The following is a 57671-nucleotide window of genomic DNA, read 5'->3' as shown; positions in this document are numbered from 1 at the left end:
CCAAACACACTGTACGTCAATAAAATCACATCATCGTGGTAGCGCTTAGCATTTAAATCATAACAGTTAGATAATATGTGTTTCATTTTAAATAATTGAGATACAAAATCTGTTATAAGATTGTCCCTGCTTTATTTTTTCCATTAAGCTTTATTTTTGCAAAATATTTAAACCCTTTATAAGTACTTTCACCCCCTGAGTGAATTAATATTAAAACTTAACCAGATAGGATATGGAAAAGAAAAGAGCCATTCTCGTAATTATGGACGGATGGGGCGAAGGTAAAGTTCCTACAGCCGATGCCATTGCACATGCCAAAACACCTTTTGTAAGCAGCTTATATAAGCAATACCCACATAGCCACCTGGTTACCTGTGGCGAAGCAGTAGGTTTGCCGGATGGGCAAATGGGCAACTCTGAAGTAGGTCACCTCAACATCGGCGCCGGCAGAATTGTATACCAGGAGCTGCAAAGAATTAATGTAGCCGCAAGAGATGGAGAACTGGCCCAAAACCAGGTACTGCTGGACACCTTCGCACATGCTAAAAACAATAATAAAGCGCTGCACCTGATTGGACTGGTAAGCGATGGTGGCGTGCATTCACATACTGAACACCTGAAGGCACTTACACAAATAGCCAAAAACCATGGCCTGGAAAAAGTATACATCCATGCCTTTACGGATGGTCGTGATACCGATCCTAAAAGTGGATTAGGCTTCCTGCAGGACCTTTCCGCTCACCTGGAAAAAACTACCGGTAAGATAGCTTCTGTAACCGGCCGTTACTACGCTATGGACCGCGACAAACGCTGGGAACGTGTAAAGCTGGCCTATGATGCCATGGTAAATGGTGTTGGCACCCCAACGCACGATCTGTTTACCGCTGTGAAAGCCTCTTACGCAGAAGGTGTAACAGACGAATTTATTAAACCCATCATCGTAGCGGACGAGCAAAACAAGGCCATAGCTACCATTCAGGAAAATGATGCGGTATTATGTTTCAACTTCCGTACAGATCGTTGTCGCGAAATATCCCAGGTGCTTACACAGGAAGCAATTCCTGACTTCGGTATGCATCCGCTGAATGTGTACTATACCACCATGACGGATTACGACCGTACTTACAAAAACGTACATGTTATTTTCGAAAACGATAATCTCAATATGACGCTGGGCGAAGTGCTCGCCAAAGATAACTGCACACAGATCCGCATAGCTGAAACTGAGAAATATCCGCACGTATCCTTCTTCTTCTCCGGTGGCCGTGAGAAAGAGTTCGACGGCGAACGCAGACTGATGGTAGCCTCTCCTAAAGTAGCTACTTATGATCTGCAACCAGAAATGAGCGCCAATGAGTTAGCAGATACAATTGTTCCTGAACTGGAAAAAAAATCAGCCGATTTCATAGTCCTTAACTTTGCCAATGCGGATATGGTGGGTCACACCGGTGTTTTTCCAGCAGTGATCAAAGCAGTAGAAACAGTAGACCATTGCGTAGAGCGTGTAGTAACTGCTGCACTGGCAAGCGATTATACTGTTTTCCTTACAGCAGATCACGGTAATGCCGATTTCATGATCAATCCGGATGGATCGCCCAATACAGCTCACTCGCTTAACCTGGTGCCATTCTTCATTATCAATAAAGATTTTAAAGGTGCGGTAAAAGATGGTAAACTGGGTGATATTGCCCCTACCATTCTGCATTTCATGGGATTACCTGTTCCTAAAGAGATGACAGGTAATCTGCTGGTGTAGGACTTTGTCTTTCTCCGGATTAGACTGATTTTGCTGATTACCTGATTTTTATTGATGATTGTAATATGATTAGCGAAGATTAAAGCGGGAATACTCACTTTAATCTTCGCTAATCTTGTTTAAATCATCTTAATCAGCAATAAAAATCAGGTAATCAGCAAAATCAGTCTAATCCGGAGAAAGACAAAATTCGCTGCTTTATTTATCCGTGCCTGTAACTTTTAGTTTCCCACCCTCGTTTAACTAGCAATACATTGAAAAATGTCAGTCCAATTGACTGATCTACATATTTTTAGTGCTCTCGACAGATTTGCTCATGCATCGATGCGCCGTTTTTACGGCGCATTTTTTATGACCCCGCATTTAAGTATTAATTTTACTGCATGAAAAAATACAGGCAAGTAACGGTGTTGTTTACCATGATTGGCTTTATGGCTTGTAACCTGGATAATAAGCAGACGAAAGCTCCCACACAAGACAAGTATGTGCAGCTTCCAGCCTATTTCAACCGGGAGCAGGCACACATCCGGGCAGGTGGTTATACCCTGGCAAAAACAGTGGTATTGAATGGCCAAAAGGATACGGCTACAATAACGGACACAGATAGCACCGCTATCCATGACTTATTGAAGCCTTTTACAGATGCCGACCTCAATAAGCCTTCTCTCCGGGATGAATATGATACCTCCAGTTTATACGATCCGTTTTCAGGAAGAAAATCAGTGATCTATAAATCAAAAGGGAAACAGACCAATCCATCAGAAATTACCATGGAGCTAGATAAGAATGGCACTATACAACAGGTTAACATCCATTCCTACACCAGCAACATGGTATATGAATTCCGGCAGGATCTTTTTTATCAGCACGATAAAAACGTTCGGATGACTACCTATCAGAAGATTGCTTTTCTGGCACCGAAAGAGCTGGAAATAAATGTAATGATGGCACCTAAAAACGGGATGTAAACATGACAGCAGCGGAGTTTCAACAAATATCACATACTATACCTGCCGATGCGGGTATCTACAAATATTACGATGAAGGCGGCACCCTGCTATATGTAGGGAAGGCTAAGAGTTTGCGCAAACGGGTGAGTTCTTATTTTGTAAAAAATCACGACAATTACAAAACGAGAAAACTCGTTGAGCATATTCATCATATTGAATTTACCATCGTAGATTCAGAACAGGACGCATTCCTGCTGGAAAATTCGCTGATCAAGCAATTCCGGCCCAAGTATAATATCAATTTGAAGGATGATAAAACATATCCCTTCATTGTTATTAAACACGAACCTTTTCCCCGTGTATTTTTCACCCGCAATGTAATTAAAGATGGGTCAGATTATCTTGGCCCATTTACATCTGTAGGCAGGGTCAGAGAAATACTGGACGTGATTAAGTACAATATTCCCTTACGCACCTGCAATCTCAGTTTAACGGAGCAGAATATACGAAAAGGGAAATTTAAGGTATGCCTTGAATACCACTTAGGCAATTGTAAAGGTCCCTGCGAAGGCTTACAAACGCTGGAAGATTATCGGGAAGGACTACAGCAGGTGAAAAACGTGTTAAAAGGCAACCTCACACCTGTAGTAAATCTCTTTAAGGAACAAATGCAGGATCATGTTGCGAAGATGGAATTTGAGAAGGCAGAAATCATGCGTAAAAAGATAGAAAGCCTGGAAACCTACTCTGCCAAATCAACGATCGTTAATAACCGTATGGGTAATGTGGATGTATTTTCCATTATCAGCGAAGGCAATCATGCTTATGTAAACTATCTCCGTATTTTAAACGGCACTATCGCAGATACCAAAACAGTAACGCTGGAAAAGCAGCTGGAAGAAAGTGACGAAGAAGTATTGGCCTATGCCATTGCCTATCTCCGGGAGGTATTCAAAAGCATAACCACTGAAATCGTAGTACCGTTACCGTTAGTATATCCGGAAAGCAGTGTTACCGTAACTGTTCCCAAAGGTGGTGATAAAAAGAAACTATTGGAATTGTCGGAGAAGAATGTGAATTATTTTAAGGAAGAATTATACCGCAAAAAAATACTCCATCTGGAAGGCAAAACCGATATGGAACGGAAACAGGTATTGTACCAGTTACAGGCCGATCTTGAATTACCAGTGCTGCCGGAACACATTGAATGTTTCGATAACTCCAACTTCCAGGGAAGCTATCCTGTTGCCGCTTGTGTGGTGTTTAAAGACGGGGTTGCATCTAAAAAGGATTACCGGCATTTTAATATCAAAACAGTAGAAGGTATTAATGACTTTGCTTCTATGAAAGAGGTGGTAGGACGCCGTTATAGCCGTTTGCTGGCAGAACAGGAGCCCTTGCCACAACTGGTGATCATTGATGGTGGTAAAGGTCAGCTGGGATCTGCGATGGAAAGCATCCGTGAACTGGGATTGATAGGTAGTATGACCGTTGTAGGGTTAGCTAAAAATGAGGAAGAAATATTTTTTCCCGGTGATTCTCAAAGTATAAAATTGCCGTACAATAGTGAGAGCCTGAAACTGATACGCCGGGTCCGTGATGAGGTACACCGCTTTGGTATTACTTTTCATCGGCAGAAGCGTAGTAAGGGAACTTTCAAAAATGAACTGGAAGGCATCAAGGGTATCGGCGAGAACACAGCTACGCAGCTGTTGAAAACATTTCGTTCTGTAGCAAAAATAAAGTTGTTGTCGCAGGAAGAGCTCACGAATGAAGTAGGTGTTGCCAAGGCCAAACTGGTTTGGGAGCACTTTCATAACGGATAAGACTATACGTAAATAAGATAATAAAAAACGAAAGGCAATCAGCGTAACTGATTGCCTTTCGTGTATTGATATCAAATCATTATTAGATTAGTACTGCCAGAGGTCCTGCTCTTTATTAAAGATGCGGTCTTTGATGGCTTGTCCTTCGAGCAAACGCATGGTACCGTCTTTAATGTAGTCCTTGATCTCACGGTTGTAGGTATTGTTTTCCTTCACTATGTAACTACCGAAGAAGCGCATTTCAAAAAGATCTTCCCAGCTGATGGTAGATGCATCGTTATTCTGGTTATACACATCGTGTTTGGCCAAAATAGCGCGTGTATCAGGATAATACACCCAGAATAAAGGGATGGAAGCACGAATGGTACCATCTTCATTTATACGGGATACCATAGGCGCAATACCGAGTATACGAACTTTGAGGGCAGAAGCTTCTTTGTCGAACACCCATACTTCTTTGATCTTATACTGTTTGATAGTACGCGCATCAAAGTCATCGCGGGTGGTCACCATTTTTTCTTCGCCTGTTACCGGATCTATACTACGTACTGTCCTTTCTTCACCGCTGATCCTGGTCTGGATTTCGGAGTAGGGCATTACAGTGGTAAAACGGTCATCGATAGGGTTGAAGGCCTCTATCTCTTTATTCTTGATTGCATCCAGCAGAATATTGATGAACAGTTGATTGGTACCAGTCTCATCTTCCACGTTATACTGGAAGGGGAGATTGATTTTTTCCCTGATGTCTATCACCTGCCAAACACGTTTTTCCCAGAACCTGTCATCCTCACGGATGTAATCGTAGGTAATAGGTGTACGTTCTCTCGCCAGGTTTCTTTCCACCACTCCGTCTATACGCAATGATTTACGTGGTGTATCCACCACCGGGCCGGTAATACCGTCCGGGCGTTGAGAAGTAGGCGGAGCAGGCGCAGTAGGGGGAGGCGTAACAGCATTCCCTGTTGCAGGGTTTACTAAAGACGCATCCTGTGTAGCAGCTGGTGTTGCAGTTTTGCGGCGGGTTGTACCTCCGCGACGTTGCGCATCGGCAGCAGTTGCCAGCATCACCAGTAACAGTGTGCACCATCCAATTCTGTTAAATATTACTGCTCGCATAATTCAGTAATTAATTGACCGTTAGTTTAATTTATATATAGTACTCGGCATCGGACGAACAATACCATCCGGGCCTTTCACTTTCACGTTTTCAAAGTATACTTCATCACCCGGACGCAGGGAGCGGATAGATGCAGCAACATTGCCAGGGAAATAAGCAGAGGTAGCATCACCTTCCTGGTATTCCTTGCCTTTAGCAGAGATACCAACACGGTAGCCAATCACTTCATATTTCACACCTTCAAATTCGAAATCTTCCAGGTCCGCACGTAAACCACCTTGTACTTTAAAGTCAGCAGCTTTCATGCTTCCGCCTTTATTAGCACCTACTTTCAGTACCGGATCAGGAACTCTTTTTACACGGAATTCTTTCTGACCGAGGGATTTTGTTTTGCCATCCACGGTAGCCACTACATTAATAACGGCTTTACCTGGCTGACTAACAGTTACGAGATATTCTCCTGAACCGCGTTTGGTCATATTACCACCGCTGATAGAAGCGGATACCTGTTCAGCCGGTACACCAGCAGCAGAAATCGAAATCGGGTTCTGCAAACCGATATACAGCACATTCATTTTATCTGCAGAGATAGAGGTGGTTGAAGCACCTACATTATAGGTCTCTGTAAAATTTTTTACGATAGGATCGCCACCAGTTGGGCTAGGGAATGTAATAGTACCGGTAAGTGTTTTCTCTCCAATGCCAGATACGGGGATTGAATAGGTACCCATACCTTTATCCACTTCAAGTGCTTTTCCATTCACCATGATAACAGGATTAACCGTTGTGCTGTAAGCGCCCATGGCGATGTTAGCAGTTAAGGTTTGACCTTCCATCAGGTTTTTGGAATTCAAGGAAATAAAAGGAGCTATTTGGTCAAATTTGATGGATTTAGCATCAATCTGACGGAACAGATCATCAATAATAGCAGACTCAGAATTTTTGATATCATTCTGGAATTTACCCAGGATGGTTACAGCTGCTACAGTAGGAACCATGTTGAAATGATAGGTAGTCCAGGTTTTAGGACCGCCACCATGTTCATCATTTGATTTACCTACTTCTATTTTCAAGGGTAAGGTTTTCTCGAACTGCGCTTTTCTGGCGGGTTCCACAAAAGTCAGGAGCTGCTCGCGCAGTTGTCCCAGTTTTGCTTCCAGTTCAGGACCTTTTTTCATATTCTCCATTACGCGGGTAGGCGCATCCAGTCCAGCTTTGTCTTTAATTTCACCATGTTCATCCTTACCACCACTTTCATTAATGATGGTTTCTTTTAAGGATTCAATATAGTCAAACATGCTGGTAGACAATTTTTTCACCTGGTCAGCCTTTGCTTTGAGGGGTGCTACTTTAGCAGCATTTTCCTTCATTTGTGCTTCAAACTGACTGTAGATAAAATTGTTCTTATCAGTCAAGGATTTATTGGAGGTATTGATTGAATTATTAACGATACTAAATGCGTTCAATATTTCAGCAGAGACGTTCAACGCGAGCATGGCCGTCAAGACCAGGTACATGATGTTGATCATCTTCTGCCTAGGATCTTTAGGTAGTGCCATAGTTTGTTTTCAGATTTAATTGATGTTTGTTAATTCAGAAACTATTAGCAGTACTTTATCTTGTTCCATGCATAGCACTCAGCATATTACCATAAATCGAGTTCAGGTTGCTGAGGTTTTTAGCAAGCAAGGAAATTTGTTCCTGTGTTTTCTTAGCGTCTTCAATGCTGCCACTCATAGCGGAAGAAGCATTCTGCAGGTTGCTGTAGAATGAATTCATTGCTTTCAGGTGGTTGTTAGTGTCCTGGAGTTCCAGTTCATAAATAGCATTCAGAGAAGCCAGGTTTTTGGTCATACCCTGCATTTGCACATGGAAATCTTTAGTAGATTCTGAAGCACTGTTGAAAGAAGAAACAGCAGCAGCAGCAGTGGTGTAAGCGTTAGCTACATTACCAATAGCGCTGGCAGCTTCTCTTGTTTTCTGTGTATAATCACCGGTTGCAGCCACTACATCGCTGATATCTCTCATTTTATCTACTGTAGTGCCTAATTTCTGGAAGTTTTCGCTCAGGCGCTGCAAATTAGCAGGCGTGATATCTGCTTCCTGGAGCATTTTATCCAGGCCAGCTACAGCTGGACTACCGGCAACTGCTACCACTTGTCCTTCAGGATGTGCACTGGAATCAGGTACAAAAGCGTATACAAAAAAGATGAGCGCTTCAGTGCTCAAACCTAAGATCAAAGCAATGTCAGCTCCCCGCCAGTGTTGCAGTTTAAATAACGCTCCAATAATTACAACGGAAGCCGCAATACATACGAAAAAGTTCAGCCATTTAGCTTTGTTAGGATTCATAGCCATAGGTTAAAATTTAATCTGGTTAAAGTGTTTAAAGTTAAAGTCTGTATGGAATAGTTAATACTCACGGATTTGCTTATAATAGTGTACATAATATAAATGGTTCTTCTGGTTATATTAATACCGGCTATTATTGATTCATCTGTCTATTTGTGTTTTGATCTTCTGCTCAGGGCTATTGTACATCTGAAACCTACATACGATTTAGAACTATCCTGATATTCATAAGTTCTTGTACCTGTTTGCAGGAAATATCCCACATCCTTCCATGAACCACCTCTGATAGCTTTACGCTTCATTTTCAATGGCGCATCATCCGGTACATCCATTCTTAAATATGGGTTCATATCTGAAGTAAAAGAATAGGCATTTTCATAGAAGATATCTGCGGTCCACTCAGCTACGTTTCCTGCCATGTTATACAAGCCGTAATCGTTAGGCCAGTAAGCATCAGCACGTACCGTGTAGAAGCCACCATCTTCCGGATAGTTACCACGACCAGGTTTGAAGTTGGCCAGCAAACATCCTTTTTTGTTACGGATATAATAACCGCCCCAAGGATAAGGTGTTTGTTCTCTTCCGCCACGGGCAGCGTATTCCCACTGTGCTTCAGAAGGCAGCTGGAATTTATCTTCCGTAAACAGTTTTTTACTGGTGCGGTAGTCTTCCCAGAACTTACTTCTCCATTCGCAGAAAGCGGTTGCCTGGTGCCAATTTACACCTACTACAGGGTAGTTATCAAATGCCGGGTGCCAGAAGTACATACGTGTCATCGGCTCATTATAGGCATAAGAGAAATCCCTGATCCAGCACAAAGTATCCGGATAAATAGGAACGTCTTTTTTAACGATGAAAGTAGAACGCGGTTTACCGAAATTTTCTCTCAGTTTAGCCTTATCCCAGTTAAAAGTTTCCTGGTGGTAGATCAGTTTACCTACGTCAATATCTTTACGGCCATACAACCTGTCTGCTTCGGAATACACCATCGCATCCAGCTTCTCTACAGTACCTTTGTCTTTCCAGTTAATCTTCTGTTTCCAGTCGATAACATCATGACCGTCATACTGTTTTACGTGCCCCAGCAAAATGTGCGCGATGGAGTCTTGCACCCACTGTACAAACTGGCGGTATTCGTTATTCGTTATTTCTGTGGCATCCATATAGAAGCCAGAAATAGAAATAGCCTTGTTACGCGCTGTGTATGCATAGTTTACATCCTCATCACTGGGACCCATGTGAAAAGTTCCGGCAGGTACGTATACCATTCCGTAGGGTACAGGGGGGGTGTACTTAGGCCTTGGGCTTACGCCAATCAATTGCCCTTGTGCATTTTTGGGGGTTTTACTACCACCACAGCTGGCCATCAGGGAAACCAGCAAAACTGCCAACAGACCGTTTAAATAGTTAAGCTTCATAAGGGTAGCTTTCATCAGAATATGTTTTTCTATTAACCAGCCTGGTGTGATTTGCCTGCATATAAGGGAACACATTTCTCATATTTTCACCCGCTTTTGTTGATATGAAAGATAGCAAATGTAATAATTAATTTTAATCCGTAGTGACTTTTTATCCAACTTTTTCAATTCCACTTACGACCGTTACGTAACTAATTTAAACGCAGTTTTTAACATTTTATTATATAACAGTAACAACATTTATTGAATCGCAATCTGCCCTTATAACGGGCAAGTTACATAATTATTATATTAAATTAATTATTTCTTTTATATAATGGACAGGCTTAATACAATGATAATCTTTGCATAAGTACACAAATGTGTCATTTTCATGCGCCCTTTCTGTTAACAAAGGAATTGCCGGAACATTTTTTTCTGCTCCTACCAAAATCCTGTACGGAAGGAACCAATTTCCTGCTTCGTTCATCTTCTCTTTAAAATCTTTCCCTACAATGGCCAATTCAGGTGTTCCTTTTACAAACTGTAACAACTGGCTCGCCCACACGCCGAAAGAAGTGGGATAACGTACAACCGTTTGTGAGAGACTGGATGTGGCTCCTACAGACTTGTTTGCCCATTCTTTATTATCGAAAACAACAGAGAGGTACCAAAGGTTCTGTATCATGATGGCATTCCCACTGGGAACTGCCCCGTCATAAATTTCCTTCTTCCGTACAATCACATCATCCTGTCCTTCAATTGTATAATAAAAGAAGAGGCCACTCTCATCGCTGAAATGTTCATTCACAAAAGCAGTGATATCGCGGGCTTTGTATAAATAAGTGGTATCGCCGGTGATTTCCTGCAAGGCAATCAATGCACGAATGAGGCAGGCATAATCATCCAGGAATGCAGGATATTTAGCCTGATCGTTTTTCCAGGTATGATAAAATGCTTGCCCATCGTCACTTTGACGAAAATTAGCCAAACAAAAATCCATATTACGGATCGCCATCTGCCTGTATGCTTCTATTCCCAGGGCAGCAAAAGCTTTGCAGCAGGCGTGCACCATCAGTGCATTCCAGCCCAGTAAAATTTTATCATCCAATCCGGGACGAATCCTGTTACCTCTTACTGCCAGCAGCTTTTCGCGGCAGCCCTGCAACATGGCTTCCAGCACAGCAGGGTCATAGCCTTTTTCTGCCGCAAACTGCAACAGTGGTTGTTGTACCCATAAAATATTTTGTTCTTCCCAGTTCCCATGTTCACTCACATCATAATATTCACAAAAAGGTTTCGCCTGTTCTCCCAGTATATGATGTATTTCTGCTTTGCTCCAGGTATAAAATTTCCCTTCCACACCTTCGGAATCCGCATCCAGCGCTGCATAGAAGCCGCCTTCCGGAGAAGTCATTTCACGTGTAATAAAACCCAGTGTATCCTTCACCGTTTGCGCGTATATTTCATTGCGGGTCAATTGATAAGCATCGCACAATACATCAATCAAAAGTGCATTATCATACAACATCTTCTCAAAGTGCGGTGCCAGCCACTTTTCATCTGTGGAATACCGCGCAAAACCACCACCCAGCTGATCATAAAGTCCTCCCTGCAGCATCTTATCCAATGACAGTAATGCCTGCTGTAAAGCTTCGGGATGTTTATATGCATGATGATACCGCAGCAAATACGCGATGGTAAAGGTTTGCGGGAATTTGGGAGCCCGGCCAAAACCACCCCACTGTGTATCTGCCTGTTTCAGGATATTCTCACACATGGTATCACACTGGGTACTGGTAAACAGCTCCTCCCGTGGAATATTCAGATCCACACCGGTTTGTACGCCAAACTGACTCGACTGACTTATATGTTGTACAAGATTATCTGCCTGTGTTTCTATCTCTTCCCGCTTTTTATGAAAGGCATCTGAAAGCGACAGTAATACATCTTTCCAGGAAGGACGATTGTATGCCTTTACAGGCGGGAAATAAGTGCCGCCGTAAAAAGGCTTTTTATCCGGTGTCAGAAAAACGTTCAGCGGCCAGCCGCCAGCACCGGTCATAGCCTGCACCGCATCCATATAAATATGATCCAGATCTGGTCTTTCTTCTCTGTCTATCTTAATGTTAATGAAGTGTTCATTCATGATAGCTGCAGTAGCCTCATTCTCAAAACTCTCTCTTTCCATTACATGACACCAGTGACAGGCAGCATAGCCAATGCTCACCAATATAGGCTTATCTTCCTGCAAAGCCCTCTGTAAGGCCTCTTCTCCCCAGGGATACCAGTTCACAGGATTATGCGCATGCTGCAACAAATAAGGACTTGTTTCACTGATAAGCTTGTTCATGGACTCCGCTTTGCGATCAATTGATTGATAAAATATTCCTTTACAAAGAAATTTATTTTTCAGGATTATTCAGAATTATTTTTCTGTAGCCGGTAAATAAAAAAAACAGGGATAGCATAATGCTATCCCTGCTAAAATATTATTTGCAATAAATTGCTTACTTCTTGATTAATGTGGTGAGGTATAGTTCCAGCGCAGCCGCCATAGACGGGGCTTGTGGGAGTGGTGCTTTAACATCCAGTCTTAAACCCGCTTCTTCTACCGCAGCTGAAGTGGTTGGTCCGAATGCACCAATATGCGTACCATTTTGTTCAAACCCAGGCATATTCTCAAATAATGACCTTACTCCTGAGGGACTGAAAAATACGATCATATCGTAGGAGGTAGCAGCCAATACTTCTTTTACATCCGTTGAAACCGTTTTGTAAAGGGTAGCGGTTGCATATTCACACTTATTGGCTTTCAACCACTCTTCGATGTCTTTTTTCTGACTGTCAGAGCTCGGAAACAGGAATTTTTCGTTATCCCGGTGCTTATTCATTACCTCCAGTACCCCTTTGGTAGAGCCGTCGGCCCCATAGAATACCTTCCGTTTACGATAAAGAATAAACTTCTGCAGATACAATGCTACTGCTTCTGTAATACAAAAGTACTTGCAATCCTGCGACACTTTAACCTTCATTTCCTCACAGATACGAAAAAAGTGATCTACCGAATTACGACTGGTAAAAATTACCGCCGTAAAATTGAGGATGTCAATTTTTTGTTTTCTGAACTCCTTTGCTGGCAAACCTTCCACCCTTATGAACGGACAAAAATCCAACTTTATATTGAACTTTTTGGCCAGATCAAAGTAAGGTGACTTTTCTGTTTCAGGCTTCGGTTGAGAAATTAGGATTGACTGAATTTGTTTACCTTGCAAATCTTTTTTTGGCCCGCCTTTTATCATACGTTTTATGCTCAAGTGTTAACAATAGGCGATAATCAGGGATTACCAGTTAACCAGATATCCTAGTAACACCTTCATTAATATTAATACAGGCGCTACTTCGAATGTGCAAAGGTAAAGAAAAAAATGCAATTTACTGAAAGATAGGTACTGCCTAACCAGGGAATAAGATCTAATGTACCTGTATATAATGAGTAATACAATAAAAAACAGCGATATATATAGGAAAGTACGGGCTATTTCTGGTGTACAGAAGGCCATTATCACCAAAAATGGCACCAGCAATACCCCCAACACCTTATTTATCAGGTATAAAATGAAAATATAAGCATCTGCCAGCTCGGTATTGCCAAATAACCAACCGCAAAATCGTAGCATGGTATACTTAATTCCATATACCAGCATTACTAAAAGAATCAATCCTGGAATCAGCAACCATGGCTCCGCATCGGGAAATACCTGTTGACGGTACAATACCAGGTACAGGTACAAACCAAGCACAATAGAAAAAAATATGTTCAGCAACATATTCGGGAAAGGAGCCTGCGACAACTGATCTTTCAGCTGACGCTGACTCAGTGTTGGATTGAGGAACGCACGGAAAAGATCTGAAAAATACTTCGTATAAGCCATGCGGACAATACTCAATACCAGCAACACACCGCTTATTACGTAAATAAGCCAGTCCATATTGCGAAGAGGACGCACCGGGTTAGTATCGTTAAACCTGGGTTTGCCGGGCTTTAGAAAAACATTCTCCTGTTCTATCTTTTTCATATACAGATCATAGGCAGAAACAGGCTTCACCTTAGGAACGGCCGCCACTGCTATACTATCTGTTTTATGATGCGTTGTATCAGACACCGGCATAGCCGCTGTTTTCACAGTATCTTTTTTTGGACGGACCACGGCACGTTTGATGACTCCCGTAGAATCTCTTTTTACCGGAGCTACCCGCACTTTAGGATGCAGGGAATCAGATACCGTATGGGTAACCACAGCCTTCTTCTTTACCACAGGCGCCTTTACAGCAGTGGTATCTGTTGTTTGTGCCAGTATTGGCAAATAACTGAAGATGAATAGAAACAATAACCAGTTTCGCACCAGGAAAATATTTTTCAATGACTTTATAATCGGTTTTTCATTAATAACGTTCCCGGAACACACGCGGTAAACGGAGGCAATTAACACCGTCCTGTTCACATAACAAAACTGAAACGTAATTTTGATGTTTGCAAAGATATTAAAATAGTCCGTAGTTGACCGGTAAACGACAATAGCGGACCACTATAAAACGCACATGTCCGGAATTTATTTACATATTCCTTTTTGTAAACAGGCCTGTTACTACTGCAACTTCCACTTTTCCACTTCCCTCACACAGCAGGGAGCGATGGTGAAAAGTTTGCTGCAGGAAATCACCCTGCAAAAAGATTACCTGGCTGCAGAGCCGGTGCACACCATTTATTTTGGCGGTGGCACCCCCAGTTTGCTTCAGGTAGATGAACTCACTGCGTTGCTGGAGCACTTACGCGCTACCTTCACAGTAGCTCCCAATGCGGAAATAACGCTGGAGGCCAATCCGGACGACCTCACCATAGAGAAACTTGCACAATTAAAAGCAGCTGGCATCAACCGGTTGAGCATCGGTGTACAGTCATTTCATGAGGAAGATCTTACCTGGATGAACCGCGCACACAACAGTCAGCAAGCATTGGAATGTATCCGGCAGGCACAGGAGCTGGGATTTCACAACATTACCATTGACCTTATTTACGGCGGCCCTACGTTAACTGACGAAGGTTGGGAGCAAAACGTAAAACAAGCGATTGCGCTGGGTGTTCCGCACCTCTCATGTTATGCATTAACAGTAGAACCAGGAACTGCACTGGATCATTTTATTAAGAAAAAGAAAATGGCGCCTACAGATGCCGATAAAGCTGCCCGCCATTTTGAGATGCTGATGCAATGGCTGGAAGATGCAGGATATGAGCACTATGAAATATCTAATTTTGCTTTGCCCGGATGGCATTCCCAGCATAACAGCAGTTACTGGCAAGGCCGGTCTTACCTGGGATTGGGGCCGTCAGCACATTCTTTTAACGGAGTTTCCCGGCAATGGAATATTGCCAATAATGCACAGTACATCAAAAGTATTACAGCTGGTGAAGTGCCGTTTGAAATAGAATCACTTACTACCACCATGCGCTTTAACGAATATGTGATGACCTCCCTGCGTACTGCTGCAGGATGCAACCTGGAGTGGGTAGCAGAAAAATTTGGTGCAGATCAGAGCCGGCACTTAATTGAAAATAGTCAGTCTTTTATTGCCAATGGCCGGATGGAGCAGATAGGGGAAACATTAAGGCTTACAAAAGCAGGAAGATTATTTGCAGACGGTATTGCAGCGGACTTATTTATCTAAAGAATTGCGAATTACGAATTACGGATATAAGCGAAGAATCGCTCTAAGCCTTAATTCGTAATTCGCAATTCTTTAATATTACCAGCCGAGGATATACGCAAATATCAGCGGAGCCACAATAGTAGCATCTGATTCTACGATAAACTTAGGCGTGTGGATATCCAGTTTGCCCCAGGTAATTTTTTCATTCGGCACTGCACCGGAGTAAGAACCGTAGGAGGTAGTAGAATCTGATATCTGGCAGAAATAGCTCCAGAAAGGAACATCTGTCCACTCCAGATCCTGGTACATCATCGGTACTACGCAGATCGGGAAGTCACCGGCAATACCACCACCAATCTGGAAGAAGCCAACGCCTTTACCAGCGGAGTTATTACGGTACCATTCAGACAGGTAGATCATGTACTCGATACCACTTTTCATGGTAGATGTTTTCAGATCTCCCTTGATGCAGTAAGAAGCAAAGATGTTGCCCATGGTGCTGTCTTCCCATCCTGGAACGATGATAGGAATATTCCTTTCAGCAGCAGCAATCATCCAGCTGTTTTTAGGATCAATTTCGTAATGCTCTTTCATTACACCACTCAGGAGCAGCTTATACATGTATTCATGCGGAAAATAGCGTTCACCGCTTGCTTCTGCATCTTTCCATATTTTGTAAATATGTTTCTGGATACGACGAAAAGCTTCTTCTTCCGGAATACAGGTATCTGTAACGCGGTTAAAACCTTGCTCCAGGAGATCCCATTCTTCCTGCGGACTCAGATCGCGGTAGTTAGGTACTCTCTTATAGTGAGTATGTGCTACCAGGTTCATGATATCTTCTTCCAGGTTTGCACCAGTGCAGGAAATGATATCTACTTTACCCTGACGGATCATTTCCGCGAAGGAAATGCCCAGTTCAGCCGTACTCATCGCACCGGCCAATGTCACCATCATTTTACCGCCTTCCAGCAAATGTGTTTCATATCCTTTGGCAGCATCCACCAATGCAGCTGCATTAAAGTGGCGGTAATGGTGCTGGATAAATTGAGAAACGGGTCCCTTGTTCATGTCATTTAATCATTTATACATTAACAGTCTGGCTAATAAAGCCTTAACAGGGGGCAAAGTTAAGATAATTTTTTGTGGGGAGCGGGACGTGGAGAATAAAACAAAAGGCCCATGGTAGTATCCATGAGCCCTGTATTTCTAACACTACTAAGACTAAGCTTTTTTCAAATGGCTGTATGTTGACATGTTACCGGAACGTTCTGCTTTTACCGTTGTCCAGGTATTTTCATTTTCAAGTGTTATAAAATACACGGTGTTATCACCTGCGGTGTATTCTACTACACAGTAGACACTGTTACCAGGATACTTTTTAGTCAGCTTGCTGCTTACGTTCAAAGGCAGCTGATCTACCTGCAGGTAGCGGGAAGTAGCCAGTAATGTACCGTCATCATTGAAGAAGGCTGTTACTTTACTGTTACTCATAGTAAACTTGGCAGTGAATGTTTTATTATCATCCGTATACCATTTTACTTCTTTAGCACCTGCAAAAGATTCGTCGAAGGTGTTTTTTATTCTGTTGTTAACAGAGGTTTCATATGCGCTGGCAAAAAGCACGTTTGCGCTCAGCAATAAAGCTGCACTCATTAAAAGGATAAGTTTTTTCATGGCGGAAAAAATTTATTGTGATTGTGATTTTTTTTGTTTCGATAGATCAAAGCTACGATGGGAAGTGCCCAGTGGTCAAGGCATTCTTTACTGTTGGTAGTACATGATTAGTTGGCGTATCCGCTTATGAACGTCCGCCTGACCGGTAGCGAACAAACGCCTATACAGACCAGCCATAGCGAGTCTGTTGGTGCCACCCTGCCAATGTTGCATGGATGTGCGTTAAGATATTGTTAAAATGGATAAGGTTTTTTGTACATTGTTTATATTATCAAATAGTTGTAGTCCTTTATGAAACGCATTTCCCTTCTAGCAGTATACAGTTTGTTGCCGGTAACATTATTCCTATCCATTACTGTGCAGGCCCAGCAGCTTGCGGATGACTGGCATGGAACCCTGCAAGCCTTTCCGATTATTGTACACATTACCTGGAATAATGCAAACAAGAACTACCAGGCAACTATGGATAGTCCTGAGCAAAATGCCTATGGTTATGCTTTTGACAGCTTCACTGTTGTTGATAACCAGGTAAAAGCTACTATGGCACAACTACATGTAACGATGGAGGGCACGATAGAAAATACCAACAGGATAAACGGTCAATGGAAACAGGGAATGGTACAACTTCCGTTTATTATGGATCGGGGCAAACTGGAAATAGCCAAACCAGTAAGACCACAGGAGCCTTTCCCTCCATTTCCCTATCATACAACAGATGTAACTTTTACCAATACTGATAAAAGCATCACTTATGGAGGCACGCTTACTACCCCTGAAGCAGGAAAGAACTTTCCGGTGGCGTTGTTGATCAGTGGCTCAGGAGCTCAAAATCGTAACTCAGAGATATTTGGTCATAAGCCCTTTTTGTTGATAGCAGATTATCTTACCCGGCATGGAATTGCTGTATTAAGGGTAGATGACAGAGGTGTAGGACAAACCACCGGCCATTATCAGGGATCTACCATCGCTGATTTTACAAAAGACGCAGCTGCTGCAGTGGCTTATCTGAAAACAAGAAAAGATATAATCAACCCGAAAAAAATAGGATTAATAGGCCATAGCGAAGGTGGTGCTATTGCCCCAACATTAGTAGCCGGCGATAAGGACATTGCATTCATGGTTTTACTGGCCGGCCCGGGTGTAAATGGTAAAAACGTAATGCTGGCACAAAATAAAGCAATAGCGTCTGCTATTGATAGCAACAGTGTAAATGCTTACCTGGAGTTGTACGGAAAAATAACAGACCTCGTTCTGGCAACTGATACAACTGGTTTGTATACCAGGACCATCAAAATGGGTGAGCAGTGGCTAAAACAACAAACACCACAAACACTTTCTACTTTAGGCATTACCGCAGAAAATATTTCCAGGCAGACATTAGTGCTTGCCTATGCCATGTCTAATCCGGAAATAAAATCCGTACTTGCCTATGATCCTTTACCAGTACTCAGCAACGTAAAATGCCCTGTGCTTGCCCTTAACGGTAGTAAAGATGTACAAATAGTTGCCAGCCTCAATTTACCTGGTATTAAAAAAATACTGACTGAAAGTGGCAATAAAGATGTTACTACTATTGAGCTTCCGGGGTTGAATCATTTATTTCAAACTGCTGGAACCGGTATGCCCTCGGAATATAAAACAATCACTGAAACCTTTTCCCCCAAGGCATTGGAGCAGATAAGCTCCTGGATACTACAACATACCAATAAAACCCGTTGACAACAGCTCCGGCCAATGAGCTATAAACCATAAATACGTACCTTAATGGCATGAACCACCTTGCCCATGCTTATTTATCTTTTCATCAGCCTGAGCTGATTACCGGCAACCTCATAGCGGATTTTGTGAAAGGCAAAAAGAACCTTTCTACCTATGAAGCAGGTATACAGCAGGGCATTCGTATTCATAGGGCTATAGATACTTTTACAGATCAACATCCGGTAACGGGTAAGGCCAAAGTTTTTTTCAGGCCCTCCTGCGGTTTGTATAGCGGCGTATTTACGGACCTGGTATATGATCATTTTTTGGCTACAGACCCTGATCGTTTCACCAACGAATCGTTGTATTCATTTGCCCGTTATGTTTATAATGAGATAACACTACGTGAGCAATTGCTACCACCAGCATTTTTACAGATGTTCCAGTACATGCAGCAATACAACTGGTTGTATAATTATCATACTACAGAAGGGATGTCGAGTGCTTTCAGGGGCGTTGCCCGCAGAGCCAAATACCTGGAAACTGACGGCGCGGTGGTTTTTGCTGTTTTTATGGAGCACTATGCTGCTTTAAAAGAATGCTACCAGGTGTTTTTCCCACAGCTACAAACATATGTGGAAAATTTGTTACTAATGGAAAACCGCTAACAGCTTGTTAAAAGCAGGTATGCCACTTTTCTGATTCCTTAAAATTGGGTAGGTTTGCCTCCAATTCCATTTAAAAGAAATAAAGCTTTCCCAGGATGATTAAAAAAGTTTTCTTATTTGCCTTTGCATTAGGCATATTCAGTATAAACGCCGGTGCGCAGGATAAAAAATTGCCACCACTCGATGCCAGTCCGATGGATATGGCCTATTACCCTGTAATGTATCCGTACGTAGTAAAAGTAAAAGGAGAACCTGGTTCGCTGGTAGCCAGGGTAATTTACAGCCGTCCGCAAACAAAGGGTAGAGAAATATTCGGCAACCTGGAAGAATATGGTAAAATATGGCGTTTGGGTGCCAACGAAGCCACTGAAATAGAGTTCTTCAGACCTGTGATCATTGCCGGAAAAAATATTCCCAAAGGACGCTACACCTTGTACGCCATTCCAACGGAAAAAACATGGACCATTATCCTGAATAAGGAAGTTGACATCTGGGGGGCCTTTAAATATGATCAGCAAAAAGATATCGTAAGAACTGCTTTGCCGGTAATGTCGCTGGATACACCAGTAGAAGCCTTCACTATGGTATTTGAAAAAGGGGACCCTGGTGCAAACCTCATCATTGCCTGGGATAAGGTAAGTGTTAGTTTGCCTATTAAATGGTCTGATGCTGTTGTAAGCAGCACTAAAAAGAAGAAATAATTGTAGAATATATGTAGAAAGGTCCCTTCCCGGCTATGCCAGGAAGGGACCTTTCTACTTTATAAAAGATAAATTAATTTAAAAAGAAAAAGCGGTAAGAATACCGCCTTAAGAATTTTAACCATATCCTATGAAAAACCTAAAACGAATTTAATTCGATTATCCTTATCCGTTGGCTTCGATTTGGTGAACGATGTAAAAATGTTCGTAACCGTAATAAATAATACGATAATATTATAATATTAGCTAAAATGGACAAGTATTAGTTTCGTTTTAATTCCCCTGATTTTCTTATAATGTGGACACTACCCAATCGCAAAATCTGAAGTATCTTTGGAAACCACCAGAAATTGTTCATTATAAAACATTTAAGACATGAAGCTGGGTACTAAACTCATACACGCAGGTGTAGCTCCCGATCCATCCACAGGCGCCATCATGACGCCAATTTTCCAAACTTCTACCTATGTACAGAGCGCTCCCGGGCAGCATAAGGGCTATGAATATGCCCGGACGCAGAATCCTACCCGCGATGCACTGCAAAATGCACTGGCAGCCATTGAAAACGGCACCCATGGCATTTCTTTCGGGAGCGGACTGGCAGCCACCGACGGCGTCATGAAATTGCTGAGCCCCGGCGATGAGGTGATTGCCACCAATGACCTTTATGGAGGTACTTATCGGATTTTTACGAAGGTATTTGAGCGTTATGGCATCAAATTCACCTTCATAGGCATGGAAGACGCCAAAAACATAGAAGCTCATATTACTCCCCAAACAAAGATGATATGGCTGGAAACACCTACTAATCCACTTTTAAAGATCATCGACATAGCAGCTTGTGCACAGATAGCCAGGAAAAATGAGATCATGCTTTGTGTGGATAATACTTTTGCGTCGCCCTACCTCCAAAATCCACTGGACCTTGGCGCCGACATTGTATTACATTCTGCTACCAAGTACCTGGGTGGTCACAGTGATGTGGTGCATGGTGTTGTCATTGTAAAAAATGAAGAACTGGCAAAACAACTATACTTTATACAAAACAGTTGCGGTGCGGTACCTGGCCCCCAGGATTGTTTCCTGGTGCTGCGCGGGATCAAAACCCTGCATGTACGGATGCAACGCCACTGTGAAAACGGTATTATAATAGCTAACTTCCTTCGTAACCACGCCAAAGTGGACAAAGTATTCTGGCCAGGATTTACAGATCATCCTAACCACGACATCGCCAAACAACAGATGCGCGGCTTTGGTGGTATGATATCCTTTACCCTGAAAGATGATAATATAGAAGCCGCTAATCGCATCCTGAGCAATACACACCTGTTTTCGCTGGCAGAATCATTGGGTGGGGTAGAATCACTGATAGGCCATCCTGCCAGCATGACGCATGCTTCCATTCCTCGTGAGGAAAGGATCAAAAATGGTTTGGCAGACTCGCTCATCCGCCTGAGTGTAGGTATTGAAGATGCAGGCGATCTCACAGACGACCTGAATAAAGCCATAGGTTAAGCAATAGATTATAATTCTAATCCGGTAAAAATTATCTTTACTGCTGTATACTATTTTATCCTAACCATATCCACAGCCTTTTTATATCATTCATTGATATAAAAAGGCTTGCGGTGATACATGTGATTCAACTTATATGAAGATCCAACAACTACGGGATTTTTTAGATGCAAAGGCGGCATACTACAATCATCCGGACTTTATTGCAAACGATCCTATTTGCATACCGCACCGGTTCAGTGTATTGCAGGATATTGAAATAGCCGGCTTCTTTGCGGCCATACTGGCCTGGGGAAATCGCACCAGTATCATTAATAAGTGTACGGAGCTAATGAAAATGATGGATAATTCACCGTATGATTATATCCGCCATCATCAGCCAAGAGAGCGCATGAAGTTGATGTCTTTCTGTCACCGCACTTTTAATGGGTTGGACTTGTTATACTTTGTAGAGTTCCTCCAGCACTATTACACCAACGTAACTTCGCTGGAATTTGCCTTCAGTGCGCATATTACACCCAGAGATGAAAACGTGGAAAAAGCACTGATCGGGTTTCGTAAAGTTTTCTTTGCACTGGAACATCCCGAAAGAACCGGAAAGCATATTTCTACCCCCGCTAAAAACTCAGCCTGCAAAAGACTGAACATGTATTTACGCTGGATGGTGAGAAATGACGAAAATGGCGTGGATTTTGGGCTCTGGCACCACATATCACCCGCTCAACTGATTTGCCCGGTAGATGTGCATGTAAGCAGGGTAGCAGCCAGACTAGGTTTAATAGCAACCGCTAAAGCCGACTGGAAAACAGCTACTGCACTCACACACCAGTTAAAAAAGCTCGATCCGGACGATCCCGCCAAATACGACTTTGCGTTGTTTGGCCTGGGTGTGATTGAAAAATATGTTTGATCAAAATAAATAATGGTAATGAAAAGATTTTTGGGACTGATGACAATGATAGTAGCACTGGCATTTACCGCAAGGGCACAGGAATATGTAGCACTGAACTATACCTTCCATAAAGGTGAACTGTATGAGCTGGAGCAGAAGAGCAGAAGTGAAACCTACATGACCATCAACGAAATTGTACAACGTACCACCCGGGATTATAATAATATCATCACCATGGATGTAACAGACGTGAATCCCGGTAAAACCACACTCACCTTTCGCTACAAGGACCTGAAATTTAATTTCAACGCCAAAAACCAAAATATCTTTGTAGACGCTAAAGTAACCAACGATAAAGAACCTTTCCAGGCGGGCCTCAAAAAAGTACTGGACCAGCCCTTTACAGTAGAAATACAGACAACAGGCATCATCAATAAAGTAGAAGGACTGGACCAAATCCTGGACAATGCTGCCAGTGCTTTCAACAGCCTCAAAAAGGATGAACAGGCAGCTTACAAAAAACTGATGAAAGACCAGTTTGGTACAGCCGCCTTCCAAAGCTGGCTGGAACAACTATTGATCATGTATCCTGCACACGGCATTAAAACCGGCACCCAATGGGAAGAAAATGTACCCATGCGTGGCGGATTAGTAGGAAGCATTGATTTGTACTGGAACCTGCAAACCTGGGATACACAAACTGCTAAAATAGGCGGCACCTCTAAAATAAAAACAGACAAAGTACAAATGCTTACGCTGGATGATGATATTAAAGCTACCGCAGAAATCAGCGGTACCACTTCTTCCAACTACCTGGTAAATCGCAGCAGCGGATTTCCCAACATATGCGTGCAGACCACTGAAATGAATGGTGAATATACCTACAAAGCCGATAAAGCAAAACGCATTAAGCACGACCTCAAAGTACCGGTAAAAGTGGTTACAAATGCTTCTTACAAAATAAAACAAATGAAATAATGGCTTCACTTCCTGCACAATATTTACAGGAAACTGCTGCATGGACGCAGGAGAATTTTGAAGTACGTATCCCCGTTAACATTAGTTACGAGTTATTGGAGGAAATACTGGCCGGCAGACTGGAAACATTGATCAATGAAGATTTCCGGCATTTTATTTTTTTATTATACCGGCTGGATATAGCTGAAAAGAAAGTAAGGGAAATACTGGAAACGGCAACAGCAACAGGTGCTGATCCTTATAAGCCAATTGCCGCACTTATTATTGAAAGGCAACTACAGAAAATAATATCCCGTGCAACATATAAACAAGATGATCTGCCGGATGATGAAGAGAGATGGTAAATATTTGAATATATTTTAGAGATGTAGTTTCCGAAAGATTGGCCCTGCAGAAACTACATCTCTATATAAAAAAATGCCTTAAAAAGTCAATTCTTTCACCTTCTCTTTATCTTCCTTTTCTTTTTCCAGATCAAAGAAAGTTCCGAACACATGATCCCAAATGGAGGAACTTACACCAAAGCCTCTTTCATCACTCTTATAGTGATGCAGATGGTGATTACGCCACAAAGGTTTCATGAAGCGGAGAGGTGGATTCCAGGCATGTATGGCATAATGCATACTGCCATAAATCAGATACCCCAAAATAAATCCAGGGAAAAACATAAAAGTGATTTGCCGTAGAAAAATATACTGCAAACCAAATATGGCAGAAGAGAGTATCAGACTGGGCACTGGTGGCATAAATAAGCGTTGCTTATCCCGCGGATACTCATGATGATTGCCATGCATTACGTAAATAAAGCGTTGCACCCTGGGCTTGTCGCTCACAAAATGAAACATAAACCGATGCATGATATACTCAAAAAACGACCAGAAAAACATCGCTCCAATGAATATCATACCTACGGTACCTACGGTAAAGCCTAATGAATCATGACTATAATAAAGCATATAGCCAATAATGGGCAAATACAAACCCCAGATTACCAGTGGATGCGTTTTGGTCAGCATCTCCAGGTAATGGCTTTCAAATAATCTTGCCTGTCCTTTGTTCTTAATCTTTTCAAACTTCATAACTCCGAAATTTTTAGAAGTGCAGTTACGGGATATGAATAAAACCTTCCTATGTTAACCCTCTGGCAGGTCTATCAAAAACTATGCACATTTCTAATTATGCCTGCTCTATGAAAAGCAAAAATACAACGTTCATGTATATTCCTCTATTATACTATTCGATCGGGCTATAAATAATATTTATCTTATTGTGATTACTTTGTGTAATTAACCCTGAAAGCCTGTAGATCAGGCTTATGCGCCCGTCGTCGCTGCAATTCATACCGGTAAATAATATCTCCTATTTCTTTAAAGAACGGGTAACCGTCCTCTTCATATTCATATTTGTTATCATTCAATATCCCATCGCGGTTCACATAAATATTTCCTGTAATCATAAATTCAATATTGTGTTTAAAGTCAACGATATAGGCTGCATCTGTCAGGAATCCATATGACCAGCCAGCTTTATTAAATACACGGATATAGGGTGGAATGTTTTGTTTACCGGCCTTGAAAAGAAAAAACTTCGTATAGCTGTTAAAGTACTCCGCGGTATCGTACTTCGGCCAGTGGGTTTCTGAAGGATATTGGGACATGTACCGGTATAAAAAACGGTAGTCCTGTTTAGTAATATTAAACCGCTGCGAAGCAGGCACTGATGCCGGAAACAGCACCGATTGCAGCATCTGCTGCAGGTCTTCCAGTGGCAGGTTATTATGGTGGGTAAAATCCATAGGCTGTGGCACCAGCTTATCGTCTTTATCAAGAAATCCATTGCCAATGGTCACCGGCTTACTGAAATCGAATACCAGGTTACTATATGCCGCAGGCTGTTCGTATATAGTCTTCCCGTTAGCTACAAAACGGATAGAATTGGTATGCCTGTTTTCCTCTTCTGTCAGTGGCATAAAACGACGTATTATACGTACACGTTTATAGCCCTTAGCCCATAGCTTTTCATGAATGGTTTGCTGGCCAATAAATTCATACAGGCGGTTGTAGGCATCATTATCACTGATGAGAAATATTCTTTTTATATAATGATAGATAGATGGTAATCTGTTCTCCGCACTGCTGTCTGTATGTACAGTCACTTGTCCGCTCCATGCGCTGTCTGTGAGCATATCCGTGTTGCCGTTAAGGCCGGGGATATTCAGCTCGTGCATTTTTTCCAGCGCCAGCAGCGCAATCGGTAATTTAACTGTGCTGGCAGGATTATAATATTTGCCGGCATCTACCTCGAAATAATAATTTTTAAAATGCGGGGTATTATCTGCATCCCGGTTGATTTGTGTATAAATAAGCTGGCAGCGGAACGAATCCGGATATTGCAAAATATGTTGCAGCGCCGGTGAAGCTTCTCTATTAATAAGATTTTGTAACATGGTATCCGTGCGGGATTGTGCCGGAGCAATACTCAGGCAGCAACAAAACAGGAGCAGCAGCAAACAACTACGCATAGTAGGAGGCGGTTCTGCTTATAAATATAAAGCAATTAACCGGCGGATAAAATCTTTCTGATTTTTTGATTGAAATTCTGCGGATTAATCTGCAACATGTCATTTCACAGGTTGGCGATCAGGGCTAATGCCCATAAATGACAGCTTCACCAGGTACTCGCCAGGTAACAATTTGATGGTATTCATCAACTGCGGTTTGAAGAAGGTGCTGTCTTGATATTGTTTGCTGTTCTCAATCTTTACCAGTTCATCAAAACCCATGGTATAGGTGCGCAAATAAGCGGTATCAATATACGTTCCTGGCGTTTCCGGGTGGTCCATCTCCTTTAAAAATCCATTTAAACTTGCCAATAGCTTTGTTTTAAGCAAACTGATGATAATACAGCATAGGGCGATATGGTAAAACACAGGGACTGCGCATTCAAAATAGCTGGTGTGGCTAATAAGAGCAAAATGAGGCGGAACAAATGTTTCATGGAGGAGGGATTTATCTTCTTAATTTATAAAAAATAGCCGAACCATTAAAACACCATTCTTATATTTGGCCATTCATACAACCAGAACAAATACCTAACATGAAACTTGTAAGTTATTTAAGAGAAGAAACAGACCAACTGGCCATCCTGGTAAATGGTCTGTTATACAATACACAGGAGCTGCATCCGGATTTGCCCAATAATATGGGTATGTTCCTGATGATGTGGGAAGATGTGATTGACGTAGCTATACAGGCAGATGCCTTGCTAAAAAACGGTAAAAACCCCGGTTCTGCCATAGGTGTTGCTGTGGAAAGTGTGCAGATCCTGTCTCCTGTGCCGTTCCCTACTTCCTGTCGTGATGGATATGCCTTCCGCCAACACGTAGCGGCGGCTCGTCGCAACCGTAAAGTAGCTATGATCCCTGAGTTTGATCAGTATCCTATTTTCTACTTCACCAACCACAATGCAATACAGGGTCCCGGCGATATTCACTGCATGCCTGATCATTTTGAAAAACTGGATTTTGAACTGGAAGTAGCCATTGTAGTTTGTAAAGCGGGCCGCAATATCACTGCAGCCGAAGCAGATGATTACATTGGCGGATACATGATTATGAACGACATGAGTGCCCGCACCCTGCAAATGGAAGAAATGCTGCTGAACCTAGGACCCGCCAAGGGCAAGGATTTCAGCACTGTTATCGGCCCTATGCTGGTTACCCCGGATGAGCTGGAAGCTTTTAAAACACCCGCAAAACCTGGTCATACCGGTAATAACTATAGCCTTAAAATGACTTGCAAAGTAAATGGCGTACAGGTAAGTGAGGGTAATATGGGCGATATGGACTGGACCTTTGCCGAAATAGTAGAACGTTGCGCTTATGGTGTAAACATCCTTCCCGGCGACGTAATAGGCAGTGGCACCGTAGGTACGGGTTGTTTCCTGGAACTCAACGGTACCGGCAAACTGAACAATCCTGACTATACTGACCAGTGGCTGCAACCCGGCGATGTGGTAGAAATGGAAATTGAAGGACTGGGCATCCTCTCCAACACTATTGTAAAAGAGGATACCAACTTCTCGATACTGGCGCTTAAGAAAAATGTATAGTCATGTTGATAGATCCTTCCCAGATAAAAACCAGTGAGCTACATGCCTATCTGCTGGGTGCTATAGCACCCAGGCCTATTTGCTTTGCCAGCACAATGGATAAAGACGGCCGACCCAATTTATCGCCATTTAGTTTCTTTAATGTATTTGGTTCCAATCCGCCTACGTTGATATTTTCACCTTCCCGCAGGGTACGCGATAATACAACGAAGCATACACTGGAAAATGTTTACGCCACCAAAGAGGTAGTGATTAACGTAGTAAGTTATGCAATGGTGCAACAAACCTCTCTGGCCAGCTGTGAGTACCCCCAGGGTGTAAATGAGTTTGAAAAAGCCGGCTTTACAGCGTTGCCATCTGAAAAGGTGAAACCTTTCAGGGTAAAAGAAAGTCCGGTGCAAATGGAATGTATCGTAAAACAGGTGATTGAAACAGGCCAGCAAGGCGGCGCCGGCAACCTGGTGATCTGTGAGCCTGTTATGCTGCATATCAATGAAAACATTCTGAATGAACACGGCAAAATAGATCCGCATAAAATAGACCTCGTAGCCCGCATGGGCGGCGATTTTTATTGCCGCGCTTCCGGCAGTGCAGTATTTGAAGTAGCTAAGCCCAATACCAAACTGGGTATTGGCGTAGATGCTTTACCGTTATCTATCCGTAATAGTCATATCCTTACAGGCAATAATCTTGGGCAACTGGGTAATGTGAATGAAGTACCGTTCATTAATGCAGCGTTCAATGATGATCATCTTAAAAATATTATTCAATATTATAGCGTAACGCCGGAGGAAATGGAGAAAGAATTGCATTACTATGCAAAAAAATTGTTAGAGCAGGGGCAGGTAGAAGCAGCGTGGCAGGTACTATTAGCGGCTGAGAGTTGATTTTGTCTTTCCCGGGATTAGGCTGATTATGATGATTACACTGATTTTTTTATAGATTAAAAAAAGATTAGCGGAGATCAAAGCGGAAACATTCGCTTTGATCTCCGCTAATCTTCTTAAATCCTTTTAAATCAAAAAAAGAAAATCAGTGTAATCAGCCTAATCCTGGGAAAGGCAAATTTATTTCACACCGAATACTTTCTTCAGCAAGTCTGTTGTTCTTGCAGCAGGATTTGCGCGGATGGCGGCTTCTTCTTTAGCTATCTGATCAAACAACGCATTTACGGCCATAGTGGTTACGTAGTCCTGCAGATCAGGATTTACTTTATTGAATGTAGTCGGCAGTTTGTTATATGTGTTAACAATATCCGCGTAATAACGTGTAGCGCTGGTGCTGTCCAGGGAGCCTTTTACTACTGGCGAAAAAGCTGTTTTCAGCTGGTCGGTAGTTTTGCTTTTAAAGAAATCGGTAGCTGTATTACCACCTCCTTTAACCAGGTTCAGTGCATCTGTCAGTGTCATTTGTTTGATGGCATTGACAAAGATAGGAGCAGCATATCCCACTGCTTTTTCCGCTGAACGGTTAATCTGCAGGATAGCCTTATCTACTTCGCTGCCCAAACCAATAGAACGGAGGGTATTACCAATTTTTACAGCATCTGGCGGCAGTAACATTTTATAGACATCACTACCAAAAAAACCATCCGTCTTATTCAGTTTTGCGATGCCTGTTGCTACACCTTTAGCTAACGCTTCTTTGATAGCAGAACCAGCTTCCGACTCTGTAAAATTAGCGCCCTTACTGCTATCCGTACTACCACCAGTATTGGAGGAAGTTGCTTTGCCCAATTTCTTACTCAGCTTGTCCAGGAATTGCGCCTGACTTGCCTGCAGGCAAAAAAAGCCCAGCAGCACTAATAATGATCTTTTAAGCATAGTGTTATAATGAATATGTATCAAATGTATAAAATTTATTCGTGTATTGTAAGTAAAGGTATATGAGTTTGATAGGCCAGTTTTGAAGTTCTGCTGCGCTTAAAAATGCTTTCAAACAACCCGTGTTTTTTAGGAATAGTGAGAATGAGATCCGCATGATTTTCTTCTGCAAATTCTACAATTCCTTGCACCACATTTGGGTTATCGATGAAATGATATACCGGTTGAAAATCTTCCAGCAGTGTATCCAGCATTAGTGTTTCAAAAGGTGTATCTGTACTGAAATGTTTGCTTTCGTGATCAATATTTATGACATGCAATTCTGCATTAAAAATATGTAATAATTTCTTCAATGGCTCCATAGGTGTGGTTTCTGCTACTTTGCGAAGATCTACGGCAAAAACAATTTTTTTAATGGGTTTATATTTAGCTATACCAGGTACTACCAGCACCGGGCATTGAGTATGTTTCACTACATCAATAGTGTTGGACCCAACCAGTATTTCTTCCAGTTTGCTGCCACCGGTAATACCCATTACGATGAGGTCTGCTCCTTCATTTTTACATACATCATCTATAGTAGCAGCCAGCAGCGTGTTATCAGCACGAACTACCAAAGTAGTATCGGAGGAAACAAGTGCACTGAGTTCTTTTTTCATCTTTTCCAGACCATCCAAACTGGCATCTCTCAGGTCATCCGGATTTACCATAGGCACTACAGTGGGCACATCCGGAATGGGAACTATCAGCTCATATGCATGGTATAATACAATACGGGTAGCGCCCAAATTAGCGGCGAGCGCCAGCGCATAAGTAGCTGCATTATACGCGGTATCAGAAAAATCAGTGGGTACTAAAATTGTTTTCATATGGCTAATTTTTAGATACTTGGAAGAACTAATTAAAGTTAAGGATGTGCAACCGTAAATGAACGCTCTAACCGGGATTAAAGAAAATTTAATGCCACTTTTCACGCAGGGGCATAAAAGAGCAAAGGCGCAGAGATCATAAAAATCTCTGCGCCTTTGCTCTTTTATTTTATGCCTTTGTGTGAAACTATTTTTCTGCCTTCATCTGCGGAAAAAACAGCACATCCTGAATAGAAGGCTGGTTGGTCATCAGCATCGTTAAACGGTCGATACCAATGCCAATGCCGGATGTAGGCGGCATTCCATATTCCAGGGCGCGTAGGAAATCGTAATCGATATACATAGCTTCATCATCTCCACGCTCCATCAGTTGTACCTGTTCTTCGAAACGTTCGCGCTGATCAATAGGATCATTCAGCTCACTGTAAGCATTGGCAATTTCCTTACCATTTACCATCAGCTCAAAACGCTCCACCAGTCCGGCTTTACTGCGATGTTTTTTGGTCAGCGGGCTCATTTCTACCGGGTAGTCTGTAATGAAGGTAGGTTGTATGTAATGGCCTTCGCATTTCTCACCAAAAATTTCATCTATCAGTTTTCCTTTACCAAACTCAGGATCTACGTGGAGACCAAGCTGTTTGCAAACTTCGCGCAGCTGTGCCTCATCCATAGCGGAAATATCAATACCAGTATGTTCCTGGATCGCTTCAAACATTGTTACACGGCGGAAAGGTGCTTTAAAGTCGATGGTTTTATCACCTACCTGTACGGCAGTAGTACCATGTAAAGTAATTGCTATCTTTTCCAGCAATGTTTCTGTCGTACGCATCATCCATTCGTAATCCTTATACGCAGCGTACATTTCCATTACGGTAAATTCAGGATTGTGGGTACGATCCATCCCTTCGTTACGGAAATCTTTCGCAAATTCGTACACCCCTTCAAAACCGCCTACGATCAAGCGTTTGAGATATAACTCATTGGCTACACGGAGATACAGTGGCATGTCCAGTGCATTGTGATGCGTAATAAACGGACGCGCAGTAGCACCACCCGGAATAGGCTGCAGGATGGGAGTTTCTACCTCCAGGTAACCCAGGTTATTATAAAAATCGCGGATGGTTTGCATGATTTTGGTGCGTTTGATGAACACCTCTTTCACTTCCGGATTAATAACCAGGTCTACATACCGCTGACGGTACTTGAATTCAGGATCAGTTACCTCGTCAAACACTTCTCCTTCCTTCGCCTTTACCACTGGCAGCGGGCGGAGCGCCTTGGCCAGGATAGTTATTTCTGTAGCGTGGATAGATGTTTCACCGGTTTTGGTAATAAAGGCATATCCTTTTACCCCAATAAAATCACTGATATCCAACAACTTCTTAAATACGATATCGTACAGGGATTTGTCTTCACCAGGGCAAATATCATCGCGGCGGATATATACCTGGATACGACCTGCATTGTCCTGTATAACAGCAAATGCAGCCTTACCCATGTCGCGCACGCTCATGATACGGCCGGCCAGGCATACTTCCTGGAATTGTGCTTTTGTTTCTTCCGAATAATTGGTTTTTATATTCACGGAAGTATCATTAACCGGGTACTCCGCTGCAGGGTAGGGGTCTATACCTAAATTATGCAGCTCCTGTAATTTTTCCCGGCGTATAATCTCTTGCTCAGATAATTGTGTCATGTAGTAAGTTGAAATTGCCTGTTGGAGTGCAAAAATAGTAAAAAGGGCTGTAAGACTACAGCCCTCTTATTTTTTGACCATATCCTATGAAAACCGATTTAAAGATAGTGGCTTCCACTGCTATTTGCAGCTCCGATTACGGGACGCAGGTAATTCTTTCATAACTGGTAGGATTTAGCCAATTGCTGGTTTACCGGCGATATCCGTTTATATAAATTGTTGTCGCTATTTTTCAGTTATGCTTATTTTCGCCCGCCAACATCAACTAAAAACCACCTGATACATTAAAATTTATGACAAGCGTACAATGGTTAAAACCCACCTGCATCAGCGGTGCAGCTTTACTGCTACTGGCTGTTCCACACCTGCAGGCACAACAAAAGCAGGATATTACTTTTGAACAGGCATTTAGCGGCAAGGCTACCAATATCAGCAAGCCATTACCCGTTATCCGGGAATGGAGTGATGCGGAGCATTACCTGGAAATGCGCCCGGACGCGGTAAACGGCCGGATGCAGGCATGGAAAATAGATGCCCGTACCGGTAAAGCTGTTATCTACACTGCACCGGTAGATGGCCCCAGCGTGGAAGTACGTGAAAAAGATGTGTTTTATAAGGCGGCAGATGGTACCACCGTTCGGTTAACCAACGACGCTGCAGAAGAGAAGAATCCTACACTTTCCCCGGATGGAAAATATGTGGCATTTACCCGCAACAATGATCTGTACAGCGTAGAAATAGCCACTAAAAAAGAAATCCGTTATAGCAACGATGGCTCCGATGTTATTTATAATGGTTGGGCATCCTGGGTATATTATGAAGAGATATTAGGTCGCCCTACCCACTACCGTGCTTTCTGGTGGAGCCCGGACAGCCGTAAAATTGCCTACATGCACTTTAACGACACTAAGGTGCCTGTATTTCCTATCTACAGCGAAAAAGGCCAGCATGGCTACCTGGAAAACACCCGTTACCCTAAAGCCGGCGATCCTAATCCTGCTGTGAAAGTGGGCGTAGTGCCTGTTTCCGGCGGTGTTACCACCTGGGCCGATTTTAATGAAAATGATGACCAGTACTTTGGTACGCCTTTCTGGACAGATGATAGCCAGCAATTGTGGATGCAATGGATGAACCGTGGCCAGGATAACCTGAAAATATACAGCATCAATCCACAGAGTGGCGCGAAAAAAGAAATCTACGACGAAAAGCAGAAAACCTGGATCGACTGGTTTGATGCGGTACCCGTTCTTCAAAAGAACCAGGGCTTCCTGCTGCAGAGTGATAAAACCGGCTGGTCGCACCTGTACCTGTATAATATGGATGGCTCCCTGAAAAAGCAGCTTACTTCCGGCAACTGGACCGTGAAATCGGTGCTGGAGATAGATGAGACCAACCAGCTGATCTATTTTACTGCCCGCAAAGAAGCATCTACCCGTTTTGACCTGTACAAAGTGAGCATGAAATCCGGTGCTATTACCCGTCTTACTAACGGAAACTATAACAATCTGATTAAAATGGCGCCCGGTGGTAAATACTTTATCACTACCTATTCCAACCTGCAAACGCCTTCAAAGATGGCGCTGATAGACAATAACGGGAAAGTAGTGCGTGAACTGGGTGACAGTAAAGGCGAAAAATTTGATAATTACAACCTGGCTCAAACGGAGTTAAAGACATATAAAACCCGCGATGGTCTCGAATTACCATTAACTATCACGATGCCGTTGCATATGGAAGCCGGGAAAAAATACCCGATCCTCATCAGTATTTATGGCGGCCCTAATGCCGGTACCGTTTACGACACCTGGAAATATGGTAACATACAACAATGGTGGGCACAGGAAGGAGTAATACAGGTAGCTATCGACAACCGAAGCAGCGGACAGTTAGGCAAAATGGGTATGAATTATATCCACCGGCAGCTGGGTAAGCATGAAATTGAAGATTATATGGATGCTGCCATGTGGCTGCGTTCACAGCCCTGGGCCGATAGCAGCAAAATATGTATGACAGGCGGCAGTTTTGGCGGCTATATGACCTGTATGGCACTTACCTATGGGGCTGATGTGTTTACGCACGGAATGGCCAATTATGCTGTTACTGACTGGCAGTTGTACGATAGCCATTACACAGAACGCTATATGGATACCCCGGCGGAAAATCCGGAAGGCTACAAAGCTACATCCGTAATGACCTACGCCGACAAATACAAGGGCCTGATCCGTATTGTACACGGCACCATGGATGATAACGTACACATGCAGAACTGTATTCAGCTGATAGATAAGCTGGAGAACCTGAATAAACATTTTGAATTTATGCTGTATCCGGGCGAGCGCCATGGCTGGGGTGGATTAAAGAGTGTGCATTCTGCCGGCGAATCTTACCGTTTCATTTATAATAACCTGTTGAATAAAACTTATCCTGCCGCCTTTACCAAGTAGAGCAGCAGCTTAACCATATAAAAAAACTCCGGTCTTTAAAGGACCGGAGTTTTTTATTTATAATAAGTTGTAGTGTGCAATGTTGGGAGGTATAAAAAAAGAAACAGGGCTGCAAGACTACAGCCCCGAAAAATTTTAACCATATCTTTATTGAAAAACCTATACCAAAGGTGCTCGCTTTTTGTGAATCAAAGTTGTCCATTCTAGTGAACGATGCATTTTATTCAGGGAACGCAGCAAATAAGAAGGTGAACGTATGCGGCCTAAAAACACTTCATTACATTAGTGCATATGAATACCCCTATCTAATTAATTGATTATAATGCAGTTAGTGGTAAATCCTGGTGATTATGGGCATTTAAGGCTGTATCCGGAGAGATAAGCAAAAAAAAAGGGTGGTAAGAATACCGCCCTTGTAATAATTTTAACCATATCCTATGAAAAACCTAAAACAAAGATATACCAGGGAATCCAGTCCTGGGTTTCATTTCCGTGAACGACGCATTATTGTTCGTAAACAGCGGATAATGGATAATATGTTATTATATTAAGGAAATAATAATATTATAATAATATAGAATTATATATTTCATATATTTATTACTGATTGCAATACAATACTAAACGAAGAAGCAATGATTATTTATTAAAATTAATTATGCTATGCGTTGACCGTTGTTTACAGTCTTATCTGGTTGTAAGAGCACTACTTCTTTATTTTCGCCTACAACACCCAGAACCAGGCATTCGGACATAAAGTTTGCGATTTGTTTCACGGGAAAGTTGACTACCGCCACCACTTGTTTACCTATTAATTCTTCTTTTGAATAGAGCTGTGTTATTTGGGCAGATGATTTTTTGATTCCCAGTTCCGGCCCAAAATCTACCTGTAATTGATACGAAGGGTTTCTCGCCTTTGGAAAATCGTTGACCTCTACGATAGTACCAGCCCTTATTTCCACTTTTTTAAAATCCTGCCAGCTAATAGTTTCCATTTTCTTTCTATTGTTTCAATTAAATATAATAAACCCTTTTCACCTAAGCAAACCATGGGATATTTACACTTATTGCCGGTTATCTGACAACAAACTGGCATAATTATTGGTTTTAATATTACAAATTTTAGGTTAAAAAATAGGTTAAAGCGAAAGAACCCCACCTGCAGAGGTGGGGTTCTTTCGTTGATACATTTGTGTTGGTTTGAATTAGTTAAGTGCGGCTGTACTATCCTGAACAGTAATAGGTCCGCTTACTTTTAAGATTTTCTTCTGGCTGAAATCCTCGTTGGCTTCCAATCCCCAGCCGTGCAGTGAATCGGTAGGTGTTTTGATAAATACTTCCTGGGTAGAGTAAAATATTTTTCGTTTAGGATCCCAGTTTAACTCTTTGGTATCCAGCCTTTCCCCTTTTTTATTGATCACTATTACACTATCAGATAAAAAAACGTCGCCTTCGTCCTCCAGGTATTTGCCATGTTTGGCAGAGAGCGTGCTTTCCAGTCCCAGCGTATCATTGTACATAAATACTTTAAGCCCGTTTTTGAATGCCACGTAAGATGGCTTATCCAAGCTACGCTCCATGGAAGGTGCCATGAGCTTTGCATTTACTTTTCCGCCCTGACTGAAGATGGTAATGATGTCCACGCCGTTTTCAGTGGCTGCTTTTTTGGAGTCAAACTCCATTACAGCCTGTATATCGTTTTCGCAGCTACTAACGGCAACGGCTATGAGAAGATATAAGATGGTTCTTTTAATCATTGGTTATTTCCCCCCGGGGAGATAATTTAAAATATTTCCAAATATACGATGGAGGACTATAACGTAAAAGTGGAATGCTTTTTTTATCGCATTCCACTTTTACAATTCATTTATAATATGTTGATATACTATTCGTATTTACGTTTGATAAACCACTTATCGCTCAATGTAAATCCTACTGATACGCGGTAGATATTTTCTTTCAGCGCTGTTTCATTAGTACCACGGTGTGCTACTTCAAAAGCCAGGTTAATCATGCTATACTGATTGGAGTAGGGCAGTCGGCGTACCGGTAAACCAGCACCTACTGTGAATCCCATCAGTGGCATATCCTTACCATTCAACTTCAGGTAATCCAGACCATAGTAGGCACCCAGGCGATAAGCTACCCTGTTCCAGTAACCGCTCAGGGCTGTAGCATTGGGAACAATTTGTCCGCCCACAGATACTTTCCATGCATTTTGGAGAGAATCCTTGTTGCCGAAACTTCTGTAGTCACCCCATTGCGTAGTATTGAAATCCATACCAATCATCCATTTGTCGTATTTGCGGAGCATGATACCACCTGCAAATTCAGACGGGAATGTTACTGTACCTCTGTCGCCTTTAATATATTGAACCGTATCCTGATTAGTGAAATTACCGGTAGACGAGTTATATAATAAAGTTTCGGTCAGTTTTTCCTGGCGTGCATGCATATTTTGTTTCAAACTTCCGGATGCTCCGAAAGTAAGATCCATATCCTTGGCCACTTTGGCTCTGTACTGCAAACCGAGCTTATAGAAAAAGCTGCTGTAGCTGGTACGGTTCAAATGATTGGAAGCATATATATCGCTGGTAGGATAAATAATGCGGGTATTGGTTTCAACGTTACCGAAGGAGTAGCCCAGGTTAACCCCAACGCTGAGGTTACCAAAACGAACACCGGTACCGGCGTATAACTGATAAAGTCCGCCGCTACCTTCATATTTGTTGGTCAGTGGTAGTTTCAGTGTATCGAAGAAATTTCCGGTAGATGGTTCCTGAATATTATAGGATACCCTTGTTACCGGGCGCAGTCCAATATTAAGTCCCCATTTGTTTTTGATAACAGGAATTCCCAACTGCAGATACGAAAGTGTTCCGAAACCGGAATTGAACTTTGCGTTCTTATCCGCAATTGATCTGGAACCGCCTTCTATACCAATATCAAATGTGGTAAGCAACAGACTTGAATAGCTGGCCGGATTAATAAAATTAACAGACTGCGGATCGCTATAGGCCTGAGAAACACCACCCATGCCACGATTAACGGTATTCTGGTTGTTATTCAGGTCTCCTAATCCGTAGCGGGAATATGGTGAATTATCCTGTGCGATAGCTTTGTTTGCGAGCAGGAATAAACATCCAACCAAGCAAAGAATACTGACTTTTGTCCAATGCATTTAGTAACAGAATTGAGTTTTAAGCCCTTATTCCAGTGAAAATACGGGTCTGCAAATATCTACTTTTTAAGGCGGGAAGCAAAAAAATCCAAAAACACACCTGTTAAATGCACGTTAAAGTTGAAGGATTTAACCGCTAAAAGCTTTACCTGACAAGCATCTTAATAAAAATTATAAATTATCAGCGGAGAGATTTCTAAAATGCCCATTTAGCTTTACACGCTCTTTAAGCCGCTCCATTTCCGCCATCATAGGGATTACTTTGTGTAAATGCCGCTTCAGGTACTCCAATCGCTGGGTTTCATAAAAAAGATGGAGTAGTTCGTATTCCTCATCCAGCGACAATCCCGCATGATGTGCCAGGTCGTAGGCCGTTAGTTGATCATCTTCTTTTTTAAATGTTTTATGTACCTGTAAAATGGCGTGCAGTTCCCGTACCCCATGCAATACCTCCTGCAACAGCCTTGAACTGCCCACTTCATAATTTTCCGGATAATTTACAATGGCCCCTGCATACAACTTATCAGGTATATCTATTATATGTTCCAGCATTCTGAACACGCCAATACCAAGTGTTACAATATCAGTTTCCCCGTTATCGTAGGTGGTTTCTATCCGCTCAATCTCCACCAGCGTACCATATTCCATAATTTTCTTATCTATTACCACAGGAATACCAAATGGTTTCTTTTCCACTACACATTCAGCGATCAGTTGTTTGTAACGAGGTTCAAAAACATGCAGATTCAGCTGTTCTCCCGGATATACCACCACACCAAGCGGAAATATGGAAATGAAATTGGTCATCTTAATAAGTAGTATTTTGCTAAAGTTAAAAAATCATCTGTCATCTGGTGTCGTTAATCTGCTTATTAGGTCAACAGTATCTATATATTAAATAAAAGAAATACCTTTATAGATAACATTATTACTTACTCGCAAACATGCTAACAGCCACATCCACAATATCATTGTTGATTTCTACATACAATTGGCCTGCAGCCTTAGCTTTATGTCTTAACAGCATTAAAACACAAACAATCCTTCCCACAGAGGTTATCATTGCTGATGATGGCTCTAGAGAAGAAACCAGAGAATTAATAACTAATGTAAAAAAGAATTTCCCGGTGCCTATTATTCATGTATGGCAGGAAGATAATGGCTTCCGCCTGGCTAAAATCAGGAATAAGGGAATAGCACAGTCTACAGCGGACTATATTATACAAATAGACGGAGATCTGATACTGGACAAACATTTTATTGAAGATCATATGATGCTGGCAGAAGAAGGATTTTTCATCACCGGAAGCAGGGCTTTATTATCTGCCCAAACAACTAATAAATTATTTCAGGATCCAAATATTCCTATCAGTTATTCTTCTACCCCATTCAGTCATTTATTTAATGCAATACGTTGCGCGCCACTATCAAGATTTTTATCTAAGCGATATAAAGTAAGCGGCCACTACAAATATTATGTAAAAGGATGTAATATGTCGTTCTGGAAAAAAGACCTGATTACCGTAAACGGCTATGATGAAAATTTTACTGGTTGGGGCATGGAAGACAATGATATTGCTGTAAGACTGCTAAATGCAGGCGTGCAGAAAAAATTCATCAAGATGGGTGGTGTAGCCTTTCATTTATACCATCGTGAAAACTCCAGGGGAAAACATCAGGAAAACAGTATACTGGTGAAAGCAGCTGTGAGTAGCAAAAAAATAAAAGCTGAAAAAGGAATACTGGAATACTTAGTTCATTAAAGTGTACACATGTACCAGCCATTTATAGACGGACTGTTGAATGGAAATATTAAATCGCTGGCCCGGTGCATTTCCCTGGTAGAAAATGAGGCCGCCGGCTATGAACAGCTGCTGGAGCGGCTTCCGGCTAACAGCCACACAAAAGTAATAGGCATTACCGGACCTCCCGGTGCCGGTAAAAGTACACTGGTAAACGCCCTCATCACTCACTTACTGGAGCAGCAAAAAAGCGTTGCTATTATTGCAGTAGATCCCTCTTCCCCATTTAATTTCGGTGCCTTACTGGGCGATAGGATCAGAATGAGCCAGCACTTTAATAATCCACTCGTATTCATCCGCTCTATGGCCAGCAGAGGTGCATTAGGCGGTTTAAGTCCGAAGATTATAGAAGTAAGTGATATCATCAAAGCCGCCGGATTTGATTATCTCTTTATTGAAACAGTGGGTGTAGGACAAAGTGAAGTAGAGATAGCGGGGATTGCTGATACCACCATTGTAGTGGTTGTGCCCGAAGCCGGTGATGAAATACAAACGATGAAAGCAGGCTTGATGGAGATTGCAGATATTTTTGTTGTAAATAAATCTGACAGAGATAGTGCGGATGCCTTTGTAAAAAACTTACGGCTACTATCCCATAGCAAGCACCATGGCGGATGGGAGATACCTGTTATCAAATCTGTTGCTACCCAACAGGAAGGGATATACGAAATTACAACGGCTATCAACCAGCATCATGAAATAGTTTCTCACCAACAGCACCGACATACTTTACTCCTTACTGAAAAAGCTTACCAGCTTATCCAGCATCGCCGTATGAAAGATGTAAGCAAACAACAATTACAACAGGAAATAGCACAACAGGTACAACAAAAAACGTTTAATCTTTACCGTTATATAAGCACCAAAAGCTGACTGCACATATCCTATATCCCAAAACATTAGCGCAATTTTACTACCTTTGCCCCATGCGTTTTTCTTCATTTGGCATATCTATCGCTTACGCAGTTTTTAATTACGGCCTCTGATTCAGAGGGGACGGGCATTTCATGCCCCTAACTTTTTTGCACTTTATTTAATCACTTATAAATCTGGTATTATGCCTTGGTTATTCCTAGTCATTGGTGGACTATTTGAAATAGGTTTTACTATTTCCTTAAAGTATTCTGAAAATTTTTCAAAACTATGGCCGTCTGTAGGCTTTTTTGCCTGTATAACGCTGAGTTTCCTTTTCCTCAATAAAGCCATTAATGGTGGATTACCAATAGGCACCGCTTATGCAGTATGGACTGGTATTGGTGCCGCAGGTACTGTGATAGCTGGTATGATCTTTTTTAAAGAGCCTGCAGCTGTATGGCGTATATTTTTCCTGGTAGTACTGATAGGCTCTATTATAGGATTAAAATTTGTATCCGGTCACGAATAAATTACTTACGAAAGCGCAAAGCGTTCATCCGCTTTGCGCTTTTTCTTTAATAAGAAAAAGGAGCTGCTGTAAGCAGCCAGGCAAGCACAACTGAGTGGTAGTGCAGCGTCTGTATGATGGGTTATTTCTACGGCAAAGATCACCGCCGTTAACAATGCACGCGAAGTGCCCGCAAACATGGCGCTCATACCTATCAGCACAGCCACTGCGGAATTGATAACTACTGAAGGAAACGCCAATTGTATAATCACCCCTATTAATAATCCTATTGCTCCACCTATTATCAGCACAGGTGTAATACCACTACCCGTTTGATTACCACCGGAGAAAAATAACCAGGAAACAAGTTTCATAACGCTCAGCATAAAGAGCAATGATAACGTTACATGTGCATGTAACAGATCATTGATATAGCTGTTGCCATCTCCCAATGTTTCCGGTGCGTAATAGCCCGTAATACCTACTACCAGGGCCGCCAGGAGGATGAACCATTTGCTGTATCCCGTTAGTTTCTCAAACAACTGCTGAATTACCCCGGAAGATTTTATTATCAATACCGACAGCAAACCAATGAGCAAACCTGCCGCCGTGTAAGCAACAATAGCTATAAGATTGCCAGCGGGGCCATCTGTCATATTATAAACAGGATCAGCCCCACGAAAAAAATAGCAGGAAACTGCACCCACCGCAGATCCCATGATTACAGGGAGTATGCTGCATAAAGTCCATTCTGTAAGTAATACTTCCAGTGCCAGGAATATAGCGGCCAGTGGCGCTCCGAATAACCAGGACATTCCACTGCAAACACCTGCAACAAAAAGGATATAATTTTCTGTTGGTGTGAGGCGAAATAATTTTCCTATCCATGCACCCAATGCGCCGCCTGCCATCATTACCGGGCTCTCAATTCCCATTGGTGCACCTGTACCAATTCCAATAGTGGTAGCCAGTGCTTTGAGAAAAGGAGAAGTATGTCTTGTGATAAAAACAAACAACAACGCACCTGCCACAGGAATTAATATTACTGCTGCGTTGAGGTTATGATTTGCAGGAGAAGTTGTTTCTATATGGTTATTACCATAAAATACCCAAGAGGTGATCATACCTGTTATCCACGATATAGCCTTTGCCAGGAGAATGCCTGTTATTGCAGCCACCAGGGCCAATACTGAAAGATATAATGCACGGGAAAATCCTGTTTGCCGGCCGGTTGTTTCATCCGATTCCGGGCAGGGTGATAAAACGGGGATTACCGGTAAGCCATTTTTGTTTATATTGTATAGTATATTCTTCATGCAGGGTAATTATTGCGCAAGTTGTCAAAGCTATATTGTTCCCATCACAATCTCAAATGATTTTAATAATATATACAATTACTAACGTAATGCAGTACACGCTGTTTGAAAATTTTTTTAGTTAGGAAGCCTTACTATATTTGTACATAAACCAATCTCGCGCGAAACCAAAATGACAGAGTATGAATGACGCTATGCAGCACAATGCTGCAAGACCAGACCCCCCAAAAGCCTCACTGGACGCACAAACATTGGTACGATTAAAGAGAATGCTGTTATTTACCAATGAGGATGAGCAGTACCTGACAATGGCCGGGGCAATTCTGATGGATCATACGGATGATATCCTGAACAACTGGTACGATTATATGCTGAAGAATAATTATTTAGCATACTATTTTACTAAAAAGGGAGAACCGGACACGGGCTATCTTCAAACACTTCGTCCACATTTTCGTAAATGGATACATGGATTATGTACGCGGCAGGAAGGTACTACCTGGTGGCAGTTTGAGGAGCGGATTGCTGCCCAGCTACAACTGAAGAATACTCCAGGCGATAACCTCGAGCCTTTACCCATGATATTCCTGCGTTACTTATCCACATTTATTTATCCTGTTGCAGAGGCAGGCAGATCTTATTTAAGCAGACATGATCATCCGGCGGCAGAAGTAGAGCGGATGCACCAGGCATGGTTTAAAGCCGTAAGCTTCAGTGTGCTCTTATGGGTATATCCCGATGGGCTGAATGCCCCATTTTAGTATAGCCGTTTACGTTAGCATTAAAAATGTACTTTGTTATGGAAGTTGCCGTTTTCGACACGTATGTTAAAAAGAAGGATGGGGGATATATGCATTTTGATATTATAGTAACGAAGGAAACAGGATTTGAGCAGGTGCGGGAATTTGGTAACGCTTATCTGCTATCAAAGTCGTCTACAGGCTTATTCATTTCTCAGAAAGACTGTCGCTTTTGCCATGTTACTGATATAATTCCCCGTTGGGAGGAGCAAATACGCCGGCAGGGATATTATATCCATGAGCTGGAAGGATGTCATTAGTACATGTTACTAATATGCTATCCAATTGGTCATAATCCGGGATTACCCTTGTGAATGAGGACAGGAATGTCACTAATATGCTATTTACACCCAAACATTTATATTGTACCTTGCCCCCTGAACTAACTATTAAGGACAGCAGCAAGAAAAAATATGGGGAAAGTTTCCACATTCAGCCCCGCACAGCAGGCAGAAAACACATCGAGCAAAGTAGTAGCCTCACTGGAGCGTTTATCAGAGGCCTTTCGTGTACTATTATGGCAGGAGGCCACACAGTATGGACTAAGTCCCATACAGATTCAGGTACTAACTTTTTTACTCCATTATCCGGAGGAAAAACGCACTGTAACTTCTTTGGCATTGTATTTTAACATGACCAAAGCTACCATCAGTGATGCTGTAAAATCTTTAGAGCAAAAAAGTTACCTGGTCCGCAAAGCGAGTACTACAGACACGCGCAGCCACACGTTGCACCTAGTAAAAGAAGGTAAAGCCATTGCTAAAAAAGTAGAGCGCTTTGCCAATCCCTTACAGGAAACAGTGGAAATGTCGTCTCCCAAAGACCAGGGGTTATTACTGGAACAGTTGATGCAGCTGATCTATCAGCTTAATCAACAGGGAGTGATCAGCACGCAGCACATGTGCTTTAATTGTCAATTCTACACTGTTAAGAAAGGCCATTATTGCACCCTGATAAAAACGCCTTTAAAATCGGGAGATCTCCGGGTAGATTGTCAGCAATTTGAATTGAGAGAAGAAGAAGCGTAACCTGGTAATGTAGCAAAAGCAAGTCGTCGTTATTGTATCCGGGGCAACTGACAGGTCATTTCATTATCTCCTGTCACAAAACCAAACTGTTCATACAATTTACGTCCATCTTTACTCGCATGCAGGCTTACTTTGCCGGTATTGCGCTGCCGGGCTTCGTTCATAATTTTTTCAAATAATACCTTTGCTATGCCCTTGCGGCGGTAGTGGGGGAGCGTGTATACGTTCAGGATGTAGGCTACTTTGCCTTCAAGGTTGTGGTATAGTGGTGGCTGGTTATAAAAAACAATGCCGGCGCTTGCCACAACTTTGCCATCCATTTCTGCAAACCAGTTTACAAAATCATCTTTCAGCAGATGTTCTTCCAGGTACACTTTTAAATTATCCAATAAAACGGCATCCCCGGAGATATCTGCATTGGGGTATATTTCTTTCAAAAATCGGAGGCGTAAATCTGACAACTGCAGGACATCAGCGATCGCTGCTTTTCTGTAGGTAATCATAGTTCTTTTGGGTTATACGCTGTTTCAGGCTTCCTTATTGCTTCTCCACCACCTAAAAGCCAGAAAGCCTATAATTGCAAGTGGTGTTAATGCCAGCATCAAAATACCATTATTCAGGCCCTTTGCAGGTCCTTCTCCTAGCTGTTGCGCTGTTTTAGTACACAGGGAACACTGCGCCATTAAAGGCCCGTTCATCACCATTAAAACTCCTGTAAGTAACAACAAACACCACTTCTTCATAGTATCATTATTTGATCAGACAAAATTAGGTCATCTCTCTTAAAAATATTTCTTAATTATATCAATGGTAGTAAGGGGAAATCATGATATAAACAATTACACCGGTTATTGCTACATAGAACCAGATAGGCCAGGTTATACGGGCTATTTTACGGTGACGGGGAATATCATTCTGAAAGCCGCGCAACAGCGTAAACAGCACCAGCGGAACAACGATACCAGCCAGTACAATATGCGTAAGCAACAGGAAATAATAGATATACCGAACGCCTCCCAGCGCAGCCTTTTCAGTTGCATCCAGCACACCATCGTGGTTCAGGTCACCAAAACGGGTTTCCGGCGCCATAGCATGATAAGTAACATATGAAAGCAGGAATATGGCAGACAATCCCACTGCGATTAAATTAATCGTTTTATGGGCTTTTACCTGTCCGTTTTTTATGAAGTATAAACTGGCTAACAACAACACTGCTGTAGCAGAATTGAGGATAGCATGGAACAACGGTAATATCCTGATATCAAAGCCTGGATGCATTTCCGGCTTGGGTAAAAAGAACAACAACGCTACCAGCGAAGGAATTGCTATCGAAACGATGGCGATAGGTGTATTGAGATTCTTATTTTTAATTTCCATGATGCACTAAAATGTAAAAGGTGAATAAAGAAAGGTGAACACCCTTCCTTATTCACCTTTCACACAATATATTTTTATCAGCCGCCTGAGAAGAGTTTTTTCAGGAACTGCATAAATCCCGGACGGTGCCTGTCTTTCGCAAGATACAAGGTAGCTATATCACTAGCACATTGTTTTATTGCATTGGAATCCAGACCGTTATAATATCCTCTGATATTTCTGTTTTTATCTATCAATACCAATTTCTCAGTATGAACGAAATCATCCGGGCCGCCATCGCCTTCTGTAACAGATACAAAAAATTCATGTCTGGCCAGGTCGTAGATTTCTTTCTTATCACCTGTCAACAGCCACCAGTTGTCCGGATTCACCTGGTAGTCATATGCGTATTTACGCAATTTTTCTACCGAATCCCTTACCGGGTCTACTGAAAAGGAGAGTATCTGCAGTAAAGTATCATTCTTTAAGTAGGCACTCTGGATCTTTCTCAGGTTTTTAGTTAAAGTAGGACAGATACCCGGACAGGAAGTAAAAAAGAAATCAATGAGTAATACTTTTCCTTCCATATCCTTTAGACTTACTTTCTGACCAAGCTGGTTGGTCATTTCAAAGTCCCTGACTTTATGAAAAACAGTATCGTAGGTAATGCTGCTGCCTTTCGTAATAGTATCCACTCTTTCGGGAATATAATAGCCCGGAATAGGCACCACGTTTTTACCGTAATGATCTACAATGAGATACCCTGTAAGTGGCACCAATATAGCCAATGCAACTCCTAATATAGCCCTGCGAGAGATGATCCTGATAATTTAACTGTGAAACTAATAATGTCCGTGACCTTCTTCCTTTGAAGGCGCTTTAGGCGCCTCCTGGGGAGTACCTGGTTTCAGGTCTTTCCTCATGTTCTTCCAGGAATCACCTTCATAAAGGAAAGCAACAATAAACCATACGAACAACAGTAATGGAATTAATATGGTTAAAATGAGATTCTTAATCTCCTGACCCAGGTGCATGAATTCTGCAACGATATAAAAAGCCTTCAGTACGGTAAGACCTACAAATATAGCATTCAGGAACACTCTGCTGGGGAAACCTGTTTCCAGGTGTAAAAAGGCCAGACCTACTTCTACCATTGTAATACACAACAGTATCCAGAATGTTCTCCAGATAGATTTGGTAGCTGAATCACTATGTGCATTTTCATGCCCTGCGGCAGTATGTGTATGCTCCATTACTATTTAAATTAAATAAATTCCAAAAATCAGATTCCAAAATAATTAATAACAAACCTTGTATTATTTCACTTGTCTGTGCTTACAGCAGGTAGAAGCAAGTGAATACAAATACCCACACCAGATCTACAAAGTGCCAGTACAGGCCTACTTTTTCCACCATTTCGTAGTGACCTCTGTGTTCGTAAGTACCTTTCAGTACGTTAGCCAGGATCACAATATTCAGTATAACACCGGAAGTTACGTGCAAGCCGTGGAAACCGGTGATGGTGAAGAAGAAGTTAGTGAAGTTAGTAGAAGCTACCGTACCATCCGTATTAGGGAAAGGGTTACGACCCCACCAGGCACCTTCGTGGAACAGGTGCGTCCATTCCCATGCCTGACAGCTCAGGAAGGCGATACCACCAACGATAGTCCAGGTAAGCCATTTAGCTACTGCTTTTCTATCTCTCATGTGACCGGCATGTACAGCCAGTACCATAGTTACAGAACTCATGATGAGGATAAAGGTCATTAAACTCACAAATACCAGCGGCATGTTGGTCTCGCCCATGCCCGGAAAAGAGCGGAACACGCTATTCGGATCAGGCCAGGATGTGCTGGAAAACCGGATAGTACCATATGCTATCAACAACGCGCCGAAAGTGAACGCATCTGACATCAGGAAGTACCACATCATCAACTTGCCATAGCTCACATTAAAGGGAGAATATCCTCCGGCCCACCATTTTTTCTTCGCTGTAACTGCTGTATCCATTGTTTGTTTTATAAAATTTTACAAAGTTTATCTGGCGATACTTAAAAAAATTAACAGGTAAATCCACAGTATGTCCACGAAATGCCAGTATGTTGCGGCTACTTCAATGGGTACTGCGCTATAGGTACGTACACGGGTTCTGTAAGCCCTGCCAAACATAACGAGTAGTGCAACAACACCACCCAGTACGTGCAGCATGTGCACTCCTACGATAACATAAATAAAAGAAGCGGAAACCGGCCCGTTAAGCGGCAGTCCCATAGATTTCAACTGCGTAAAACCGATCCACTGACAGGCTGCAAATGCAACTCCCAGTATAGCCGTCAACGTTATCAGCTGTTTATAACGCTGCATATTTCTTTCTTTGAATTGTTTCAAAGCCAGGTGAATGGTTAAGCTGCTCAATAAAATTACGGCAGTGGATAACCAGAAAATATGCGGCAGTTCAAATGCCAGCCAATTTGCCTGTGATCTTTTAACAACGTACGCACTCGTAAACCCGATGAACATCATGGTTATGCTTCCCATAGCAATCCATAGGGAATATTTATGCGGATGTATTTTTTTACGTTGTTCTATAGTCATTGTATCCATCACTCCTCTAATTTCTTTTTAAACTTTGTCCAGCAACTGTGCCAGCTGAATAACGGTCAGATAAATATAAGATCCGAACATCAGCTTCCGTGCTGCAGGAACATCATTTTTTCTGTAGAGGTTAATAGCCCGGTACAGAAAAAATATACCTGCAAGAATGGCCACTATGGCAGATATACCACCAGTGATCTTTAACAGGTAAGGTGCAACACCAGCAGGTATCAGCAGTAAAGCATACGTAGCTGCCTGTAGGGCGGTGAACTTATTAGGTTCTCCGTTAGCAGGCAGTAGTTTGAAACCAGCCCTGGTATAATCTTTATGTGCAATCCAGGCGATAGCCCAGAAATGCGGAAATTGCCACAGAAACTGGATCGCAAATAAGGACCAGCCACCTTCGCTCAGGTTATTGGCGCCAGCTGCCCATCCGATTAAGGGAGGCAAAGCACCAGGAATAGCACCAACTAATACCGCCAGCGAATTCCATTTCTTCCACGGTGTATATACGAAACCGTATAACACCAGTGATACCAGGCTCAGAACAGCACTTAACAAGTTGAAGCAATACCCCATGATAAAGATACCTGCCAAACCGGTTATTATAGCTAATGTCACCGCTTCTCCTTCACGCATCCGGCCCGAAGGCAGCGGACGCGGAGCTGTGCGCGCCATTAACTTATCCGTTTCTTTTTCCCATATCTGGTTGATGGTGTTAGCTGATCCGGAAACCAGTAACCCACCGGCAAATAATAAAAGAACTTTCACTAAATTAAACTCCACACCCGGCACCAGCAGATAACCCACTACAGATGAAAATACCACCATGAAAGTGAGATTAAACTTCATTAACTGAGAGTAATCTTTCACCTTACTAGCGATTGCGTATGATGACGACAATTTTATGGAGTTTTCTTGCAACATTTTTTTTCTAGCCACATTCCGGGTTTATAGTCCGGAACAAATTTACAAACATCACAGTGAACAAGATACCGGAAGGCAGATTTTTCTACCTGCCGGCATCCTGCATTATATTTTAGTGCGCTGATTCGTTAGGTCCAATTGGTTCCGTTTGAGGAATGAAATCTCTTCCATCCTTGCTGTAATCGTAAGCCCAACGGTGAACTTCAGGAATTTCGCCAGGCCAGTTACCGTGACCGGCATGAATTGGAGTAGTCCATTCCAGCGTAGTTGCGTTCCATGGGTTCTGCGTAGTCATTTTTCTACCTTTGAAAATGCTGTAGAAGAAGTTGAATACGAACAACAACTGTACGGCAAACACAAGGATAACCACGATACTGATAAACTCGTTCAGGCCACCGAATTGTTTGAAAGATGACCAACCGGAGATATCATAATATCTTCTCGGCATACCCGCCATACCTTCGTAGTGCATAGGCCAGAAGATCAGGTAAGCACCAATCATTGTTACCCAGAAGTGGATGAAACCAATCGTTTGGTTCATGAAACGACCGTACAATTTAGGGAACCAGTGGTAGATACCGGCAAACATACCGAAGAATGCAGATACACCCATTACAATGTGGAAGTGGGCGATCACAAACATGGTATCATGCAGGTGAATATCAATAGAAGAGTTACCTAACCAGATACCAGTTAAACCACCGGAGATGAAAGTGCTCACAAAACCGATAGAGAACAGGGAAGCTGGTGTAAAGTGGATATTACCTTTCCATATGGTTGTGATCCAGTTAAATACCTTGATCGCAGATGGAACCGCAATTAATAATGTTAAGAGTACGAAGAATGCACCCAGGAACGGATTCAAACCTGTTACGAACATATGGTGCGCCCAAACCAGGAAGGCCAGGATACAGATAGCGAACAGGGAACCGATCATCGCGAGGTAACCAAAGATAGGCTTGCGTGAGCTAACCGCCAGTACTTCAGAAACCATACCCATCGCAGGGAGGATGATAATATATACCTCAGGGTGACCTAAGAACCAGAATAAATGTTGATATAAGATAGCGCTACCACCTTCATTAGCCAGTGCTTTACCAGCAATAAAGATATCGGACAGGTAGAAGCTGGTGCCTGCATGACGATCCATCAGCAACAGGATGAAACCTGACAGCAACACAGGGAAAGACAGTACACCTAACACAGCGGTAAAGAAGAATGACCAGATGGTTAAAGGCATTTTGGTCATTGCCATACCTTTGGTACGCATATTCAGCAGTGTAGAGATATAGTTCAAACCACCCAGCAGCTGAGAAACTACAAACAGCGCCATACTGGTTAACCACAGATCCACACCTATTTTAGAACCGATGGAAGCATCACCCAAAGCACTCAGTGGCGGATACATTGTCCAACCTCCGGAAGCAGGACCTGTTTGAACAAACAGGGAAGTCATCATTACCAGGCTGGCCAGGAAGAAAAACCAATAGCTCAGACAGTTCATGAAAGGGGAGGCCATATCACGCGCACCTATCTGCAGAGGAATCAGCAGGTTGGAGAAGGTGCCGCTCAAACCGGCAGTTAATACAAAGAATACGAGGATAGTACCGTGCATTGTTACCAATGCATAGTAAGCTTCAGGGGAAATACGTCCGCCTTTAGCCCAATGACCCAGGATGCTTTCCAGCCAAGGGAAAGTAGCATCGGGAAAACCTAGTTGCAAACGGAACAGTACAGAAAAGAAAGCACCAATGATAGCCCAAATGATACCAGTGATCAGGAATTGTTTGGCGATCATTTTATGATCCATGCTGAACACATATTTCGAAATGAAACTGTCCTCATGGTGGTGCTCATGATCATGATGATCATGCGCTCCGTGCATTACCTCCTGTTGACTGTGCAATGTTGCTTCGTTACTCATAATCGGTTCGGTTTATTATAAACTAACGCCCGGGAAGTATCGTCGTTTGTCAGTTTGTCTTTATTGTTTTTAATTACTCCGTCAAAAATTCTTCTACACAAAATTACGGCTTACTTAATATTGGAAGCTACTGCTTTTTGTGTGCTATCTGCCTTAGGAGCATCCGGAGACGCTGGTGCGGCAGCAGGATGAGCCAGTCCGTATTGTGGTAATTGTTTTGCTACCCAGGCATCATATTCTGCCTGTGTTTCCACTACAATCACGCCTCTCATAGAGTAGTGACCGTTACCACACATCTGATCGCAGGAGATTTCATATGTAAAATCCGGGTTATCGGTTTTTACTTTCATCTCCTTGGTGGTATACTTAGGTGTAAACCAGAGGGTAGTAGGAATACCGGGCACTGCATCCATTTTCATGCGGAACTGAGGTAAGCCCACATCATGAATCACATCACGTGAACCAATGATAAATTTCACAGGTTTGCGAACTACCAGGTGCACTTCTGTTGTCATAAAGTCATCCTTGTTCAGTTGGTCATCCCAATCCTGGCCCAGTGGGTTGCTGACAGCTTCATCGATTTTCTTGAAATCGCGGCGGCCCAGCTGACCATCTTTACCCGGGTAGCGGATCAACCAGTTAAATTGTTTACCGGTAATTTCCACTACTGCTGCATCTTTCGGTGCTTCAGAAGTTAATTGGAACCAATGTTTCAGACCAAATGCCACGAGTACTGTTAAAGCAATCGCAGGAATAACAGTCCAGATAACTTCCAGTTTATTATTATGTGGAAAGTAAAATGCTTTCTGACCTTCTTTTTCCTGGTACTTAAATGCGAACCAGAATAAAAGAACCTGGGTAATTACGAATACAACACCGGTAATCACCAATGTTACGTAGATAAGGGTATCAACGCCTTCTCCCTGTTCCGAAGCAGATTCGCCCAGGATTTTGCCTTTCAGCAAATCATTACAGTAGTACACTCCTATAAGCCCCAGCACCAGGAATGCAATCAGCAGGAAACCATTTATACGGTTACTTTGCTCGCGCGCTTTCTTTTCTCCCTTCAATATGGACACATATTCGCTCGCCTTCGCAATCTGGAAGATGACTATGAATATGAGAACAATAACTAAGACTGCTAAAAATCCTGACATTGCTATATGAAATAATTAAGTTATCTAATGCTTTTCTATTGCTAATCTCCGTGATCACCCTACTTAGGTGTGGTGAACTATACTTTCTTTCAGGTAAGGATGATTTTTCGGTACCAGTGCAGCTTTGGTAAGTTGGTTGGATACCAGGAATATAATCAGTCCTACGAAACCAAGTCCGAGTCCAAATTCATACCAAGGGAACACCAGGTGTTTAACAGTACCTGGGTAAACCATTTGCCAGAAATCCAGCCAGTGACCAAAGATGATCACGATTGCTATGAATACAACGGCAGTATAGTTACGTTTCGTATCCCGTTTCATCAGGAACAGTAACGGTGTTACAAAGTTTATCAACAGATTCAGGAAGAATATTGGTCTCCATTCACCCCATACACGTGGTTGGAAGTAAACAGTTTCTTCTGGCATGTTGGCGTACCAGATCAGCATATACTGTGAGAACCAGAGGTAAGTCCAGAAGATACTGAATGCAAACATGAATTTACCCAGGTCATGCAGGTGTTCTTCATTTACGAAAGGAAGATATCCGTGTTTTTTCAGGTATACTACAAACAGCGCTATCAGCGCAAGGCCGGATACCCAGGTACTTGCGAATGTATACCAGCTGTACATAGTAGAGAACCAGTGTGCATCAATACTCATCAGCCATACCCATGGAGTGGTAGAACCTACGCTGAGGGTAAAAACTACCAGGAATCCACCGCATACAACAGTATTTCTCCAGAGTAATTTACGGCCTGTTTCAGGGCGCAGATCCCAACCATCTTCTTCGATAGACATTTTACGAAGCTTCATGGTAAAGAATATCCAGAGGCCGAGTGTAAGAATGGTAGCAACAGTAAAGAATCCTTTATTCAGGAAAGCTGATTTCCAGGTCAGGACCTTGTCTTCTGCTACGTGATGTGCATTTACCCAATGGTAGATATCTTCTTTTCCACCAAACACAAGGATCATTACAACTACAAATAAAATGGCTGACAGTACCGGAACTGCCATCGAAATGGCTTCAGGTACACGACGGAAAGCAATCTGCCAACCACCATGTGCGAGGGTAGTAGCTGCTATAAAAAACGTGCTGGCCAATGTAATCAGCAAAAAGAAGCTGCTGTTTTGCAACAGACCGGCCCAAAACCGTGTCGCGTTATCACCATGAAACGCAATTAATCCGATCAATAACGTCAGCAAGCCCACGCCCATTAACACGAAGCTGGTCTTTTTTAATCTTGCCGGTACTACAAATTGGTCTTTCATTACTGTATATTAAAATACTTGATTGAAATTCAGTTTAACTCTCTCTTATTTAGCTGTAGCGCTATCACTAGCAGGAGCAGCAGTCTGGGCGGCAGCACCTGGCTGTTTCGTCTTGATATAAGCAGCTATTTTCCAGCGTTGTTCTCTGTCCAGCTGGCTGGCGTAGCTACCCATCATGTTAAAACCATAAGTCATTACATGAAACAGGCGACCTTCTGAGTAACCGGATTTTGCACCGGCAACCAGGTCAGCAGGTTTTGCAGGATAAGGGCCATTACCATCTTTATACAACGGACCGTTACCATCCAGTTTAGTACCATGGCAGATACCGCAGTAGATATTAAATAAGCGTTCGCCTTCTTTAAGATCAGTTGGTGTGATAGCTAATGGATTTTTAACCAGATTAGCTAATGCTGTATCAGCTTCTTTCAGATGGTAAGGTAATAGTTCACCTCTTTTTACTGTTCCTTCCACAGGTTTCAGGCCTGACAAACGAGCACTATAAAATTCATACGCACGAGATTCAACCATGTCTGGCATATAAATCCTGCCGGGCTTTCTGTTATGCTCCCCTCTGTTACAGGCTGCCAGGAAAGCTCCAGTTGCCAATGCGGCTACAATCAATATGTTGGAAGTCCTTTTCATCAGAAATTATTTATCTAGCTTTCATTAGTGCTTGCTTGCTCAAATCCTAATGTCGCAACTGTATGTTTTAGCTGTTATTGTAATTAAGCGTTTGCGGTATGAACCTTACGGAGATAAGGCTCATCGTCCTTATCAAACCTTCCGAACCACCATCCTGCTTCAGCCTTCTGCTCATTGATACCATGCGCTCCTGCGGATGCGAGGAAACTCTTCACTTCTTCTGCATTGGTTTTTTCGGTCAGTTCTATTACCATTACAAACTTATCATCTGTTTGTCCCGGGTGAAAAATATGCTTTTTCACACCTGGCATTACCTGGCACAGGTAGCAGAAAGTCATCACCATACCTACTGCAGCAAATAATACTGTCAGCTCAAAAGTGATAGGGATGAATGCTGGTAACGGAAAATGCGGTTTACCACCGATATTCAGCGGCCAGTCTACATTAAATACCCAACTCATGAAGGATAATGCTGTAGTAGTACCAGTGATACCATATATGAAACCGGCTGTGTGCAGGCTGGTTTCCCTTAAACCCATTGCATGATCGAGGCCGTGAATAGGAAAAGGAGTGTATACATCGTGCAACTTGTAACCTGCAGTACGTACTTTCTTTACTGCTGGAAACAACACTGCCTCCTCGTCAAACAAGCCTACAACAAAATTTTTAACAGCCATATATTTAAAAATTCAAATTCCAAGTAATTAATTCTCTTAATTCGTCTTTTAGTGCGAGTGTGCAACATCATGCGCAAATTTCTCTGCCGGTTCTTCTTCGTACACTTCCATTTTCTCTTTATAATTCTGACCGGAAGTTTTCAGGATGGCCTTGATTTCAGCCAATGCAATTACCGGGAAATATTTAGCAAAAAGGAAGTAGCAGGTAAAGAACAAACCGAATGTACCCAGGTAGAAACCTACTTCAGGCCAGGACGGACGATAGTAAGACCAGCTGGACGGCAGGTAATCGCGGTACAGGGAAGTACAGATGATTACGAAACGCTCAAACCACATACCGATGTTCACGATGATAGACATCACGAAGGTAACCGCTACACTTCTTCTCATTTTGCGGAACCAGAACACCTGCGGTGTAACCACGTTACAGGTCATCATGATATAGTAAGACCATCCTAACGGACCAGCAGCGCGATATTTAAAGAAAGTAGCAAACTCGTAAGGGTTAGCACCGTACCACGCCATGAATAACTCAGTCAGGTAAGCGCAACCTACTACAGAACCTGTTAATACAATTACCTTGTTCATGGCTTCCATGTGACCAACGGTGATGTATTCTTCCAGGTGTACTATTTTACGTGTAATGATCAACAGTGTTTGTACCATCGCAAATCCGGAGAAGATCGCACCCGCTACGAAGTAGGGAGGGAAGATGGTAGTATGCCAACCAGGAATTACGGAAGTAGCAAAGTCAAAAGATACAATCGTGTGTACAGAAAGTACCAGTGGAGTAGCTAAACCTGCCAATACCAGTGACAGTGCTTCATGACGTTGCCAGTGTTTGGTAGAACCAGTCCAGCCGAAAGAAGCGACACCATATAACAGCTTGCGCAGTTTGGTTTTTGCTCTGTCACGTACGCTGGCGAAATCCGGAAGGAGGCCAGAGTACCAGAACAATAATGATACGGTAAAGTAAGTAGAGATCGCGAATACGTCCCACAGCAGCGGGGAGTTAAAGTTAACCCATACCGGACCGCGGGTGTTAGGATAAGGCAGGATAAAGAATGCCATCCATACACGACCCATGTGAATAATCGGGAACTGACCGGCACACATTACGGCGAAGATGGTCATCGCTTCTGCTGCACGGTTCACCCCTGTACGCCAACCCTGGCGGAACAAGAGGAGGATAGCGGAGATCAGGGTACCGGCGTGACCAATACCTACCCACCATACGAAGTTGGTAATATCCCAACCCCAACCTACGGTCTTATTCAGATTCCATACACCAACACCGAAATAGATCTGCCAAAACACTGAAAATGCGCCGAAGCCCAACAGTGCCAGTGATATAAAAAAGCCTACATACCACAATTTTCCAGGCTTCCCTTCAATGGGACTAATGATATCTTCCGTTACCTGGTGATAATCCTTAACCCCGTCAACTAAAGGTTCTCTCAGTGTGGATTCGTATTTTAAATGCATATTCTATAAGCTTTTAGCTGCTAGCTTCTAGCTACTAGCCCTTGTCTTTTGTTATGATCTCAGATTCTGTAACTCTTTCTGTCTTTTCCTTTAACGATTTCCTGTTAAAGATCATTAAGCGTGATGCGCTTCTTCCTTGTGAGCAGGTTCTTTTTCTGCTTTAGGAGCTGCATCCTTATTTCTGATCTTGGCCAGGTAGCTGATAGAAGGCAGTACGTGTGTTTCTTCCAACACATAGTACAGTCTTTCTGTCTGCATCTCATTACGGATCTTATAGATTTCGCTGTTTTTATCGTTGATGTTACCGAATACGATCGCATCAGCACCGCAAGCTTGCTGGCAGGCAGTTTTAGCAGCGCCATCTTTCAATGGATGACCAGCTTTCTTCGCATCCAGTTTAGCTTCCTGCAGACGTTGTACGCAGAAGGAACATTTTTCCATCACACCACGGCTACGAACCACTACATCAGGGTTCAGTACCATACGGGTGAGGTTATCGTTCATATCAGCAACATCGTACAGGTTATTTTCAAAGCTATCTGCACCGTTCCAGTCTCTCCAGTTGAGGCGACGTACTTTATAAGGACAGTTATTAGCGCAGTAACGGGTACCGATACAACGGTTATAAGCCATCTGGTTAATACCTTCAGAACTGTGGTTGGTAGCACCTACCGGACAAACGTTTTCGCAAGGCGCGTTATCGCAATGCTGACACAGCATTGGTTGGAACACTACCTCAGGATTGTTTTCATCTCCACTGAAATAACGGTCGATACGGATCCAGTGCATTTCATGCGCTTTCACCACTTCTTCCTTACCTACAACAGAAACGTTATTTTCTGCCTGGCAAGCAATGGTACATGCACCACAACCAAAACAGGTGTTCAGATCGATGGACATTCCCCATTTGATACCAGGGTAGCTGTAGTTAGGATACAGTGTACCATCCTTACGGAAATCAGGACCGAATTTTTTCAGTTCCAGCCTGTCTTCGTTCACCTCTTTAGGGTTCTTGATGAACTCTTCGAGGGTGGTTTCTTTTACGATAGGACGACCTTCGTAGCTATTATGGGTTTGTGTTAAACCAAGCGGATATTTTTCACCGGTAGCTTCAACAGTTGCGTCAATTGCGAAGTAATCGAACGTCTGACCATTGTAGCTAACTAACGGATAAGCATTTTTACCGATACCGGCTGCTGCTCTACCAACTTTTTCGCCACGACCGTAACCCACTGCGATAGCGATTACTTCAGGGTGAATACCAGGTACAATCAGCAACGGCAGAACGATTTCCTTACCGTTGGTTTTTATTTTCAATACTTTCTTCTCAGCATTGATTTCGTAGTCGTCACCTAACTGTGTAGAGAAAGTCTTAGCCAGTGTATTGGAAACACAAGCATAGTTATCCCAGGTAGCGCGGGTGATCGGATCAGGCATTTCCTGCAACCATGGGTTGTTAGACAGTTTACCGTTACCGATGGCTACTTTTTCGTACAGTACCAGTTCATATTTGCCACCTTTCTTAGCGCTGTTGATTTTAGCAGCAGCACCGGCTACGTCGCCGGAGAAAGATGCACCACCTAAAGCCGGAGCTGTAGCTGGTTCTACGATACCATCCTGTAATGCTTTATCCCAGCCTTCCTGTCCGCCCAGTTTACTAACCCACTCATTTTTGAGATAGTCAGCCCAGGCAGCAGTGTTACCTGCCCAGGTAAGGAATGTATCCTGTATTGCACGTGTTTTGAACAACGGCAGGATAGTAGGCTGTGCGAAGCTATAGTAACCTGGTCTACCTTCAACATCATTCCAGTTTTCCAGGAAGTGATGATCAGGAGCAACATATTTACATAATTCAGTTGTCTCGTCGTTTCTGTCGTTGAAGGAAACGGAGAGTTTCACTTTCTTCAGACCATCCACAAATTTCTGAGACTCGAAGTAATCGTAAGCAGGGTTAACGCCATAAACCAG

56 protein-coding genes (1 of these 56 cut by a window edge) are annotated in these 57671 nt (G+C 42.6%); 20 read left to right on the top strand and 36 right to left on the bottom strand.

All coding sequences use genetic code 11. The annotated features are described in order from the left end of the window. The first annotated feature begins 232 nt into the window (after positions 1 to 232). The 3 genes from gpmI (at position 233) to uvrC (ending at position 4532) form a co-directional block, all read left to right on the top strand. A complete protein-coding gene (gene gpmI, locus CLV51_RS04640) occupies positions 233 to 1756 on the top strand; it encodes a 2,3-bisphosphoglycerate-independent phosphoglycerate mutase (protein WP_106526829.1) in 1524 nt (507 codons plus the stop codon). 383 nt (positions 1757 to 2139) lie between these two features. Continuing rightward, positions 2140 to 2724 carry a hypothetical protein gene (locus CLV51_RS04635; protein ID WP_106526828.1) on the top strand — a complete coding sequence of 195 codons (585 nt, stop codon included), beginning with the start codon at positions 2140 to 2142 and terminating at the stop codon, positions 2722 to 2724. A gap of 2 nt (positions 2725 to 2726) precedes the next feature. Further along, positions 2727 to 4532 (top strand): excinuclease ABC subunit UvrC, encoded by a 1806-nt coding sequence (gene uvrC / locus CLV51_RS04630; protein ID WP_106526827.1) that lies wholly within the window; start codon positions 2727 to 2729, stop codon positions 4530 to 4532. 87 nt (positions 4533 to 4619) lie between these two features. Here the strand turns inward: uvrC and porN are convergent, their stop codons facing one another. The 7 genes from porN to CLV51_RS04595 all read right to left on the bottom strand — a co-directional run bounded on the left by porN (position 4620) and on the right by CLV51_RS04595 (position 13822). Further along, positions 4620 to 5648 (bottom strand): type IX secretion system ring subunit PorN/GldN, encoded by a 1029-nt coding sequence (gene porN, locus CLV51_RS04625; protein WP_106526826.1) that lies wholly within the window; start codon positions 5646 to 5648, stop codon positions 4620 to 4622. A gap of 21 nt (positions 5649 to 5669) precedes the next feature. Next, positions 5670 to 7208 carry a type IX secretion system motor protein PorM/GldM gene (gene porM / locus CLV51_RS04620; protein ID WP_106526825.1) on the bottom strand — a complete coding sequence of 513 codons (1539 nt, stop codon included), beginning with the start codon at positions 7206 to 7208 and terminating at the stop codon, positions 5670 to 5672. A gap of 55 nt (positions 7209 to 7263) precedes the next feature. Further along, entirely contained in the window at positions 7264 to 8001 is a 738-nt protein-coding gene (porL, locus tag CLV51_RS04615; protein ID WP_245898617.1) for a type IX secretion system motor protein PorL/GldL, read from the bottom strand. 149 nt (positions 8002 to 8150) lie between these two features. After that, on the bottom strand, positions 8151 to 9434 hold the full coding sequence (porK, locus tag CLV51_RS04610; RefSeq protein ID WP_245898616.1) for a T9SS ring complex lipoprotein PorK/GldK: 1284 nt from the start codon (positions 9432 to 9434) through the stop codon (positions 8151 to 8153). A gap of 271 nt (positions 9435 to 9705) precedes the next feature. After that, complete coding sequence (locus tag CLV51_RS04605) at positions 9706 to 11751, bottom strand: thioredoxin domain-containing protein (RefSeq protein ID WP_106526823.1); 2046 nt, start codon at positions 11749 to 11751, stop codon at positions 9706 to 9708. A 157-nt stretch (positions 11752 to 11908) separates the two neighbouring features. Next, positions 11909 to 12700, bottom strand: coding sequence for a uroporphyrinogen-III synthase (locus CLV51_RS04600; RefSeq protein ID WP_106526822.1), 792 nt, complete (start codon positions 12698 to 12700; stop codon positions 11909 to 11911). Between the two features lie 42 nt (positions 12701 to 12742). Then, positions 12743 to 13822 (bottom strand): DUF4271 domain-containing protein, encoded by a 1080-nt coding sequence (locus CLV51_RS04595; RefSeq protein ID WP_106526821.1) that lies wholly within the window; start codon positions 13820 to 13822, stop codon positions 12743 to 12745. A gap of 178 nt (positions 13823 to 14000) precedes the next feature. On the opposite strand from CLV51_RS04595, the gene hemW reads away from it, so the two are divergent. Further along, positions 14001 to 15125: a radical SAM family heme chaperone HemW gene (gene hemW, locus CLV51_RS04590; RefSeq protein ID WP_106526820.1), complete on the top strand. Its 1125-nt coding sequence runs from the start codon at positions 14001 to 14003 to the stop codon at positions 15123 to 15125. 78 nt (positions 15126 to 15203) lie between these two features. Here the strand turns inward: hemW and CLV51_RS04585 are convergent, their stop codons facing one another. The 3 genes from CLV51_RS04585 to CLV51_RS29750 all read right to left on the bottom strand — a co-directional run bounded on the left by CLV51_RS04585 (position 15204) and on the right by CLV51_RS29750 (position 16997). Beyond that, a complete protein-coding gene (locus CLV51_RS04585; protein WP_106526819.1) occupies positions 15204 to 16178 on the bottom strand; it encodes a deoxyhypusine synthase family protein in 975 nt (324 codons plus the stop codon). Positions 16179 to 16331: 153 nt separating this feature from the next. Beyond that, entirely contained in the window at positions 16332 to 16784 is a 453-nt protein-coding gene (locus tag CLV51_RS04580; protein ID WP_106526818.1) for a hypothetical protein, read from the bottom strand. Between the two features lie 87 nt (positions 16785 to 16871). Continuing rightward, the gene (locus CLV51_RS29750; RefSeq protein ID WP_281261513.1) at positions 16872 to 16997 is read right to left on the bottom strand and encodes a hypothetical protein; all 126 of its coding nucleotides are present in this window, start codon (positions 16995 to 16997) and stop codon (positions 16872 to 16874) included. A gap of 78 nt (positions 16998 to 17075) precedes the next feature. Here CLV51_RS29750 and CLV51_RS04575 point away from each other — a divergent pair, with 78 nt between their 5' ends. The 7 genes from CLV51_RS04575 to CLV51_RS04545 all read left to right on the top strand — a co-directional run bounded on the left by CLV51_RS04575 (position 17076) and on the right by CLV51_RS04545 (position 23580). Next, positions 17076 to 18503, top strand: a complete 1428-nt coding sequence (locus CLV51_RS04575; protein ID WP_106526817.1) for an alpha/beta hydrolase family protein — start codon at positions 17076 to 17078, stop codon at positions 18501 to 18503. A 50-nt stretch (positions 18504 to 18553) separates the two neighbouring features. Beyond that, positions 18554 to 19150 carry an acyl carrier protein phosphodiesterase gene (locus CLV51_RS04570; RefSeq protein WP_106526816.1) on the top strand — a complete coding sequence of 199 codons (597 nt, stop codon included), beginning with the start codon at positions 18554 to 18556 and terminating at the stop codon, positions 19148 to 19150. A gap of 95 nt (positions 19151 to 19245) precedes the next feature. After that, on the top strand, positions 19246 to 19851 hold the full coding sequence (locus tag CLV51_RS04565) for a DUF2911 domain-containing protein (protein WP_106526815.1): 606 nt from the start codon (positions 19246 to 19248) through the stop codon (positions 19849 to 19851). Between the two features lie 375 nt (positions 19852 to 20226). Beyond that, positions 20227 to 21366, top strand: a complete 1140-nt coding sequence (locus tag CLV51_RS04560) for a cystathionine gamma-synthase (protein ID WP_106526814.1) — start codon at positions 20227 to 20229, stop codon at positions 21364 to 21366. 136 nt (positions 21367 to 21502) lie between these two features. Next, positions 21503 to 22276 carry a TIGR02757 family protein gene (locus CLV51_RS04555; protein WP_106526813.1) on the top strand — a complete coding sequence of 258 codons (774 nt, stop codon included), beginning with the start codon at positions 21503 to 21505 and terminating at the stop codon, positions 22274 to 22276. Between the two features lie 18 nt (positions 22277 to 22294). Continuing rightward, positions 22295 to 23236, top strand: a complete 942-nt coding sequence (locus tag CLV51_RS04550; RefSeq protein ID WP_106526812.1) for a DUF6263 family protein — start codon at positions 22295 to 22297, stop codon at positions 23234 to 23236. Next, entirely contained in the window at positions 23236 to 23580 is a 345-nt protein-coding gene (locus CLV51_RS04545; protein WP_106526811.1) for a hypothetical protein, read from the top strand. Before CLV51_RS04550 ends, CLV51_RS04545 begins: the two co-directional genes overlap by 1 nt. 78 nt (positions 23581 to 23658) lie before the next feature. On the opposite strand, the gene CLV51_RS04540 is transcribed toward CLV51_RS04545, so the two are convergent. The 3 genes from CLV51_RS04540 to CLV51_RS04530 all read right to left on the bottom strand — a co-directional run bounded on the left by CLV51_RS04540 (position 23659) and on the right by CLV51_RS04530 (position 26108). Further along, positions 23659 to 24315, bottom strand: a complete 657-nt coding sequence (locus CLV51_RS04540; RefSeq protein ID WP_106526810.1) for a sterol desaturase family protein — start codon at positions 24313 to 24315, stop codon at positions 23659 to 23661. 194 nt (positions 24316 to 24509) lie between these two features. Then, positions 24510 to 25757 carry a serine hydrolase gene (locus CLV51_RS04535; RefSeq protein ID WP_106526809.1) on the bottom strand — a complete coding sequence of 416 codons (1248 nt, stop codon included), beginning with the start codon at positions 25755 to 25757 and terminating at the stop codon, positions 24510 to 24512. 99 nt (positions 25758 to 25856) lie between these two features. Further along, positions 25857 to 26108 carry a hypothetical protein gene (locus tag CLV51_RS04530; RefSeq protein ID WP_146151221.1) on the bottom strand — a complete coding sequence of 84 codons (252 nt, stop codon included), beginning with the start codon at positions 26106 to 26108 and terminating at the stop codon, positions 25857 to 25859. A gap of 224 nt (positions 26109 to 26332) precedes the next feature. On the opposite strand from CLV51_RS04530, the gene CLV51_RS04525 reads away from it, so the two are divergent. Then, the gene (locus tag CLV51_RS04525) at positions 26333 to 27346 is read left to right on the top strand and encodes a fumarylacetoacetate hydrolase family protein (RefSeq protein WP_106526807.1); all 1014 of its coding nucleotides are present in this window, start codon (positions 26333 to 26335) and stop codon (positions 27344 to 27346) included. 2 nt (positions 27347 to 27348) lie between these two features. Next, on the top strand, positions 27349 to 28233 hold the full coding sequence (locus CLV51_RS04520) for a flavin reductase family protein (protein ID WP_106526806.1): 885 nt from the start codon (positions 27349 to 27351) through the stop codon (positions 28231 to 28233). A gap of 180 nt (positions 28234 to 28413) precedes the next feature. Here CLV51_RS04520 and CLV51_RS04515 read toward each other — a convergent pair whose 3' ends face one another. The 3 genes from CLV51_RS04515 to lysS form a co-directional block, all read right to left on the bottom strand. Beyond that, complete coding sequence (locus CLV51_RS04515; RefSeq protein WP_106526805.1) at positions 28414 to 29169, bottom strand: DUF4197 domain-containing protein; 756 nt, start codon at positions 29167 to 29169, stop codon at positions 28414 to 28416. 35 nt (positions 29170 to 29204) lie between these two features. Next, on the bottom strand, positions 29205 to 30038 hold the full coding sequence (locus CLV51_RS04510) for a universal stress protein (protein ID WP_106526804.1): 834 nt from the start codon (positions 30036 to 30038) through the stop codon (positions 29205 to 29207). Between the two features lie 187 nt (positions 30039 to 30225). Next, positions 30226 to 31734: a lysine--tRNA ligase gene (gene lysS, locus CLV51_RS04505; protein ID WP_106526803.1), complete on the bottom strand. Its 1509-nt coding sequence runs from the start codon at positions 31732 to 31734 to the stop codon at positions 30226 to 30228. A 293-nt stretch (positions 31735 to 32027) separates the two neighbouring features. Here lysS and CLV51_RS04500 point away from each other — a divergent pair, with 293 nt between their 5' ends. Next, positions 32028 to 34178, top strand: a complete 2151-nt coding sequence (locus tag CLV51_RS04500; RefSeq protein WP_106526802.1) for a S9 family peptidase — start codon at positions 32028 to 32030, stop codon at positions 34176 to 34178. A 656-nt stretch (positions 34179 to 34834) separates the two neighbouring features. Here CLV51_RS04500 and CLV51_RS04495 read toward each other — a convergent pair. The 4 genes from CLV51_RS04495 to CLV51_RS04480 form a co-directional block, all read right to left on the bottom strand. Beyond that, positions 34835 to 35173 carry a tRNA-binding protein gene (locus CLV51_RS04495; RefSeq protein WP_106526801.1) on the bottom strand — a complete coding sequence of 113 codons (339 nt, stop codon included), beginning with the start codon at positions 35171 to 35173 and terminating at the stop codon, positions 34835 to 34837. A gap of 210 nt (positions 35174 to 35383) precedes the next feature. Beyond that, complete coding sequence (gene lptC / locus CLV51_RS04490) at positions 35384 to 35935, bottom strand: LPS export ABC transporter periplasmic protein LptC (RefSeq protein WP_106526800.1); 552 nt, start codon at positions 35933 to 35935, stop codon at positions 35384 to 35386. Positions 35936 to 36063: 128 nt separating this feature from the next. Next, positions 36064 to 37329 carry a BamG family beta-barrel-assembly machinery protein gene (bamG, locus tag CLV51_RS04485; RefSeq protein WP_106526799.1) on the bottom strand — a complete coding sequence of 422 codons (1266 nt, stop codon included), beginning with the start codon at positions 37327 to 37329 and terminating at the stop codon, positions 36064 to 36066. A gap of 201 nt (positions 37330 to 37530) precedes the next feature. After that, a complete protein-coding gene (locus CLV51_RS04480) occupies positions 37531 to 38166 on the bottom strand; it encodes an LON peptidase substrate-binding domain-containing protein (protein ID WP_106526798.1) in 636 nt (211 codons plus the stop codon). A 137-nt stretch (positions 38167 to 38303) separates the two neighbouring features. On the opposite strand from CLV51_RS04480, the gene CLV51_RS04475 reads away from it, so the two are divergent. The 3 genes from CLV51_RS04475 (at position 38304) to CLV51_RS04465 (ending at position 40545) form a co-directional block, all read left to right on the top strand. Further along, on the top strand, positions 38304 to 39122 hold the full coding sequence (locus tag CLV51_RS04475; RefSeq protein ID WP_106526797.1) for a glycosyltransferase family 2 protein: 819 nt from the start codon (positions 38304 to 38306) through the stop codon (positions 39120 to 39122). Between the two features lie 9 nt (positions 39123 to 39131). Continuing rightward, positions 39132 to 40034: a methylmalonyl Co-A mutase-associated GTPase MeaB gene (meaB, locus tag CLV51_RS04470; RefSeq protein ID WP_106526796.1), complete on the top strand. Its 903-nt coding sequence runs from the start codon at positions 39132 to 39134 to the stop codon at positions 40032 to 40034. A gap of 184 nt (positions 40035 to 40218) precedes the next feature. Then, positions 40219 to 40545, top strand: a complete 327-nt coding sequence (locus CLV51_RS04465) for a DMT family transporter (RefSeq protein ID WP_106526795.1) — start codon at positions 40219 to 40221, stop codon at positions 40543 to 40545. Between the two features lie 5 nt (positions 40546 to 40550). Here CLV51_RS04465 and CLV51_RS04460 read toward each other — a convergent pair whose 3' ends face one another. Beyond that, on the bottom strand, positions 40551 to 41840 hold the full coding sequence (locus CLV51_RS04460; RefSeq protein WP_106526794.1) for a chloride channel protein: 1290 nt from the start codon (positions 41838 to 41840) through the stop codon (positions 40551 to 40553). A 182-nt stretch (positions 41841 to 42022) separates the two neighbouring features. Here CLV51_RS04460 and CLV51_RS04455 point away from each other — a divergent pair, with 182 nt between their 5' ends. The 3 genes from CLV51_RS04455 to CLV51_RS04445 all read left to right on the top strand — a co-directional run bounded on the left by CLV51_RS04455 (position 42023) and on the right by CLV51_RS04445 (position 43668). Beyond that, positions 42023 to 42601, top strand: a complete 579-nt coding sequence (locus CLV51_RS04455; RefSeq protein ID WP_106526793.1) for a protoglobin domain-containing protein — start codon at positions 42023 to 42025, stop codon at positions 42599 to 42601. A 38-nt stretch (positions 42602 to 42639) separates the two neighbouring features. Further along, entirely contained in the window at positions 42640 to 42900 is a 261-nt protein-coding gene (locus CLV51_RS04450; protein WP_106526792.1) for a DUF2024 family protein, read from the top strand. Between the two features lie 153 nt (positions 42901 to 43053). Continuing rightward, positions 43054 to 43668, top strand: a complete 615-nt coding sequence (locus tag CLV51_RS04445; protein WP_106526791.1) for a MarR family winged helix-turn-helix transcriptional regulator — start codon at positions 43054 to 43056, stop codon at positions 43666 to 43668. Positions 43669 to 43697: 29 nt separating this feature from the next. Here the strand turns inward: CLV51_RS04445 and CLV51_RS04440 are convergent, their stop codons facing one another. From CLV51_RS04440 to CLV51_RS04370, 15 genes are all read right to left on the bottom strand, one after another. Next, on the bottom strand, positions 43698 to 44171 hold the full coding sequence (locus tag CLV51_RS04440) for a GNAT family N-acetyltransferase (RefSeq protein WP_106526790.1): 474 nt from the start codon (positions 44169 to 44171) through the stop codon (positions 43698 to 43700). Positions 44172 to 44195: 24 nt separating this feature from the next. Then, complete coding sequence (locus tag CLV51_RS04435; protein ID WP_106526789.1) at positions 44196 to 44411, bottom strand: hypothetical protein; 216 nt, start codon at positions 44409 to 44411, stop codon at positions 44196 to 44198. A gap of 61 nt (positions 44412 to 44472) precedes the next feature. Next, positions 44473 to 45045: a DUF420 domain-containing protein gene (locus CLV51_RS04430; protein ID WP_106526788.1), complete on the bottom strand. Its 573-nt coding sequence runs from the start codon at positions 45043 to 45045 to the stop codon at positions 44473 to 44475. A gap of 77 nt (positions 45046 to 45122) precedes the next feature. Then, positions 45123 to 45812, bottom strand: a complete 690-nt coding sequence (locus CLV51_RS04425; RefSeq protein WP_106526787.1) for an SCO family protein — start codon at positions 45810 to 45812, stop codon at positions 45123 to 45125. Positions 45813 to 45866: 54 nt separating this feature from the next. Beyond that, positions 45867 to 46277: a cytochrome C oxidase subunit IV family protein gene (locus CLV51_RS04420; RefSeq protein ID WP_106526786.1), complete on the bottom strand. Its 411-nt coding sequence runs from the start codon at positions 46275 to 46277 to the stop codon at positions 45867 to 45869. Positions 46278 to 46359: 82 nt separating this feature from the next. After that, positions 46360 to 47034 (bottom strand): cytochrome c oxidase subunit 3, encoded by a 675-nt coding sequence (locus tag CLV51_RS04415; protein WP_106526785.1) that lies wholly within the window; start codon positions 47032 to 47034, stop codon positions 46360 to 46362. A 27-nt stretch (positions 47035 to 47061) separates the two neighbouring features. Then, complete coding sequence (locus CLV51_RS04410; RefSeq protein ID WP_106526784.1) at positions 47062 to 47628, bottom strand: cytochrome c oxidase subunit 3; 567 nt, start codon at positions 47626 to 47628, stop codon at positions 47062 to 47064. An 18-nt stretch (positions 47629 to 47646) separates the two neighbouring features. Next, complete coding sequence (gene cyoE, locus CLV51_RS04405; RefSeq protein ID WP_245898615.1) at positions 47647 to 48492, bottom strand: heme o synthase; 846 nt, start codon at positions 48490 to 48492, stop codon at positions 47647 to 47649. Positions 48493 to 48658: 166 nt separating this feature from the next. Next, positions 48659 to 50470: a cytochrome c oxidase subunit I gene (locus CLV51_RS04400; protein ID WP_106526782.1), complete on the bottom strand. Its 1812-nt coding sequence runs from the start codon at positions 50468 to 50470 to the stop codon at positions 48659 to 48661. 110 nt (positions 50471 to 50580) lie between these two features. Then, the gene (locus CLV51_RS04395) at positions 50581 to 51627 is read right to left on the bottom strand and encodes a cytochrome c oxidase subunit II (RefSeq protein WP_106526781.1); all 1047 of its coding nucleotides are present in this window, start codon (positions 51625 to 51627) and stop codon (positions 50581 to 50583) included. A gap of 63 nt (positions 51628 to 51690) precedes the next feature. Continuing rightward, the gene (locus tag CLV51_RS04390; protein WP_106526780.1) at positions 51691 to 52896 is read right to left on the bottom strand and encodes a quinol:cytochrome C oxidoreductase; all 1206 of its coding nucleotides are present in this window, start codon (positions 52894 to 52896) and stop codon (positions 51691 to 51693) included. 45 nt (positions 52897 to 52941) lie between these two features. After that, positions 52942 to 53541 (bottom strand): c-type cytochrome, encoded by a 600-nt coding sequence (locus tag CLV51_RS04385; RefSeq protein ID WP_106526779.1) that lies wholly within the window; start codon positions 53539 to 53541, stop codon positions 52942 to 52944. An 83-nt stretch (positions 53542 to 53624) separates the two neighbouring features. Beyond that, the gene (locus tag CLV51_RS04380) at positions 53625 to 54218 is read right to left on the bottom strand and encodes a DUF3341 domain-containing protein (RefSeq protein WP_106526778.1); all 594 of its coding nucleotides are present in this window, start codon (positions 54216 to 54218) and stop codon (positions 53625 to 53627) included. A gap of 48 nt (positions 54219 to 54266) precedes the next feature. Further along, a complete protein-coding gene (gene nrfD, locus CLV51_RS04375; protein WP_106526777.1) occupies positions 54267 to 55703 on the bottom strand; it encodes an NrfD/PsrC family molybdoenzyme membrane anchor subunit in 1437 nt (478 codons plus the stop codon). 114 nt (positions 55704 to 55817) lie between these two features. Beyond that, positions 55818 to 57671 carry the 3' portion of a TAT-variant-translocated molybdopterin oxidoreductase gene (locus tag CLV51_RS04370; protein WP_106526776.1) on the bottom strand. The gene runs 1209 nt beyond the window's last position, so 1854 of the gene's 3063 nt are visible here — the last part of the coding sequence; its start codon lies off the right edge, out of view — the gene reads right to left on this strand; it ends in the stop codon at positions 55818 to 55820.

Origin of the sequence: Chitinophaga niastensis, from assembly GCF_003014755.1 — a bacterium.
Classification (GTDB): domain Bacteria; phylum Bacteroidota; class Bacteroidia; order Chitinophagales; family Chitinophagaceae; genus Chitinophaga; species Chitinophaga niastensis.
This window is presented reverse-complemented; position numbering and strand designations above follow the sequence as displayed.

Excerpts from the sequence above, each read along its gene's own strand:
- CLV51_RS04385 (WP_106526779.1), bottom strand. The coding sequence starts at position 53,541 with ATGAAAAGGACTTCCAACATATTGATTGTAGCCGCATTGGCAACTGGA.
- CLV51_RS04600 (WP_106526822.1), bottom strand. The coding sequence starts at position 12,700 with ATGATAAAAGGCGGGCCAAAAAAAGATTTGCAAGGTAAACAAATTCAG.
- CLV51_RS04455 (WP_106526793.1), top strand. The coding sequence starts at position 42,023 with ATGAATGACGCTATGCAGCACAATGCTGCAAGACCAGACCCCCCAAAA.
- CLV51_RS04465 (WP_106526795.1), top strand. The coding sequence starts at position 40,219 with ATGCCTTGGTTATTCCTAGTCATTGGTGGACTATTTGAAATAGGTTTT.
- CLV51_RS04585 (WP_106526819.1), bottom strand. The coding sequence starts at position 16,178 with ATGAACAAGGGACCCGTTTCTCAATTTATCCAGCACCATTACCGCCAC.
- CLV51_RS04460 (WP_106526794.1), bottom strand. The coding sequence starts at position 41,840 with ATGAAGAATATACTATACAATATAAACAAAAATGGCTTACCGGTAATC.
- CLV51_RS04525 (WP_106526807.1), top strand. The coding sequence starts at position 26,333 with ATGAAACTTGTAAGTTATTTAAGAGAAGAAACAGACCAACTGGCCATC.
- CLV51_RS04565 (WP_106526815.1), top strand. The coding sequence starts at position 19,246 with ATGATTAAAAAAGTTTTCTTATTTGCCTTTGCATTAGGCATATTCAGT.
- porN (WP_106526826.1), bottom strand. The coding sequence starts at position 5,648 with ATGCGAGCAGTAATATTTAACAGAATTGGATGGTGCACACTGTTACTG.
- meaB (WP_106526796.1), top strand. The coding sequence starts at position 39,132 with ATGTACCAGCCATTTATAGACGGACTGTTGAATGGAAATATTAAATCG.
- gpmI (WP_106526829.1), top strand. The coding sequence starts at position 233 with ATGGAAAAGAAAAGAGCCATTCTCGTAATTATGGACGGATGGGGCGAA.
- CLV51_RS04430 (WP_106526788.1), bottom strand. The coding sequence starts at position 45,045 with ATGGAAATTAAAAATAAGAATCTCAATACACCTATCGCCATCGTTTCG.
- CLV51_RS04420 (WP_106526786.1), bottom strand. The coding sequence starts at position 46,277 with ATGGAGCATACACATACTGCCGCAGGGCATGAAAATGCACATAGTGAT.
- CLV51_RS04395 (WP_106526781.1), bottom strand. The coding sequence starts at position 51,627 with ATGTCAGGATTTTTAGCAGTCTTAGTTATTGTTCTCATATTCATAGTC.
- CLV51_RS04560 (WP_106526814.1), top strand. The coding sequence starts at position 20,227 with ATGAAGCTGGGTACTAAACTCATACACGCAGGTGTAGCTCCCGATCCA.
- CLV51_RS04580 (WP_106526818.1), bottom strand. The coding sequence starts at position 16,784 with ATGAAAAAACTTATCCTTTTAATGAGTGCAGCTTTATTGCTGAGCGCA.
- CLV51_RS04500 (WP_106526802.1), top strand. The coding sequence starts at position 32,028 with ATGACAAGCGTACAATGGTTAAAACCCACCTGCATCAGCGGTGCAGCT.
- CLV51_RS04605 (WP_106526823.1), bottom strand. The coding sequence starts at position 11,751 with ATGAACAAGCTTATCAGTGAAACAAGTCCTTATTTGTTGCAGCATGCG.
- nrfD (WP_106526777.1), bottom strand. The coding sequence starts at position 55,703 with ATGCATTTAAAATACGAATCCACACTGAGAGAACCTTTAGTTGACGGG.
- CLV51_RS04520 (WP_106526806.1), top strand. The coding sequence starts at position 27,349 with ATGTTGATAGATCCTTCCCAGATAAAAACCAGTGAGCTACATGCCTAT.
- CLV51_RS04445 (WP_106526791.1), top strand. The coding sequence starts at position 43,054 with ATGGGGAAAGTTTCCACATTCAGCCCCGCACAGCAGGCAGAAAACACA.
- CLV51_RS04410 (WP_106526784.1), bottom strand. The coding sequence starts at position 47,628 with ATGGATACAATGACTATAGAACAACGTAAAAAAATACATCCGCATAAA.
- CLV51_RS29750 (WP_281261513.1), bottom strand. The coding sequence starts at position 16,997 with ATGCAACATTGGCAGGGTGGCACCAACAGACTCGCTATGGCTGGTCTG.
- CLV51_RS04495 (WP_106526801.1), bottom strand. The coding sequence starts at position 35,173 with ATGGAAACTATTAGCTGGCAGGATTTTAAAAAAGTGGAAATAAGGGCT.
- CLV51_RS04440 (WP_106526790.1), bottom strand. The coding sequence starts at position 44,171 with ATGATTACCTACAGAAAAGCAGCGATCGCTGATGTCCTGCAGTTGTCA.
- CLV51_RS04415 (WP_106526785.1), bottom strand. The coding sequence starts at position 47,034 with ATGGATACAGCAGTTACAGCGAAGAAAAAATGGTGGGCCGGAGGATAT.
- CLV51_RS04510 (WP_106526804.1), bottom strand. The coding sequence starts at position 30,038 with ATGAAAACAATTTTAGTACCCACTGATTTTTCTGATACCGCGTATAAT.
- CLV51_RS04550 (WP_106526812.1), top strand. The coding sequence starts at position 22,295 with ATGAAAAGATTTTTGGGACTGATGACAATGATAGTAGCACTGGCATTT.
- CLV51_RS04570 (WP_106526816.1), top strand. The coding sequence starts at position 18,554 with ATGAACCACCTTGCCCATGCTTATTTATCTTTTCATCAGCCTGAGCTG.
- uvrC (WP_106526827.1), top strand. The coding sequence starts at position 2,727 with ATGACAGCAGCGGAGTTTCAACAAATATCACATACTATACCTGCCGAT.
- lptC (WP_106526800.1), bottom strand. The coding sequence starts at position 35,935 with ATGATTAAAAGAACCATCTTATATCTTCTCATAGCCGTTGCCGTTAGT.
- CLV51_RS04555 (WP_106526813.1), top strand. The coding sequence starts at position 21,503 with ATGAAGATCCAACAACTACGGGATTTTTTAGATGCAAAGGCGGCATAC.
- CLV51_RS04545 (WP_106526811.1), top strand. The coding sequence starts at position 23,236 with ATGGCTTCACTTCCTGCACAATATTTACAGGAAACTGCTGCATGGACG.
- lysS (WP_106526803.1), bottom strand. The coding sequence starts at position 31,734 with ATGACACAATTATCTGAGCAAGAGATTATACGCCGGGAAAAATTACAG.
- CLV51_RS04635 (WP_106526828.1), top strand. The coding sequence starts at position 2,140 with ATGAAAAAATACAGGCAAGTAACGGTGTTGTTTACCATGATTGGCTTT.
- CLV51_RS04380 (WP_106526778.1), bottom strand. The coding sequence starts at position 54,218 with ATGGCTGTTAAAAATTTTGTTGTAGGCTTGTTTGACGAGGAGGCAGTG.
- CLV51_RS04475 (WP_106526797.1), top strand. The coding sequence starts at position 38,304 with ATGCTAACAGCCACATCCACAATATCATTGTTGATTTCTACATACAAT.
- CLV51_RS04390 (WP_106526780.1), bottom strand. The coding sequence starts at position 52,896 with ATGAAAGACCAATTTGTAGTACCGGCAAGATTAAAAAAGACCAGCTTC.
- hemW (WP_106526820.1), top strand. The coding sequence starts at position 14,001 with ATGTCCGGAATTTATTTACATATTCCTTTTTGTAAACAGGCCTGTTAC.
- CLV51_RS04575 (WP_106526817.1), top strand. The coding sequence starts at position 17,076 with ATGAAACGCATTTCCCTTCTAGCAGTATACAGTTTGTTGCCGGTAACA.
- CLV51_RS04450 (WP_106526792.1), top strand. The coding sequence starts at position 42,640 with ATGGAAGTTGCCGTTTTCGACACGTATGTTAAAAAGAAGGATGGGGGA.
- CLV51_RS04535 (WP_106526809.1), bottom strand. The coding sequence starts at position 25,757 with ATGCGTAGTTGTTTGCTGCTGCTCCTGTTTTGTTGCTGCCTGAGTATT.
- CLV51_RS04400 (WP_106526782.1), bottom strand. The coding sequence starts at position 50,470 with ATGAGTAACGAAGCAACATTGCACAGTCAACAGGAGGTAATGCACGGA.
- porK (WP_245898616.1), bottom strand. The coding sequence starts at position 9,434 with ATGAAAGCTACCCTTATGAAGCTTAACTATTTAAACGGTCTGTTGGCA.
- CLV51_RS04540 (WP_106526810.1), bottom strand. The coding sequence starts at position 24,315 with ATGAAGTTTGAAAAGATTAAGAACAAAGGACAGGCAAGATTATTTGAA.
- porM (WP_106526825.1), bottom strand. The coding sequence starts at position 7,208 with ATGGCACTACCTAAAGATCCTAGGCAGAAGATGATCAACATCATGTAC.
- CLV51_RS04515 (WP_106526805.1), bottom strand. The coding sequence starts at position 29,169 with ATGCTTAAAAGATCATTATTAGTGCTGCTGGGCTTTTTTTGCCTGCAG.
- CLV51_RS04435 (WP_106526789.1), bottom strand. The coding sequence starts at position 44,411 with ATGAAGAAGTGGTGTTTGTTGTTACTTACAGGAGTTTTAATGGTGATG.
- CLV51_RS04480 (WP_106526798.1), bottom strand. The coding sequence starts at position 38,166 with ATGACCAATTTCATTTCCATATTTCCGCTTGGTGTGGTGGTATATCCG.
- porL (WP_245898617.1), bottom strand. The coding sequence starts at position 8,001 with ATGAATCCTAACAAAGCTAAATGGCTGAACTTTTTCGTATGTATTGCG.